This is a genomic window from Cereibacter sphaeroides 2.4.1 (assembly GCF_000012905.2).
Taxonomy (GTDB): Bacteria; Pseudomonadota; Alphaproteobacteria; order Rhodobacterales; family Rhodobacteraceae; genus Cereibacter_A; species Cereibacter_A sphaeroides.
Map to the genome: position 1 here is coordinate 335,300 of NC_007493.2, position 55,061 is coordinate 390,360.

The window sequence follows — 55,061 nt, forward strand, 5'->3', positions numbered from 1 at the left end:
CCACCACCGCCAACATGGCCGCGGGCGAGGACACGAGCCGCCCGACTTCGGCCGAGATCGTCTCGGTGTCCGAGGACGGACTGACGCTGATCTACACCGACAGCCCGCTGGGAGTGGTGGGCCTCATCGACATCACCGATCCCGAGGCGCCGAAGCCGCTCGGCACTATCGCCATGGGCGGAGAGCCCACCACGGCCGTGATCGCGGGTGCGCGCGCCTATGTCGCCGTCAATACCTCCGAGAGCTATACGGCGCCCTCGGGCAAGCTCGTGACCGTGGATCTCGAGAGCCGCAAGGAGGTGGCCTCCTGCGATCTCGGCGGCCAGCCCGACTCGGTCGCCAAGGCGCCGGACGGCTCGTTCCTCGCCATCGCCATCGAGAACGAGCGCGACGAGGAGGTGAACGACGGAGCCCTGCCGCAGATGCCCGCGGGATTCCTCGTGAAGCTGCCGCTGACCGAGGCGGGGGCCGACTGCGCGGCCCTCGAGCGGATCGATCTGACCGGCCTCGCCGCCATCGCGCCCGAGGATCCCGAGCCGGAGTTCGTCTCGGTCAACGAGGCCGGCGACATTGCCGTGACGCTGCAGGAGAACAACGAGGTGGTGATCGTCGCGGCCGACGGCACGATCAGCCATTTCCCGGCCGGCACGGTCGATCTCGACGGGATCGACACGAAGAAGGACGGCCGCCTCTCCTTCACCGACCGTCAGGAGGGCCGCCTGCGCGAGCCCGACGGGATCAAGTGGATCGGCACCGACCATCTCGCCACCGCCAACGAGGGCGACTGGAACGGCGGTGCGCGCGGCTGGACGATCTTCTCGCGCGACGGGCAGGTGGTCTGGGAGGCGGGCGCGAGCCTCGAGCGCGCCATCGCCGCCATCGGCCATTATCCCGAGCACCGGTCGAAGTCGAAGGGGGTCGAGGTGGAGTCGGTCGAGGTGGCGAGCTTCGGCGGCACGCCCCTCGCGTTCGTGGCCTCCGAGCGCGCCTCGGTGGTGGCGGTCTACGACCTGACCGATCCGTCGGCGCCGCGCCTCCTCCAGATCCTGCCTTCGGGCATCTCGCCGGAAGGCGTGGTGGCGATCCCCGGGCGCGACCTCCTCGTGACCGCGAACGAGGCCGACCTGCGCGAGGACGGCGGCGCGCCCGCCCATGTGATGATCTACCGGCGGGGCGAAGGCCCTGCGGCCTATCCCACCCTCACCTCCGAGGGCAGCGACCCGCTCATCGGCTGGGGCGCCCTGTCGGCGCTCGCCGCCGACGCCCGGACGCCGGGTCAGCTCTGGGCCGTCTCGGACAGCGTCTATTCGATGGCGCCCACGATCTACCGGATCGACGCGACCGCCACCCCCGCGCGCATCACGGAGGCGATCCCGGTCACGCGGATGGGCCAGCCCGCCCAGAAGCTCGACCTCGAAGGGATCGCGACCGATGGCGAGGGCGGCTTCTGGCTCGCCTCCGAGGGCAACAGTGCCAAGCTCGTGCCCCACGCGATCTACCATGTCGACGGCAAGGGCCGGATCGACGAGGAGATCCCGTTTCCGGCCGAGCTTCTGGCGGGCGAGACCCGCTTCGGCCTCGAGGGGATCGCGAAGGTGGGCGACGTGCTCTGGATGGCCGTGCAGCGCGAGTGGAAGGACGATCCGAAGGGGCAGGTGAAGCTTCTGGCCTACGACCTCGGAGATGAAAGCTGGGGCGCCGTGCGCTACCCGCTCGACGCGCCGGCGGAAGGTGCCTGGATGGGGCTGTCGGAGCTGACCGTCCACGGCGACTGGGCCTGGCTCATCGAGCGCGACAACCGGGTGGCCGACGCGGGGGCGGCGAAGCGTCTGACCCGCGTGGCCCTGTCGGACCTGAAGCCCGCGCCGCTCGGCTCGGAGCTGCCGCTGGTGAAGAAGGAGGTCGTCCGCGATCTGGTGCCCGATCTTCAGCGGCTGAACGGCTATGTCCCCGACAAGGTCGAAGGCTTCGCCATCGATGCGGCGGGCACGGGCTATTTCGTCACCGACAATGACGGCACCGACGATGCCTCGGGCGAGACCCTGTTCTGGAGCGTGGATCAGCTTCCGGAATGAACCTGACACGGCCCCCCGGTGCGCCGGGGGGCCACTTCCGGGACTGGCGGCGCGTGCGGGGATGCTCGCCCCTCCCGTCCCCTTCGGGGCAGACCTCGCCCGCCCGGCGCAGGTGGCGTGCCGGGGTCCGGCCCCGCGCTTCGCAGAAAGCGGGCCGCGTGGCCCCCGTTCTCCACCGAGCTGCTCCCCGCGCATCCGCCAGTTGAGTCGCACAAGCGTCACCTCCGACCATCGGGAGGGGCCGTCCCCGGGGAAGAAGGTCTCGCTTCGGGGCCGGAGCGCGCCTGTTTTCCCGCGCGAGGGCCGAAATTGGGTCGGAAGTGGACCCGACGGGCCACGGTTGCGGCCTTCCTGCGCCGGGGGACTTGACGGGATCGCGTGCGCCATGTCCGATCGATCGGATTTCCCGCCCCTCCAGATGGATTGATCGTGACCAGCCGCATTCTCTCATACGCGCTGATGGCGCTGCTACCGTTCCTCGCCGCCTGCGCGCAGGCGCCGGCCCCCGAGACGCCGAAGGAGCATCCGCTCTATCCCGGCATCCAGGATGGCGAGTTCTTCATCGAGCCGGTGCCCACGCGGTATCTGACGCCCGACACGGTGCGGCAGGAGGTGGCCTACAACGGCCCCGAGAAGCCGGGCACCATCGTCGTCGATACGTTCGCGCGGCGGCTCTATTATGTGACGGAAGAGGGCCGCGCCATGCGCTATGCCATCGCCGTCGGCCGGGCGGGCCTCGCCTTCCGCGGCAATGCCAAGGTGCAGCGCAAGCGCGAGTGGCCCTCATGGCAGCCCACGGCCAACATGATCCGCACCCAGCCCGAGATGTATGCGCCCTATGCGGCGGGCCTGCCCGGCGGGCTCCAGAACCCGCTCGGCGCGCGGGCGCTCTATCTCTACCGCGGCGGGCGGGACACGATGTTCCGCATTCATGGCACAGTGCAGAATGCCTCCATCGGGCACGCCACCTCGGCGGGCTGCATCCGGCTGTTCAACCAGGATGCGATCGACCTCTACGGTCGCGTGAACCTCGGCACCCCGGTCAAGGTCCGCACCGAGGCGGAGTCGCTCGCGCTCGAGGGGCAGTTCCACGACGACCGCTACGGCCGCATCGCGCCGGGCCCGGCCGAGCCGCTGACCGAGGAGGAGCGCATCCTTCTGTCGGGCGTGCCGGCCCAGACGCGCTGAGGCGCCGCTGCCGCGCGCGCCGGGCAGCCGGTGCGCGCAGACAGGTCAGAGACGGATGACGTAATCCTTGACCGTCGTCTCGATCACTTCCCAGGTGCCCTCGAAGCCGGGCCGGATGATCCAGCTGTCGCCCGCCCGCAGCGTCACCGCCTCGCCCGCGGCCGAGGTCAGGATCGAGTGTCCCTCGAGGATGCGGATATATTCCCATTCCTCGTAGCGCACGCGCCACTTGCCCGGCGTCGATTGCCAGATGCCGCAGAAGAGGCCGTCGCGCTCCTCGAGGTTCCAGGTCGTATGGACCGGATCGCCCGCGATCAGCCGGTCGGGGGCGGGGCGCTCGATCTCGGGGGCAACGGCCTCGCGGCTCAGGCGGATCAGGTGGCTCATGTCTCTCTCCTCGGGGGCAGGGGGCCAGCATCGGGGCCCCCGCAGAACAGTCAAGAGGAAGCGGCCGGGCAAGAAGCCACGTCCGCACGGACACTTGCCTTCTGGTCCTTCGCGCCGTTGGCCTTTATACCCGGTTCCGACGGTTCCTCTGGGGGAGAGCAGCTATGAGCGTGAACAGTCCCGTCCGCCCGGTCATGGCGGCCGACATCCTGGCGCGGAAGGGGGGCGAGCCCATCGTCTGCCTGACCGCCTACACCACGCCCATGGCGCGGCTGGTGGATGCGCACTGCGACCTCACGCTGGTGGGCGACAGCCTCGGCATGGTGGTTCACGGCCTGCCCACCACGCTCGGCGTGACCATGGAGATGATGATCCTGCACGGGCAGGCGGTGGCGCGCGGCACCTCGCGCTCGATGCTGGTGGTCGACATGCCCTTCGGCAGCTACGAGGAGAGCCCCGCGCAGGCCTTCGCCAATGCGCGCCGCCTGATGGCCGAGACGGGCTGCGCCGCGGTGAAGCTCGAGGGCGGCCAGCACATGGCCGAAACGATCCGCTTCCTCGTCGCGCGCGGCGTGCCGGTCATGGCCCATATCGGGCTCACGCCGCAGGCGGTGAATGCGCTCGGCGGCTACAAGGTGCAGGGCCGCGGCGCCGATGCCGAGCGGGTGATGGAGGATGCCATCGCCGTGGCCGAGGCCGGGGCCTTCTCGGTCGTGCTCGAGAAGGTGCCGGACGGACTGTCGCAGCGCATCACCCAGCGCATCGCGATCCCCACCATCGGCATCGGGGCCTCGGCCCACTGCGATGGGCAGGTGCTGGTGCTCGACGACATGCTGGGGCTCTTCGCCGACTTCCGGCCGAAGTTCGTCAAGCGGTACGGCGAGCTCGGCGCCTCCGCCGACGAGGCCATCGCCACTTATGCGGCCGAGGTCCGGGCCCGGCGCTTCCCCGCACCCGAACATGTCTTCGCCGACGAGCTGAAGGGAAAGGCGCAGTGATGCCTCCGGTCCTTCGGACGGTGGCCGAGCTGCGCGCCCGGGTCTCGGACTGGAAGGCCGCGGGCGAGACGGTGGGGGTCGTTCCCACCATGGGCGCGCTGCACGAGGGGCATTTGAGCCTCGCCCGCCGCGCCCGGGCCGCCTGCGACCGCGTGATCGTCACGATCTTCGTGAACCCCAGGCAATTCAACAATCCCGCGGATCTTGAGAAATATCCCCGGACAGAGGCGCAGGACGCGGCGCTTCTGGCCTCCGTGGGGGTCGATGCGGTCTTCGCGCCCGGACCGGAGGAGGTCTATCCGCGGGGCTTCGCCACCAATGTCTCGGTCTCGGGCGTGAGCGAGCCGCTCGAAGGCGCGCACCGGCCGGGTCATTTCGACGGGGTGGCGACGGTGGTCGCGAAGCTCTTCGGCATGACGCGGGCGGATCGCGCCTTCTTCGGCGAGAAGGACTGGCAGCAGCTGATGGTCGTGCAGCGGCTGGTGGCGGATCTGAACATTCCCGTCACGATCGAGGGCTGCGCCACCGTGCGCGAGGCCGACGGGCTGGCGCTCTCGTCCCGCAACCGGCGCCTGTCGGTCGAGGGGCGGGCCCGGGCACCGGCGCTGGTGCGTGCGATGCAGGCTGCCGCCGAAGCGATGCGCGGGGGCCGGGCCATCCCCGAGGCGCTTGCCGAGGCCCGCGCGGCGGTGCTGGCCGCGGGCTTCGAGACGGTGGATTATCTCGAGCTGCGCACGGCCGACCTTCTCCTGCCGATGGAGCGGCTTCAGGGCGAGGGCCGGCTCCTCGCTGCGGCGACCCTCGATGGCGTGCGGCTGATCGACAATATTCCCGTCTGAGACCCTGTCGGGCGGCCGACGCATCTAGGGATCTCGCCCCCGGCAGCCGCTTCCAACGCGCTTTCTCTGGCCGCCGGGCTCATTGCCGCCCCCGCCCGTCACTCGGGGGCGAGCAGATCCGCCAGCACCAGCGCCATGACCTTCGCGCTGTCGACCATGTCCGCGATGCCCACCCATTCGTCCGGCTGGTGCGCCAGATGCAGCAGCCCCGGCCCATAGGCGATGCAGTTCTTCAGCTTGCCGATCCGGTCGATGTGCTTCTGATCGTAGGTGCCGGGCGAGACCACATATTCCGCCTGCCGCGCCAGAACGCGCTCGATGGCGGCGGCGGTCGAGCGCACCACCGGCGCGTCGCGGTCGGTGAGGGTGGGGCGCACCTCGAACAGGTCGCGGATCTCGAAGGCGAAGCCCGGCCGCGCCTCGGCCAGCCGCTCGGCCAGGGCGCGCAGCTCGGCCTTCACCTCGTCCAGATCCTCCTCGATCAGGAAGCGGCGGTCGATCACGATGCGGCAGCGGTCGGCCACGCAGGGCGCGGGCAGGCCGGTGTAGCCCGGCTCGGGCTCGGGCTCGCCGCCGTGGATCGAATTGATGTTGAGCGTGGATTGCCGCGCCCCCTCGGGCGTCACCGGCATGGCGGTGGTGCGAGTGGCCAAAAGCGGATAGAGCCGCTCCTCGATCTCGGCCAGAAGCGCGCCCATGTGCCGGATCGCGCTGTCGCCGAGGAAGGGCATCGAGCCATGGGCGATGCGCCCCTGCGTCTCGACCTCGGCCCACCAGACGCCGCGATGGCCGAGGCAGATCCGGTCCTTGTGCAAGGGTTCGGGGATCAGCACATGCTGGACATGGGCGAAACGGCCCTGCCGGGCCAGATAGGCCACGCCGCCGAAGCCGCCCGACTCCTCGTCGGCGGTGGCCGAGATCTCGATGCTGCCGGCGAAATCCGGGCAGACGGCAAGGAAGGCCTCGGCCGCGATCACCGAGGCCGCGAGACCGCCCTTCATGTCGCAGGCGCCGCGTCCGTAGAGCCGGTCGCCCTCGACCTCGGCCCCGAACGGGTCGCGCGTCCAGCCGTGGCCCACCTCGACCACGTCGTGATGCGAGTTGAAATGCACGCAGTCGCCGTCCCGCGCGCCCTGCCGCCGGGCGATCAGGTTCCAGCGCGGATAGGTCTCGGAATCGCCGGGCGCGCCGTGGGCCCGCACCAGCTCGACCTCGAACTGCGGCGCGAGACGGGCCGCCAGCATGTCGCAGAGCGCGCGGTAGTTCCGCCCCGGCGGGTTCAGTGTGGGAATGCGCACGAGATCCTGCGTCAGCGCCACCAGATCGGCGCGGCGGGCCTCGACTTCGGCGATGAGGCGGCGGTCATCCATCCCGCCAGACTGCCCCGACCGGCCCCCCGAGGGCAACAGCGCGGCCATGTGCCCGATACCGCGACTTTGCGTCCTGCGCTACAACGGCGCAACGGTCCGCCGGGGCCGCCAACGGAAGGGAGACGGCAAGAATGATCCTCGGATTTCTGAAACTTGCGCTGGTGGGCTTCGTACTGCTCACGATCCTCTATGTGCTCATCCGGATCTACGCCCGGTCCCTCCGCCGCGAGGCGCTGGAGAACGAATATGACGAGGGCCATGGCGACGGCCCGCGCGAAGCCTATATCGAAGCTGGCATGAGGGACTACGAGCACAGCCTGCGCAAGAAGCTGATCCTGCTCGTCTACATCGTGCCGGCCATCATCTTTGCGGCCGTGTTCTGGACCTTGAATAACCCGTGAGGTAGTTATGCGTTATCTGAAGTGGACGGTTCCAGCGGTTGCGGCGCTTCTGGTGATTTCCTTCCTGCACTACACCCTGCCCCGTCATGACGTGGTGCGGATCGTGGGCACCAACACGCAGCGGATGGATCTGGGCGAGAACGCCTTCTTCTTCGCGTCGCCCGATGCGGGGACCAACACCGCCACGGCGGGCAACCGCGATATCAAGTTCATCAACGCCGTGCGTCCGAACGGCAAGACAATCGTCTATCGCAACGAGGATACCGGCTGGGGCTGGCCGCCTTACTTCAAGGTGAACAGCTTCGACATTCAGGCGAAGGCGACCGACCTCACCTCGACCGAGGCCGAGCCGAAATGGGTGGTGGTCACGCGCTACGGCTGGCGCAACCAGCTTTTCACCACTTTCCCGAACGCGGTGAAGCTGCGCGAGGTCGCAAGCCCCGAGGTCACCGTGATCCCGTGGTTCAACATCTTCTTCTTCGTGGCGCTGGGCGGGCTTGCCATCCTTGCCCGCGGCATGTGGATGCAGTTCCGCGAGCGCACTATCGACCCGGCGCTCGAGGACATGGGCGATGCCTGGGACCGCGAGTCGGGCCTGGCCCGCAAGCGCACCCGCACCAATGTGGGCCGCTTCAAGGCCTGGATGCGCTCGCTGCGGAGCTGAGAGCGGCAGCAGCACGGTCTCCTCGCCCCGGTTGTTCCCGCCGGGCGGACCCGAAAGGAAAGGCGCCGGAGTCCCCGCGGACTCCGGCGCCTTCGTCTGCGGAGGGGGCTTCAGCCGCGGAGTGTGGCTCCGGTCGCCTTCGCCACCTTCTCGACGATCTTCGCCGAGACGGCCTCGATGTCCTTGTCGGTCAGCGTCCTGTCGGTCGGCTGCAGCCGCACCGTCAGCGCGAGCGACTTCTTGCCCGCCCCCATCTGCGCCTCGGCCTTGTCGCCCGAGAACTGGTCGAAGACCCGCACGCTCTCGATCAGCGCCTTGTCCGCGCCCTGAGCTGCATTCACCAGCGTCAGCGCCTCGACCGAGGCATCCACCACGAAGGCGAAGTCGCGCTCGACCGCCTGCAGATCCGACAGTTTCAGCGCGGGCCGGGTGGGCGTCTTGACCTTCGGCAGCGGCACATTGGCCACGAGGATCGTGAAGGCCACCGCAGGCCCCTTCACATCCATCTCGCGCAGGATCTTCGGATGAACCTCGCCGAAGGTCGCGAGCAGGTTCGGCCCGAGGCCCACGGCGCCCGAGCGGCCGGGATGCCACCAGCCCGGCACCTTGCGGCTGATCTGCATCTTCGCCGGAGCGCCGACGGCCGCCAGCACCGCCTCGGCATCGGCCTTGGCGTCATAGACATCGACCGGGCGGCGCGAGCCGAACGGGTCCCGCGGCGCCGACGCGCCGACGAGAAGGCCCGTCGCCTGCAGCTGCTGCTCGCCCGGTTCGCCGCCCGCGAAGACCGGCCCGATCTCGCAGAGCGCCATGTCGGCGAAGCCGCGCGCCTGATTGCGGGCCGCCGCGCGCAGCAGGCCCGGCAGCAGGTCGGGGCGCAGGTGGGTCATCTCGGAGGAGATCGGGTTCTCGACCCGCACCGCCTCGGAGCCGCCGCCGAAGAGCTTCGCCGCCGCTTCGTCGATGAAGCTGTAGGTCACGCATTCATTGTAGCCGAGCGCCGCCAGCGTCCGCCGCGCCGCCTGCTCGCGCACCTGCAGGGGCGTCAGGATCGGCTTCGGCACGCCCGCCTGCGCGCGGGGCAGGGGCTTGCCCTGAAGCTTCGTCAGCGAGGCGACCCGGGCGATCTCTTCCACCAGATCCGCTTCGCCCTGCACGTCCGGCCGCCAGGAGGGCGGCGCGGCCAGCTCGCCCTCGAGCGTGAAGCCGAGCGCCTCGAGCGTGGTGCGCTGTTCGGCCTCGGGGATCTCCATGCCGACGAGGCTCACCACGCGCTTCGGATCGAAGCGGTAGGCGCGGGACGTGTCCGGCACCGCGCCGTCCATCACCACCTCCGAGGCTTCGCCGCCGCAGAGATCGAGGATCATCCGGGTGGCCAGCTCCAGCCCCGGCAGGGTGAAGGCCGGATCCACGCCGCGCTCGAAACGGTAACGCGCGTCCGAGACGATCTTCAGTGCGCGCCCCGTGGCGGCAATGGTGATCGGATCCCAGTAGGCGCTCTCGAGGAAGACGTCGGTCGTCTCCTCGGTGCAGCCCGAGAGTTCACCACCCATGATGCCCGCGAGCGACTCCGGCTGGGCATCGTCCGAGATCAGCATCTGGCCCGGCCGCAGCTTGTAGGTCTTGCCGTCGAGGGCCAGCAGCTCCTCGCCGCCCTCTGCGGCATGGATGCGCAGGCCGCCCGTGATCTTGGCCACATCGAAGACATGGAGCGGCCGGTTCAGCCCGATGGTGAAATAGTTGGTGATATCCACCAGCGCCGAGATCGGCCGCAGCCCCACGCTGCGCAGGCGCGCCTGCAGCCAGTCGGGCGAGGGGCCGTTCTTCACGCCGCGGATGGTGCGACCGGCGAAGAGCGGGCAGCCCTTCTCCTTCAGCGCCGCCTCGATCGTCACCGAGACCGGCGAGGGGAAGAGGCCCGGCACCGGCTCGACGGGCAGGGGTTTCAGCCGGCCGAGGCCGCGGGCGGCCAGATCGCGCGCAAGGCCGCGCACGCCCAGACCGTCGGGGCGGTTCGGGGTGATCTTCACTTCGATCGTGGGGTCGTTCACGCCCTTGTAGTCGATGAAGCGCATCCCCATCGGCGCATCCTCGGGCAGGTCGATGATCCCGTCGTGATCGTCCGACAGCATCAGCTCGCGCTCCGAGCAGAGCATCCCGTTCGATTCGACGCCGCGGATCACGCCGGGCTTGAGGTCGACGCCGGTGCCGGGGACATGGGTGCCCACCGGGGCGAAGACCCCCACGAGGCCGGTGCGGGCGTTGGGCGCGCCGCAGACCACCTGCACCTCCTCGGAGGGCGCGTCGGGGCCGTTGGGCCAGGTCGCCACGCGGCAGAGCCGCAGCCGGTCCGCATTCGGATGCGGCTGGGCCTCGATCACGCGGCAGATGCGGAAGGCGCCCAGCACCTTGACCGGATCCTCCACCCCCTCGACCTCATGGCCGAGGTCGGTCAGCGCGGTCACGATCTCGTCGAGCGGGGCCTCGGTCTCGAGGTGATCCTTCAGCCAGGACAGGGTGAATTTCATCGGGCGCCCCTCGGAATTGTTGCGGTTCGGGCCTTAGCGCAAACGGGCGGGAAGGGAAAGGCCGCGGCGCCTGCGCGGGCCGCGGCCGTCAACCCTTTCTCCAGCTTTTCGGGCGAGGCTGAGGCATGGACCTCGATCTCATCCCCCGCACGGGCCGCCGTCTCTTCCTGCTTCTGCGGCTCTGCCTTCTCGCGGCCCTCATTGCGCCGCTCGGACTGACCCTCGCCGCCTCGGGCGAAGCCGTCCAGATCACGCCGCCTCCGCCTCCGGCGGGTGCGGCTACCCCTCGTCCGGTGCGGCCGCGGCCCTGTCCCTGGCGGACGGGGCCCGCGCCCGCGGCGCCCTGAGGCAGGGGTGGTGCTCCGGGCGCGGACGCCCGGAGCCGCGGCTCAGAAGCCGAACTTCGGCAGCGACAGGGCGGGCAGGCTCAGCTCGGGCAGCGAGAGGCGCGGCAGCGTCAGCTCCGGCAGCTGCGCGCGCACCGCGGCCCAGTCGATGTAGGTGGACAGATAGCCCACCGTCAGCATGGCGAGCACCAGCAGCATCATGCGGAAGCCCTGCGCCGAGAAGCGGAAGGCCAGCTCCTTGCGGTAGAGATCCTCGATCAGCTGGTCCTGCAACCGCCGTGCGGCGGTGGCATCGTCGGTGGCGTTCGTCAGCACGCGATGCGCCGCGATCTGATCCACCTGCGACAGGCCGAAGCCCAGCCGCAGCACGAAGGGCAGGCAGCAGACGGCGAGCCCGATCAGCAGCAGCCGCCCCGGTTGCCAGGTGGGGATCGAAAAGGCGAGCATGAGGTCCGCCCCGAGCAGCACGGCCCAGAGGGCCACCAGCGTCGCGCTGCGCACCTCGACCTTGCGGAGGAAGGACTGCAGCACCTCCTGTGCTTCCGGGCTGCGCTCGGTGACATTGCCGGCCGCATTGGCCTGAAGCTGGCCGTAGAGCTGGAACCGCTTCCGCCACATCGGATAGAGCCTTGCGGCCGGATATTCGGGATAGCGGAACTGACGGCGCAGCTCGAGATAATAGACCGCGGCGAAATACCAGACGACGAGGGTCGCCGCGATGACGTTCTGGATGGTGACGATGTTGTGCACGCTAACCATGACCGGACCCTTTACCAAGATCCGGTCAAGGTATCAGCGCGAGAGGCCCCCGGCCAGATCGGGCATGTCCAGAGCGGCAAAGCCATAGTGACGCAGCCAGCGCAGGTCGCTTTCGAAGAAGGCGCGCAGGTCCGGGATGCCGTATTTCAGCATGGCGATCCGGTCGATCCCCATGCCGAAGGCGAAGCCCTGCCACTCGTCGGGGTTCACACCGGCCGCGGCCAGCACCTTCGGATGCACCATGCCCGAGCCGAGAATCTCGAGCCAGCCGTCGCCCTCGCCGATCCTGAGCTGGCCGCCCTCCCACGAGCAGCGGATATCGACCTCGGCCGAGGGCTCGGTGAAGGGGAAGTGCGAGGCGCGGAAGCGCAGCTCGACCGAAGGCACCTCGAAGAAGGCGCGGCAGAATTCCTCGAGCACCCATTTGAGATTGGCCATCGAGATATCGCGGTCGATGGCGAGGCCTTCGACCTGATGGAACATCGGCGTGTGGGTCTGGTCCATGTCCATGCGATAGACGCGGCCGGGCGCGATCACCCGGATCGGCGCGCCCTGCGCCTGCATGGCCCGGATCTGCACCGGCGACGTATGGGTGCGCAGGACGTGCGGCGGGCGGTCGTCGCCCTCGGCGCGCGCCATGAAGAAGGTGTCGTGCTCCTGCCGGGCCGGGTGCTCGGGCGGGATGTTCAGGGCATCGAAGTTGAACCAGTCGCTCTCGACCTGCGGGCCTTCCGCCACGGCGAAGCCCATGTCGGCGAAGATCGCGGTCAGTTCGGCCATGACCTGGCTCACCGGATGGATGGTGCCCGCCCGCCGCGGCCGGCCGGGCAGGGTCACGTCGAGCCATTCGGTCTTCAGCCGCGCATCGAGCGCCGCATCGGCCAGCCCCTGCTTGCGGGCGCGCAGGCTCGCGTCGATCTCGTCGCGCAGCCGGTTCAGCGCGGCGCCGGTGGTCTGGCGCTCCTCGGGCGACATCTGGCCCAGTTCGCGCATCTTCAGGCTGATCTCGCCCTTCTTGCCCAGGGCTGCCAGCCGGACTTCCTCGAGCGCGGCCTCGTCGGCGGCGCTGGAGATGGCCTCGATATATTTGCCTCTGAGCGTGTCGAGCGCGGTCATGTCAGCCTCCGATGCAGGTGAGCGGGTGCTACCGGCAGAGGGCCGCTTTGTCCAGAGCGCCGCCGCCCGGCGGCCGGCCCGGCAGAGGCTGCCCGAGGCAGATGCGTGGTGACCTCGGCCTGGACGGCCGGGACAGGGCCCCGGACATGAGAAGGCCCCGCCACCCGGACGGGTGCGGGGCCTGCCCTGAAGCGGTCGGAGGCCTCAGGCCAGCGCGGCCTTGGCCTGCGCGGCGATCGCGTTGAACGCTTCCGGCTCGTGCACGGCGAGATCGGCCAGCACCTTGCGGTCCACCTCGATGCCGGCTTTCGACAGGCCGTTGATGAAGCGCGAGTAGGTCATCTCGATGTCGAACAGCCGGACGGCCGCGTTGATCCGCTGGATCCAGAGCGCGCGGAAGTTGCGCTTGCGGGCCTTGCGGTCGCGGGTTGCATACTGGTTGGCCTTGTCGACGGCCTGGGTCGCGGTGCGGAAGTTCGTGGAGCGGGCGGCGTAGTAGCCCTTCGCCTGCTTGATGACCTTGCGGTGGCGGGCGTGCGTGACCTTGCCGGACTTGACGCGGGACATGTGAAGCTCTCCTTACCGGTCGTAGGGCATGTATTTCTTGACGATCTTCGCGTCCGCGTCGGACAGGATCATGGTCCCGGTCACGTCGCGGATGAACTTCGTCGAGCGTTTGATCATGCCGTGGCGCTTGCCGGCGGGGCCGGCCTTCACCTTGCCGGTGGCGGTGAAGCTGAAGCGCTTCTTCGCCGCGGACTTGGTCTTCATCTTGGGCATTTCCATCTCCTCTTTCGAGTGGGTCAAGCACGACTCGGCATGCCTCTCCGGCCGGCCGTGCGGGTTTGAAGGCCGCTCCCATAACGGGGAGCGGCCCCGGGTGCAAGCGGAAAGCCTATTCCGGATCGCCGCTGTAGATCAGCCGCTCGTCGCAGGGGGCGACGCGCAGGATGTTCGTGGTGCCGCGCACGTTGAAGGGCACGCCCGCGACCACGGCGATCTGCTCGTGCTCCTGCGCGAACCCGTCGGACAGTGCCGCCCGCGCGGCGCAGATGACTGCGCCCTTGAACCGCTCCTGCGGCGCGGTGACGACGCAGTGCGTCCCCCAGGTGAGCGACAGACGCCGCGCGGTCTCGACCAGCGGTGTCAGCGCGAGGATCGGCACGCGCGGCCGCTCGCGCGCCACCAGCGACACGGTCTTGCCGGTCTGGGTGAAGCAGCAGATGGCCTTGATCGGCGTCGTCTCGGCGATCTCGCGCGCGGCCGCCACGATGGCATCGGCGACCGAGGCGCGCTTGGCTGCGCGCGAGGCCTCGATGATGTCGCGGTAGACGGGATCGCTCTCGACCGAGATGGCCGTGTTGTTCATCGTCATCACGGCTTCGATCGGGTAGGAGCCCGCGGCAGATTCGGCCGAGAGCATGACCGCGTCGGCGCCCTCGTAGATGGCGGTCGCCACGTCCGAGACCTCGGCGCGGGTGGGCATGGGCGAGTCGATCATCGACTCGAGCATCTGGGTGGCCACGATCACGGGCTTCGCCGCCGCACGGGCGCCGCGCACGAGGCGCTTCTGGATCGGCGGCACCGCCTGAACGGGCAGTTCGACCCCGAGGTCGCCGCGCGCCACCATGATCCCGTCGGAGACGGCGAGGATCGCGTCATAGGCCTTCACGGCCGCGGGCTTCTCGATCTTCGACAGGATCGCCGCCCGGCCGCGGGCGAGGCTGCGCGCCTCTTCCACATCCTCGGGGCGCTGCACGAAGGAGAGGGCGAGCCAGTCCACGCCGAGTTCGCAGACGAATTCGAGGTCGCGGCGGTCCTTCTCGGAGAGGGCGGCGAGGGGCAGAACCACGTCGGGCACGTTCACGCCCTTGCGGTTCGAGATCGTGCCGCCCACCGTCACGATGCAGTCGGCGAAGTCCGGGCCGCAGTCGGCCACCTCGAGGCGGATCTTGCCGTCGTTGACGAGGAGCGACGATCCCGGCTCGAGCGCCGCGAAGATCTCGGGGTGGGGCAGGTTCACGCGCTCGGCGGTGCCCGGCGCGGGGTCGAGGTCGAGCCGGAAGCGGCCGCGCTCGACCAGCTCTTCGGAGCCGTTGGCGAAGGTGCCGACGCGGAGCTTCGGCCCCTGCAGGTCGGCGAGGATGCAGACCGGAGTCCCGGTGTCGGCCTCGATCTGGCGCAGCATCTGGTGGCGCGCCCGGATGTCGTCATGCGATCCGTGGCTCATGTTGAGCCGGAACACGTCCGCACCCGCTTCGAACAGCGCGCGGATGGTGGCATAGTCGTTGGAGGCCGGCCCCAGGGTGGCCACGATCTTTACATTGCGAAGGCGTCTCATCCTGCCTCGTTTCCTTGTCGTTCCATCGATGTCGTGGTGGGCCGGTCCCTCTATGGCCCAAAGCCCGCGGCACGGCAACTGGCGCTTTTCTACGATGCGTCCTAAACCGGACCCCTGACAGGGATGTGACGGAGACCCGGATGACCGCCTTCGAGATCGTGGGAGCGGACCGCCCCTCGCGCTGGCTCGTGACCTGCGACCATGCCTCCAACAGGGTGCCGCCCGAGGTGGCGGGCGGCGATCTGGGCCTGCCTGCGGCCGAGATGGGCCGCCACATCGCCTATGACGTGGGGGCTGCGGGGCTGGCGCGGGCGCTGGCGGATCGGCTCGACGGACCCTGCGTGCTCTCGACCTTCTCGCGGCTGGTGATCGATCCGAACCGGGGCGAGAAGGACCCCACGCTGGTGATGCGGCTCTATGACGGGACGATCATTCCCGCGAACCGGCATGTCGATGCGGCCGAGGTTGAGCGGCGGCTCGAGACGCTCCACCGACCCTATCATGCGGCGCTGGCGCGGCTGGCGGCGCGGCGGGCGGATACGGTGATCGTGGCGATCCACTCCTTCACCCCGCAGCTGCTGGGGCGCCCGCCGCGGCCCTGGCATGTGGGCATCCTCCATTCGCCGCTGAACGACCGCTTCAGCCGCGCGCTGATCGAGAGGCTTCAGGGAGAGCCCGATCTCTGCGTGGGCGACAACCAGCCCTACCTCGGTCATCTGCCGGGGGATTCCATCGACCGGCACGCGCTGCAACGCGACCGGCTGAACACGCTGATCGAGCTGCGCCACGACCTGATCCGCGAGGAGGGGCAGCAGACGGCCTGGGCCGAGCGTCTTGCGCCGATCCTCGAGGAAGTGCTGGCGGCGCTGCCGGACTGAGAACCGGCCGCGGCCTGTCGGGGGCGCCGCACCTATTGCGGTGCACGGCTCGTCCTGCCTCGGCGGCTTCGGCCTGTGCACGACGAACTCCGGCAATCGTGGACGGCACCGTCTCGAGATACCCCGGCTCCTGTGCCGCCCGGTCCGGGTCCAGAACCTGAGGGTGCTTCCGTGATCGCCGGGACTGCCGACGGCCAAAGCGGAACAGGCGGCCCGTCGGCCGCCCGTTTCCATCCGGAAAGGCCTGAGGGTCTTTCCTGCCCACGGTGGCCCCTGCTGGCCGGGGACGCAAAGCAGAACGGGCGGCCGAGGGGCCGCCCGTTTGCATCGGGGAAGGGATGTCTCAGACGGCGGCCTTGAGGCTCTCGTCGAGGTAGATCTCGCGCAGGCGGGCGGCGACGGGGCCGGGGGTGCCGGTGCCCACCGCCTTGCCGTCGATCTCGACCACCGGCATCACGAAGGCCGAGGCCGAGGTGAAGAAGGCCTCGTCGGCGCCCTGCGCTTCCTCGATGGTGAAGGGGCGCTCCTCGACCTCCATCTGCGCTTCGCGGGCGAAGCGGACGACGGCCGCGCGGGTGATGCCGTGCAGAATGTCGTTGGAGAGGTTGCGGGTGATGATCTTGCCGCCCTTCACGATATAGGCGTTGTTCGAGGTGCCCTCGGTCACGAGCCCGTCCTCGACGAACCAGGCATCGTCCACATGCGCCTTCTTGGCCGCCATCTTGGCCATGGACGGATAGAGGAGCTGCACCGTCTTGATGTCGCGCCGGCCCCAGCGGATGTCCGGGATCGAGATGACCTTGATGCCGACCTTGGCCGTGGGATTGGCGGCAAGGCCCGGCTTGGCCTGCGTGAAGAGGACGACCGTGGGTTTCGTATCCGCGGGCGGGAAGGCGAAGTCGCGGTCGCCCGGGTTGCCGCGGGTGATCTGGAGATAGATCAGCCCCTCATCGATCCCGTTCCGCCGGACCAGTTCGCGGTGCACCTCGAGCAGGTCCTCGGCATTCATCGGCGCGGTCATCTCGAGTTCGGTCAGCGACCGGTCGAGCCGCGCCGCATGGCCCGGAAAGTCGATCAGCTTGCCGCCGAGGACGGATGTCACCTCATAGACCCCGTCGGCCATGAGAAAGCCCCGGTCGAAGATCGAGACGGTGGCTTCTTCCTCGGGGAGATATTCCCCGTTCACATAGACGGTGCGGCTCATGTTCAACCCCAGAGTTCGGCGGATGGAGGATGGATGCCGGCCTCGTCGAAGACGAGCGGCTGCTCGCGGTCTTCGGCCAGAAGCAGGGGTCCGTCAAGGTCGACATAAGCCGCACCCTGCGCGACGAGCGTGGCGGGCGCCATGGCGAGCGAGCTGCCCACCATGCAGCCCACCATCAAGCCGTAGCCCTCCGCCAGCGCGGCCTCGCGCAGCGCCAGCGCCTCGGTCAGCCCGCCGGTCTTGTCGAGCTTGATGTTGACCACGTCATATTTGCCCTTCAGCGCGGGCAGCGAGTGCCGGTCGTGGCAGGCCTCGTCGGCGCAGACCGGCAGCGGGCGGGCGATCTCGGCCAGAAGCTCGTCCTGCCCCGCGGGCAGCGGCTGCTCGACCAGCGCCACGCCGAGACGCAGCAGATGCGGGGCCAGTTCGGTGTAGATGTCGGCCGTCCAGCCCTCGTTCGCATCGACGATGATGCGCGTGGCGGGCGCGCCTGCGCGGACGGCCTCGAGCCGGGCCATGTCGTCGGGCGTGCCGAGCTTGATCTTCAGCAGCGGCCGGTGCGCGTTTCGGGCCGCGGCCGCGCGCATCTTCTCGGGCGCGTCGAGAGAGAGGGTGAAGGCCGTGACCTGCGGCTGCGGCGCGGGCAGGCCCAGAAGCTGCCAGACGCGCTTGCCGCTGTCCTTGGCCTCGAGATCCCAGAGCGCGCAATCGACCGCGTTCCGCGCGGCCCCTGCCGGCAGCAGGGTCTGGAGATCGGCGCGGGTCAGGTTCTCGGGCAGGGTGGCGATCTGGTCGGCCACGCTCTCCAGCGTCTCGCCGTAGCGCGCATAGGGGACGCATTCGCCCCGCCCGCTGAGGCCCTCGCGCGTCACCGTCACGGTGAGCACCCGCGATTCGGTGCGCGAGCCGCGCGAGATGGTGAAGACTTCGGCGAGCCGGAAGCTCTCGGGGGTGACGGTGATCATGGCGGCTCCTCCGGCCTTGGGTGTCGGGGCTGCGGGCGCGCCCGCAGGAGGGGGGCGCTGCAACCGGTCCGGGCGGGCCCGGCCGGGTCGCAGCGCCTGAAGGGCGGAGGTTACACGGCCATCAGCGCATCGACCAGACGGCCGGCGCCATGGCGGAAGGGATCGACCGTCGGCAGGCCGGTGCGGGCCTCGATCTCGGCGCAATAGGCCAGCGCCTCCTCGTCCGAGAGCGCCTGGGTGTTGATCGAGCAGCCCACGGCCACGCAGGCGGGATTGGCCACCCGCGCCATGGCCAGCGCCGCATCGCGCACCTGCTCGATGGACGGCAGCTTGTAGTCGGGCAGGCCGCGCATGTGGCTGCGGGTGGGCTCGTGACAGATCACCAGCGCATCGGGCTGCCCGCCATGGATCAGCGCGAGCGTGACGCCCGAATAGCTGACATGGAACAGCGAGCCCTGACCCTCGATCAGGTCCCAGTGGTCGGCCTCGTTGTCGGGCGTGAGATATTCGATCGAGCCCGCCATGAAGTCCGCGATCACCGCATCGAGCGGCACGCCGTCGCCGGTGATGAGGATGCCGGTCTGGCCCGTGGCGCGGAAGCTGCTCTTCAGCCCGCGCTCCCGCATCTCGCGGTCGACGCAGAGCGCGGTATACATCTTGCCGATGGAGCAGTCGGTGCCCACGGCCAGCATCCGCTTGCCGGTCCGCTTGCGGCCGTTGGCGATGGGATAGTCGACCGTCGGCACCCGCACGTCATGCAGCGTCCGACCGGTGGCGCGAGCGACGGCGGCGAGGTCTTCCTCGTCACGCAGAAGGTTGTGCAGGCCCGAGGCGAGATCGAACCCTTCCTCGAGCGCCGAGATCAGCACCTTCTTCCAGGCCTGCGAGATCACGCCGCCGCGGTTGGCCACGCCGATCACCAGCGTCTTGCAGCCCGCGGCCTTCGCTTCGGCCAGCGTCATGTCGGGCAGGCCCATGTCGGCCTTGCACCCCTCCATCCGGAACTGGCCCACCGCAAATTCGGGGCGCCAGTCCTTGATGCCCTGCGCCACCTTGGCAGCCAGAGCGTCCGGCGCATCGCCGAGGAAGAGCAGGTAGGGAGTCTCGATCATGGGGAAGTTCCTTGCATTGACCGACGGATCATGCGCGGCAATCTACGGGATTGCATCGCAATCCCTGCGCGCTGCCGGGCGGCTTCCGCAATTATCTTCGCAGTCTTCGCCCCAGCGCCGAAGAATTTGTCGCGTCGCTCCCCTCTTGCGCAACCTATGACAAGCCGCGCGAGGCCATTCTGCGGCAGCGAAAGGCGCTTGCGCTTCGGTTCGCAATATTATACCGAATTCGGCCATAGAGATGAAACATCCTTGCCGAGAGACCGCATGAGCTTCCGCCTTCAGCCCGCGCCGCCTGCCCGTCCGAACCGCTGCCAGCTGTTCGGCCCCGGCTCCCGGCCCGCGCTGTTCGAGAAGATGGCGGCCTCCGCAGCAGACGTGATCAACCTCGACCTCGAGGATTCGGTGGCGCCCGACGACAAGGCGCAGGCCCGCGCGAACATCATCGAGGCGATCAACGGGCTCGACTGGGGCCGCAAGTATCTCTCGGTCCGCATCAACGGTCTGGACACGCCCTTCTGGTATCGCGACGTCGTGGACCTGCTCGAACAGGCCGGCGACCGGCTCGACCAGATCATGATCCCGAAGGTCGGCTGCGCGGCGGATGTCTATGCGGTCGATGCTCTGGTCACGGCCATCGAGCGCGCCAAGGGCCGCACCAAGCCCCTGAGCTTCGAGGTCATCATCGAATCGGCCGCGGGCATCGCCCATGTCGAGGAAATCGCGGCCTCCTCGCCGCGCCTGCAGGCCATGAGCCTCGGCGCCGCCGATTTCGCAGCCTCGATGGGGATGCAGACGACAGGTATCGGTGGCACGCAGGAAAACTACTACATGTTGCATGACGGGCAGAAGCACTGGTCGGACCCGTGGCACTGGGCGCAGGCGGCCATCGTGGCGGCCTGCCGGACCCACGGGATCCTGCCCGTGGACGGCCCGTTCGGCGATTTTTCCGACGATGAGGGCTTCCGCGCGCAGGCCCGCCGCTCGGCCACTCTGGGCATGGTGGGCAAATGGGCCATACATCCCAAACAGGTGGCCCTTGCGAACGAAGTTTTCACCCCTTCCGAGACGGCCGTGACCGAAGCGCGCGAGATCCTCGCGGCGATGGATGCGGCCAAGGCGAGGGGCGAGGGCGCCACGGTCTACAAGGGAAGACTTGTTGACATCGCGTCCATCAAACAGGCAGAAGTGATCGTAAGGCAGGCAGAAATGATCTCGGCCTGAGTCATACCGGAGCTGCGGTAAGTTGGGAGGCAAGCCGCAGCAAATCGGGAGGACGCGCGCCCCGGACCCAGGTCCGGGGCGTTGCTGTGTTCAGAGCAGCGGCACGCAGATTTCTGTCACGAGCTGGTCGGACGGCGTCTCCATCGCCGCATTGCGGTAGATCTCGATCAGCGGACCTTCGGCCTGGATCTCGCGCGCCTCGGGCAGCCACTGGGAAAAGAAGTAGCGGTAGGCGCGGGCCAGCCCGCTGTAGGGGCCGGTGTACTGCAGGACGGCGTGCCGGCCGCCGCTCAGTCGCAGCTCCTCGAGGGGGGGCGCGATCTCCATCGCCTCCGGCAGGTCGATGCCCGCATGGCTGTGCAGCGCGCCCGGAGGCGCGAGCAGGGGGTTGTCCCAATAGACGCCGATCATGCAGCCCGCCTGCGACAGCAGGCTGCGCTCCTCGAGGATCTGGCAGATCTGGCCGAAGGTGGCGCCGATCTCCTCGAAGGAGCCCGTATGGCGAAGGGCAGCAAGGCGGCGTGGGGATGTTTCGCGAATATGCACGGGGAACATGGCCATGGCTCCTCAACTCATCGGACAATGACCCGATAGTGCGCCATTCTTCCTCCGGCGCTCGTGTGGCATCTTGACCGGACCCGCCCGCCGCGCCGGACGCTGCGGCACTCTTCCACGGGGCGCTGGCCCTCCGGTGCGACGGCGCGACCCGGTCGTCATGTTGCATTTGCGCGCGCCCGGTTGCATATACCGGGCCGGTCCGCACGGAGTGTCCGCGATGAACTATCTCGAATTCGAAAAGCCGCTGTCCGAGATCGAGGGCAAGGCCGAGGAGTTGCGCGCGCTCGCGCGGGGCAACAGGGAGATGGACGTCGAGAAGGAAGCGTCGGCGCTCGACAAGAAGGCCGAGACGCTGCTGAAGGATCTCTACAAGGACCTGACCCCCTGGCGGAAGTGCCAGGTGGCGCGCCATCCCGACCGCCCGCACTGCAAGGACTATATCGAGGGCCTCTTCACCGAATATACGCCGCTCGCGGGCGACCGGAACTTCGCCGACGACCATGCGATCATGGGCGGGCTCGCGCGGTTCAACGACAATCCGGTGGTGGTGATCGGTCAGGAGAAGGGCCACGACACCAAGACCCGGATCGAGCGCAACTTCGGCATGGCCCGCCCCGAGGGCTATCGCAAAGCCATCCGGCTGATGGAGATGGCGCACCGCTTCCGGCTGCCGGTCATCACGCTCGTGGATACGCCCGGCGCCTATCCCGGCAAGGGTGCGGAAGAGCGCGGCCAGGCCGAGGCCATTGCGCGGGCCACGCAGAAATGCCTCGAGATCGGCGTGCCGCTGGTGGCGGTGGTGATCGGCGAGGGCGGCTCGGGCGGGGCGGTGGCGCTGGCCACGGCGAACCGGATCGCCATGCTCGAACATTCGGTCTATTCGGTGATCTCGCCCGAGGGCTGCGCCTCGATCCTGTGGAAGGATGCCGAGAAGATGCGCGAAGCCGCCGAAGCCCTGCGGCTGACCGCGCAGGATCTCCACAAGCTCGGCGTGATCGACCGGATCATCAAGGAGCCGCTCGGCGGGGCGCAGCGCGGACGCCGCGAGACGGTCGACGCCGTGGGCAAGGCCATCGAGATGATGCTGAAGGAGCTGGTGGGCCGCAAGCCCGAGTGGCTCGTGAAGGATCGGCGCAACAAGTTCCTCGACATGGGGTCGAAGGGCCTCGCGGCGTGACGCCCTGGCTCCTCGTGCTGGTGGCCGGTCTCATGGAGACCGGCTGGGCACTGGGCCTCAAATATTCCGATGGATTCACCCGCCCCGTGCCGAGCGTTCTCACGCTCGTCGGCGCGGTGGCGAGCTTCTGGCTGCTGAGCCTCGCCATGAAGAGCCTGCCCGTCGGCACCGCCTATGCGGTGTGGGTCGGCATCGGCGCGGTGGGGACGGCGCTCCTCGCCATGGCGCTTTTCGGCGAGCCTGCCTCTCCCCTGCGGATCGCGGGCATCGGCCTGATCCTCGCCGGCATCATCGCGCTGAAGCTCGCCTGAGGGCCGCTCCCGGGGCGGGACGCGCGCCCGCGGCGCAGTTCCTCCCGCTGAACGCTCACGCCCCCGTCACGAGGGGGTGAGGCCGAGGAACGGCTCCGGCCTCCTCCCGTTGGCGCGGCACAGTCAAGGGAGATACAGATGATCCGCCGCAGCCCGCTCGTCCTTCTGCTTCTGCCCGCCGGCGCCTTCGCCCAGCCCGTCGAGCAGGGTCCCGCCGCAACCGATTTCGAACCGGCCTTCGAGACCCAAACCCGCGCGCCGGCGCTGGAAGCAACCGGGGCCACGGCGGAGCCCTTCGTGGAGGGGCTCGAGCATCCCTGGGGCATCGCGGCCCTGCCGGAGGGCGGATGGCTCGTGACCGAGCGGCCCGGCCGTCTGCGGATGGTCTCCGAGGACGGAACGCTGTCCGACCCGATCAAGGGTCTGCCCGGGGTGGATGCCCGCAAGCAAGGCGGTCTCCTGGACGTGGCCACGGGCCCGACCTTCGCCGAAGACCGGATGATCTACTGGACCTATGCCAAGGCGGTCGAGGGCGGCACCATCACCGCCGCGGCGCGAGGCGTGCTGTCGGAGGACGGGGCGGAGGTGAGCGCGGTCGAGGACATCTTCCGGCAGGAGCCGCCCTCACAGGCGCCGATGCACTACGGCTCGCGCATCCTGTTCGACGGCGAGGGCCATGCGATCATCACCACCGGCGAACATTCGATCGAGGCCGAGCGCGACCGGGCGCAGGATCTCGGCACCAGCTACGGCAAGGTGATCCGGGTGGCGCTGGATGGCGGGACGCCCGAGGACAATCCCTTCGCCGAGAGCGAGGGCCTCGGCACCATCTGGAGCTACGGCCACCGCAACATCCAGAGCGCGGCCTTCGACGCGGAGGGCCAGCTCTGGATCGTCGAGCACGGGCCCAAGGGCGGAGACGAGCTGAACCTGATCCAGCCGGGCGCGAACTACGGCTGGCCCGAGGTGAGCTACGGGGTGAATTACGACGGCTCGCCCGTGGGCACCGGAGAGCCGCGCGGCGAGGGCTTCACCGAGCCCACCTATTACTGGGATCCGGTCATCGCACCGGGCGACATGACCTTCTATCGGGGCACCGCGTTCGAGAGCTGGCAGGGCGACCTGCTCGTGGGCTCGATGAAGCCCGGCGGTCTTGTCCGGCTGACGCTCGAGGAGGGCCGCGTCGCCGGCGAGGAGCGCCTGCTGGGCGACGTGGGCCGGGTCCGCGATGTCGAGGAGACGGGGGAGGGTCACATTCTCCTGCTGATCGACGCGCCGGATGGCGGCATCCTGCGGGTGACGCCCGAGGCCGGCTGACGCTCCGGCCGGGAGTCTCGGGCCTCAGTCGAAGGTGCCCGAGGCCCGGCCGATCAGCATGAAGGCTCGTGCGGTGCGGGTCTCCGACATATCGACGATCTCGGCGTCGCTCGCCTGTCCGGCGAAGTGCGAGACCGTCCGGTCGAAGGCCCGCAGGAAATGGTGCGAGGCATCGCGGAAGACCGCGTCCTCGCGCATCTTGACCGCGACCGAGGCGAGCGCCTCCTTGTCATGGATGCCGCCCAGATCCGAGATCGGCCGCCCGCGCTCGCCCTCGGCGAAGCGGCGCCAGATATCGGGGCGCGCGCGGTCTGGCGGAAAGTCCTCCATGAAGAGGCCGAGCTGGCTCAGGAGCGTCAGCACATCCTGCGCGGCCCGGATCAGCTTGGCCGAGGACGGATCCTCGAGCGCCCGGCGCAGCGCGCGAAAGCCCGCGCGATCCTCGGCGCTTTCGGGGAAGTTCATCGCCCGGACCAGATCGCCCACCGTCAGCGGCGCGCGCTGGCGCGGCCCGCCGAGCGCGAGCGCCGGCTGATCCTCGGGGGCGCGACCGGCAGGGGCGGGCTCGGCGGGCACCGCGAAGAGCTCGGCCAGCCGGGTCTCCGTCTGGTGCTGGGCCGCGGCCAGTTCCTCCACCCGCTTTTCCAGCGCCACACGCGCGGCGCCGCCCTGCTGGCTCACGAGATGGGCCTTGCGCATCGCATCGACGGCCGAAGCCATGCGCTCGTTCTCGGCCTTCAGATGCCGGATGGTGCGCAGGAAGAGCACCATCGAGACCGTCAGCGTCAGCGGCAGCACCACGGCGAGGATCGCCATGACATGCGCGAAGATCCCGCCGTCGCCGCGGAAGATCAGATGGAGCGCGACCGAAAGCGTCCAGAGGAGGCCGGCCCCGGCCACCCCGGCTTCGAGCGGAGACAGCGCGGCCAGACGCTCGCGGGCGTAGAAGCCCAGATCGACGGACTTGTCCTGCGGCTCGGTCATGGCGTCCCCGTCAGACGAACCGGACCGAGACCACCTCGTATCCGCGCTCGCCGCCCGGCGTCTTGACCTCGATCGAGTCGCCCTCATCCTTGCCGATCAGCGCGCGCGCCAGCGGCGACTTGATGTTCAGAAGCCCCGCCTCGATGTCGGCCTCGGCCTCGCCCACGATCTGATAGGTGCGCTCTTCCTCGGTCTCCTCGTCGAGGATCGTGACCGTGGCGCCGAACTTGATCGAGCCCGAGAGCTTCGCCGGGTCGATCACCTCGGCCAGCGACAGGATCGCCTCGAGCTCCTTGATGCGGCCCTCGATGAAGCTCTGCTTCTCGCGCGCGGCGTGATATTCGGCATTCTCCGACAGGTCGCCATGCTCGCGCGCCTCGGCGATGGAGCGGATGACGGCCGGACGCTCCACGGTCTTCAGCGTCTTGAGTTCGTCGTCGAGCGCGGTGAAGCCCGCGCGGGTCATCGGAATCTTGTCCATCTGCCTTCACCCAAAAAACAGAAAGCCACGGCCCGGGCAGGGCCATGACCTTGAGCTTGCGTTCCCCTCACCTGATCCGATGGGACCGACGAATGCAAGGGGGTCCGTGCCCCGCCGCCTGAGGGCCGCAGGGGCGCAGCATTTGTCGCGGCACGCGGGCGCGCGGAGCGCCGCGTCACGATTGACCTTGCGCCATGCATGTTGCAGGAACGACGAGATGTCTTAACAGCCCTTTCCAGCCGGGCCGACCGGGCCCGCCAGAGGACCGCCTGATGACCGAGCAGACTCCCCGCGAGCAGATGGAATATGATGTCGTCATCGTGGGGGCGGGGCCGTCGGGCCTGTCGGCGGCTATCCGGTTGAAACAGCTCGACCCGGATCTGTCGGTCGTCCTGCTCGAGAAGGGCTCGGAGGTGGGCGCGCATATCCTGTCGGGTGCGGTGCTCGATCCGGCGGGTCTGAACGCGCTGATCCCCGACTGGAAGGAGAAGGGCGCGCCGCTCAACACGCCGGTGACCGAGGATCATTTCTTCGTCCTCACCCCCGCCGGCCAGACCATGCTGCCCTCGTGGCCGGTGCCGAAGCTCATGGACAACCACGGCAACTATGTCGTGTCGATGGGCAATGTCTGCCGCTGGCTCGCCACGCAGGCCGAGGAGCTGGGCGTCGAGATCTTCCCGGGCATGTCCTGTTCCGAGCTCGTCTATGGCGAGAACGGCGAGGTGCGCGGCGTGGTGGCGGGCGAGTTCGGCAAGAATGCCGACGGCACGCCCGGCCCGAGCTACGAGCCCGGGATGGAGCTTCTGGGCAAGTATGTGATGCTGGCCGAAGGCGTGCGCGGCTCGCTCTCCAAGCAGGTGATGGAGAAGTTCGATCTCCGCAAGGGCTACGGGCCGCAGAAATACGGCCTCGGCATGAAGGAGATCTGGGAGATCGACCCGGCCAAGCACAAGCCGGGCCGGATCTGGCACACGATGGGCTGGCCTCTGGGCAAGAATGCGGGCGGCGGATCGTTCATCTATCATGCCGAGAACAATCAGGTCTTCATCGGCCTCGTCGTCCACCTGAACTACGAGAACCCGCATCTCTATCCCTATCAGGAGTTCCAGCGCTTCAAGCATCACCCGATGGTGGCCGAGCTGCTGAAGGGCGGCAAGCGCGTGGCCTATGGCGCGCGGGCGATCTCGGAAGGGGGCTACCAGTCGCTGCCGAAGATGGTCTTCCCGGGCGGCGCGCTCCTTGGCTGCTCGGCCGGCATGGTCAACGTGCCGCGCATCAAGGGCAACCACAATGCCATGCTCTCGGGCAAGGCCGCGGCCGAGGCCGCCCATGCCGCGATCAAGGCCGGCCGGCAGTCGGACGAGCTGTCCGACTACGAGCAGTCGGTCCGCAAGGGGCCCATCGGGCAGGACCTCTGGAAGGTCCGCAACGTCAAGCCGATCTGGTCGCATCTCGGGCTCTATGCCTCGATGGCGCTGGGCGGGCTCGACATGTGGACGAACAGCCTGTTCAACTTCTCGTTCTTCGGCACGATGAAGCACCATCAGACCGACGCGGCCGACACCAAGCCCGCCCGGGATTTCGCGCCCATCGACTATCCCAAGCCCGACGGCGTCCTGTCCTTCGACCGGCTGACGAACGTGGCCTTCTCCTTCACGAACCACGAGGAGAGCCAGCCCGCGCATCTCAAGCTCAAGGATCCCGCGATCCCGATCGCGGTGAACCTGCCGAAATATGCCGAGCCTGCGCAGCGCTACTGCCCGGCCGGCGTCTATGAGGTGGTGAGCGAGGCGGGCCGCGATCCGCGCTTCGTCATCAACTTCCAGAACTGCGTCCACTGCAAGACCTGCGACATCAAGGATCCGAGCCAGAACATCGACTGGACCACGCCGCAGGGCGGGGACGGGCCGAACTATCCCAACATGTGAGCCTCTGACAATCGCGCGAGCGGCCCCCGGCCGTTCCCGCGTCCATTGCCTTGCCTTCCCGGCAAGTCTAGCGTGGCCGCAAAGCGGAGGCATATTTCCATGGCGAACATCCTGATGCGGCCGGTTCTGGCTCTGGCGCTCGCGGCGCTCCTGCCGGCGGCGGCCGGGGCGCAGCAGGAGGATGCGGGCGCCTATCTGGCCGCGCGCGTGGCGGCCGCGGGCAGCGACTATCGTTCCGCGGCCGACTGGTTCACCCGGGCGCTCGCCGCGGATCCCTCCAACACCAGTCTCATCGAGGGCGCGCTGATCTCGGACTTCTCGCTGGGCGAGATCGAGAAGGCGGTGCCGCTCGCCACGCGCCTGACCGAGAGCGGCAACGGGGCGCAGGCCGCGGCGCTCGTCCTGCTCGCCGACCGGGCCAAGCGCGAGGAGTATCAGGCCATCCTGACGGCCGAGCCCAACCGGCCTCGGCCCGCTGGTCGACCGGCTGTCCTTCGCCTGGGCGGCCTTCGGCGCGGGCCGGATGTCCGAGGCGCTCGAAGCCTTCGATCAGCTCGCCACCACGCAGGGGCTCGAGCCCTTCGGTCTCTATCACAAGGCGCTGGCACTGGCCGCCGCGGGCGATTTCGAGGGCGCGGACGAGATCCTGTCGGGGCGCGACGGCAATGCGCTGCGCGTCATGCGCCGCGGCTCGATCGCGCATGCCCAGATCCTGAGCCAGCTCGACCGGAACGCCGATGCGGTGGCGATGCTGGAGAAGAGCTTCGGCACCGACGCCGATGCGGGCATCGACGCGCTGAAGGAACGGCTCGCGGCGGGCGAGACGCTGCCCTATGACGTGGCGCGCAACGCGACCGACGGCATGGCCGAGATCTTCTTTACGCTCGCGGGCGCGCTGAGTGGCGAGGTCGACGACGGCTCGACCCTGCTCTATGCCCGCACGGCCACCCATCTGCGCCCCGACCACACCGAGGCCCTGCTGCTCTCGGCGCAGATCCTCGACAATCAGGGCCAGCATCAGCTCGCCTCCGAAACCTATGCCCGGATCCCGACCGCGGATCCGATGTTCTTCGTGGCCGAGATCGGGCGCGCCGACGCTTTGCGGGCCGACGGCAAGATCGAGGCCTCGCTCGAGGTGCTGCAGGGGCTCGCGCGTTCGAAGCCCGAGCTGATGCAGGTCCATCTCGCGCTCGGCGACGCGCTGCGGCGCGAGGAACGCTATGCGGATGCGGTCAAGGCCTATGATGCGGCGATTGCGCGCGTGCCCGCGCCGGAGCGCCAGCACTGGCCGTTGTTCTACAGCCGCGGCATCTGTCACGAGCGGCTCTCGCACTGGAAGGAGGCCGAGGCGGATTTCCGCCGCGCGCTCGAGCTCAATCCCGACGAGCCGCAGGTGCTGAACTACCTCGGCTATTCCTTCGTGGACCGCGGCCAGAATCTCGAGGAGGCGCTCTCGATGATCGAGCGCGCCGTCGCCGCGCGGCCCGAGAGCGGCTATATCATCGACAGCCTCGCCTGGGCCTATTTCCGGCTCGGCCGCTATCAGGATGCGGTGGAACCGATGGAGAAGGCCTCGCTGCTCGAGCCGGTCGATCCGATCGTCACCGACCATCTGGGCGATGTCTATTGGGCCGTGGGCCGCAAGCTCGAAGCCCGTTTCCAGTGGCACCGCGCCCTGTCCTTCGATCCCGAGGAGAAGGAGGCGCAGCGTATCCGCCGCAAGCTCGAGGTCGGCCTCGATGCGCTTCTGGCGGAGGAAGGTGCGAAACCCCTGTCGGTAGCCGTAAGAGCGAATGACTGAAGCCTTTGCCCGCGCGAAGATCAACCTGACCCTGCATGTCACCGGCCAGCGGCCGGACGGCTATCACCTTCTCGACTCGCTCGTGGTCTTCGCCGATGTGGGCGACCGGGTGCGGGCCGAACCGGCCGAAGCGCTGAGCCTCGCCATCACCGGGCCGCAGGCGGCGAACCTGCCGGTGGCGGACGACAATCTGGTGCTGCGCGCCGCCCGGACGCTGGGCGGTCAGGGGGCGCGGCTCACGCTCGAGAAGCATCTGCCCGTGGCCTCGGGTATCGGCGGCGGCTCCGCCGATGCGGCGGCGGCCCTCGTGGCGCTGGCCCGGCTCTGGCAGGTGCCGCTGCCGGAACCCGCCGCTGTCCTGAAGCTCGGGGCCGACGTGCCGGTCTGCCTCGAAGGCCGCGCGGTGCGGATGGCCGGGGTGGGCGAGATCCTGACGCCGCTTGCAGCGCCCTTGCCCGAAGGCTGGCTGGTGCTGGCGAACCCCGGCGTGTCGGTGCCGACGCCCCCGGTTTTCAAGGCGCTCGCCCGGCGGGACAACCCGCCGATGCCCGACGATCTGCCCGGCTGGCCCACCGTCGAGGCCCTGGCCGCGTTCCTGGCCACGCAGCGCAACGATCTGGAGCCGCCGGCCATCGCGCTTGCGCCCGAGATCGCCCGGACCCGCGCCGCCCTTGCCGCGCAACGGGGGTGCCTGCTGGCCCGCATGTCGGGATCGGGCGCGACCTGCTTCGGCCTCTTTGCCGCCGAAGAGGCCGCGCGGGCTGCGGCCGAGGCCATCGGGGCAGAGCACCCCGGCTGGTGGGTGGCGCCTGCCCGTATGGTGGGCTGATCGAGCCGCTGCTTGACGGTATGGCCGGAGGGGAGCGAACAGGCAGCAGGAGGTGACGGGACGCTTGGCGGGCGCACGATTCGGCCTCAGGCTGGTGTGCCCTGCCGGGAGATGCCTGTGATCTGGATCCGTCTGCTTCTGTTGCCGCTCTGCCTCGCCCCGACGCTGGCGCTGGCGCAGGTCGATGCGACCCCCGCCACCGATCCCGCCCGCTTCCTCGCGCTCGAAAGCGTCGCGCGCACCGATGCCACCGCCCAGGACCTCGCCCGCAGGATCGAGGCCCGGGCCATCGCCGAGGCCGAGGCGGGGTCGGGCGAGCCTGTCGAGGTCGAGGGCCTGCTCGTGGACTTCGCCGACGGTCGGCGCCTGCTGCATATCGCTCTCTGCGGCGGCGCCTGGTTCGGAAACCTCGGCTGCCATTCCAGCCTCTTCACGATGCCGGCGGGCGGCGCGGGCTTCGTCCGCGTGCTCGACCTGATCGGCAGCGGGCCGATCTGGTTCGACAGCCGCGAAGGCGTGGGCGGCTGGCCCGATCTGATCCTCGGCGGCACGCGGCCGAGCCACCCGCCCTATATCCGCTGGCGCTGGACGGGCCAGACCTTCGACAAGGCCTGGCCTCCCGGCTGATCGAGTCTCAGGGGCGTAGAGGCTCCGTCGCGGGCGCGATCTGGGTCTGGGCAGGGGTGCCCGTGGCACGCGGAGCCTCTTCCTGCGGAGCGGCGGCCGCCCCGGACTGCCCGGTTCCAACCCGATCGGTCCCCACCGGCGCGTCGCTGATCGTGCCGTCGGCCGCCGCCACCCGCCAGACCGTGTTGCCCGCATCGTCGGCCACGAGGAGCGCCCCCGTCCCGTCGATCCCGACGCCCACCGGCCGCCCGTGGGCGCGGTCACCGTCGAGGAAGCCCGTCACCACGTCCTGCGCCGTTTCGGCGGGGCGGCCGTCGACGAAGGGCACATAGACCACCTTGTAGCCGTTGAAGGCATCGCGGTTCCAGCTGCCGTGCTCGCCCACGAAGGCGCCGCTCCGCCAGGCCTCGGGCAGCGCCGAGCCGTAGGAGAAGGTGAGCCCCAGCGCCGCCACATGGCTCGACAGCGCATAGTCGGGCGGGATGGCCGCCTGAACCATATCGGGACGCTCGGGATGGACGCGCGGATCGACATGCTGGCCGTAGTAGCTCCACGGCCAGCCGTAGAAGGCGCCCTCCTGCACCGAGGTCATGTAGTCGGGCACGAGGTTCGGCCCGAGCTCGTCGCGTTCGTTGACCACGGTCCAGAGGCTCCCCGTCTCGGGGTGGAAGGTGAGCCCGTTGGGGTTGCGCAGGCCCGAGGCATAGACGCGGGCCGCGCCGGTCTCGCGATCCACCTGCCAGATGGCCGCGCGGCCCTTCTCGGCCTCGATCCCGTTCTCGACGATGTTCGAGTTCGAGCCGACCGAGACGAAGAGGCTCGCCCCGTCCGGGCTGAGCGCGAGATCCTTGGTCCAGTGGTGGTTGATCGGGCCGCCCGGCAGCGGCGTCAGCACCTCGGGCTTGGCCACGATCTCGGTCTGTCCGAGCGTGTAGGGATAGACGAGGATCGCATCGGTCGCCGCCACATAGAGCCGGTCGTCGATCCAGGCCACGCCGAAGGGCGAGTTCAGGTCGGTGAGCAGATCATGACGCTCGTCCACCGTGCCGTCGCGGTCGGCGTCGCGCAGAAGCGTGATGCGGTTGCTCGGCGGCTGGTCGCCGCCGCCGCCATGGGCCATCGCCATGATCCAGCCGCGGATGAGATCCTTCGGCCGCGAGACGGGCTCTCCCGCCGGGCCGCGCGACTGCACCACCAGCACGTCGCCGTTGGGCAGGGTGTGGACGGTGCGGGGATTGGCGAGGCCGGTCGCATAGGCGGCGATGCTCAGGCCCTCGGGCACGGTCGGCGTCTCGCCCTCCTGCCAGCCCACCACTTCGGCCACCGTCAGGTCGGGCAACAGGGACATCTCGGGCGCGGGCAGAACCGGATCCGGCCCGATCTGGGTGCTGACGTCGAAACCGTCGGCCGCGAAGGCGGGAGCCGCCACAAGGAGCGCGAGCGGGAGGAGACGGATCCTAGTCATGACGGGCCACCCCCGCACCATGGCGGAAGACCATCGAGAGGCCGAGCCAGACGGTCACCGCCATGACGGCCACCGTCGCCGCCGAAAGCACGATCCCCCACGGCACGACACCGGTCCAGCCGTCGCGCGCATGAACGAAGCTGTTCACCACGGCAAGCCCCAGCGCCACGAGATTGCCGAGCCCGTGGATCCAGCCGATGCGCAGCCGCCGCAGCGGACGGCGCACGAGCAGATCGATCGCCCCGAGCAACGCCGCGACGGCCCCGGTGACCACGGCGATCAGGAGGAGCCATTCCGCGAAATGCTGCCACATCAGGTTTCCCGTGGCCCAGTAGGCGAGGTCCGCGCCCAGCGTGAGGGTCAGGCAGGCAATGGGGAAGGGCACGAGCATCGCATGGAGGGGCCGTCCGCCGATGGCAGCGACCGAAGGGGCAGGGGCTTGCGGCATCTCGCTCTCCTTTGGTTGATCCGAAGCAGATACTGCCCAGCCGGCCGAGGGTTCCCGGCCGCAGGGCGCCCGGCGGCCTCCGGGCGGGCTCGTCGCGCGATTGTGCGCGAACCGCGGACCCCGGGTTCGGGTTACCGCCGCCGGTCGTGCCGAAGGAGAGGATCGTGTTCCAGTTTGCCGCCTACCGGATCATGTCCAGCCGCCGCCATGCGCTGCGCGTGGCGGTGCAGACAGCGGTGGCAACGCTCGCCGTGCATCTCCTGATGCGGCCTCTCGCGCCGGATCTGGAATCCTGGGCGGTGATCGCGGCGCTCTTCACCATCGGGACCAGCGTCGATGCCACGCTCGGCGCCGGGATCTCCCGGATCGCGGGCACCGCGCTCGGGGCGGGGCTCGGGCTTGCGGTGACGGGCCTGCTCGGCGGCTCCAGCCTCCCGGCCCTGCTGCTGGCGGCGGTCCTGTCGAACAGTCTCGCCGCCATCTGGCCGGGCCTGACCTATGCCGCGGTGATGGCCGCCATCGTGGCGCTCGACCCGAGCCCCGACGGCCGCAGCGCCCTTGCCCTGTCCGGAGCCGTCGTGCTCGGCACGATCTTCGGCACCGCGGCGAGCTTCCTCGTCTGGCCCGAGTTCGGGCGCAATCGCGCCGTCCTGTCGCTGCGCGAGGCGATGGACGACTGCCGGGAGTTTCTCGGGTTGATCCACAAGGGCGTCACGACCGATGACAGGCGCAACCGCTACTTCCTCCACCAGAGGTTCCGGGGGCATCTCTTCGCACTCTACGACCGGATCGCGGAAACGCATTTCACGCCGCAGGTGCGCAGCGGCGCGGGGCTGCGCGAAGCGGCCGATGCGGTGGAAGCCCTCTGGTATGCGCTGGTGATCCTCGACCGCGGCGTGATCTCGGGCCGTGCGCGGCTGCCCGACAGAACGGTCGAGCGGGTGCGGCCGGTGCTGGCCGCCGTCCAGACGGAAGCATGCCGGGTGCTTGAGAGCGCCTCGATCGCCGCGGGACCCGGCCGCGCGACGCCGACCGACCCCACGGAACTGATGCGCGTGCTGGCCGAGGCGCGCGAGCTGACCCTCGCCGCCGCGGCGGAGGGGCGCGACATCGCGCCTGCGCAGGAGCAGGCGCTGCAGGCTCTGAGCTTCGCCCTCGATGAGATGGAGCGGTCCCTGATGGCGCTCATGCGGGTGATCGAGCCGGAGTGCGAGGCACCCGACAAGGTGCGCGCGGCCTGAACGGAAGCTGCGCCGACGCCGGCGCGGTCAGCCGCAGGCGGCCAGATGGGCCACCAGAGCCGCGGCCTCCACCGGTTTCATCATGAGCGGAAGCGCCCGCATATCGGGCGGCAGCGTCTCGGGGCTCGCGCCGGTCAGAAGCACGAGCGGCACGCCCCGCCGCTCGAGCACCTCGATCACCGGCTGCACGGTCAGGTGGCGGAGGTTCACGTCCAGAACGGCTGCATCGCAGGCGCTGCTGCTGGCGAGATCCAGCGCCTCGGTCAAGGTTCCGGCCGGACCCAGCACCTCGGCGCCCTCCGCCTCCAGAATGGCGGCAAGGTCGTGGGCCAGAAAGAAATCGTCCTCCACGACCAGCACCGAACGGCCAGAGAGAGCTCTGCCAGTCATGCCGGTATTCATTCCTGCCTCCCTTTTCAGGAAGAACCCGGCAGTGCGCCCGCTGTTCCAGCGCAGGACCGTGACCGTCTGTCTCAGGGGGCGTGCTCGACGGAGGCGGATCGGGAGCGGGTCAGTAGGGCCAGAGGTTGACGATGATGCCGGCCGAGGTTGCGCTCAGCGCGACGAGCAGGAGCACGAAGAGGCGGGCGTCCCTGGGTTCCATGGCGGCCTCGGGGGTGGCGGTCGCTCTCGCAACATCGGTCCCGCACTCCTGTTCCGCCCTGCCGTGGCGGAAAGGGGGCCGGTCTTCCGGACGTCGAGTTCAGGCCGGGCGGCCAGAGCTGTGCGCGGGCCGCGCAGCGGGGCCTCCGGCGGCTCGCTCCGGATGGCGGCTCAGGCGGCCGGTTCGTCGCGCGACAGAAGCCGAGGGGCCGTCGAATCGCGCGGGACGAGCTCGCTCTCGAGCACCAGCTTTCGCCGCGGCCGGTCCGGCATCTCGAGCCGCGCGAGGAGCAGCGTCAACGCCTCGCGGCCCATGGTTTCGGCGGGCTGGCGCAGCACCGTCAGCCCGGGATTGACGATGCCGGTCCAGGGATCGTCGTCGACCCCGGCCACCGCCAGATCGCGCGGGATGACGAGGCCGCGGTCGTGACAGAAGCGCACCGCCGCCTCGAGAAAGAGGCCGTTGCTGACGATCAGCGCCTCGGGGCGTTCGGCCTCGAGCCAGTCGGCCAGCGCCGCGTAGCCCGCCACCGCATTGGGCGGGGCGCGATGGACGAGGGCAGCCAGCCCGTGCCGCGCCAGAGCGGCGACGAAGCCCCGGGCACGGGCCTCGCCGGTGAAGGAGTTCGCCCCGAAGAGGCCCGCGATCCGCTGCCGCCCGCTGGCCACCACATGATCGACGAGCGTGCGCATCGCGCCCTCGTTGTCGAGCGTGACCGCGTCGCAGCCCGCGCCCTCGGGATCGCGGTCGACCAGCACCACGGGCATCTGCAGCCGTCGCAGCGCCTCGGGCCGAAGCTCGCGCGTGGGCGCGAGGATCAGCCCGCTGACACGTTCGCCGGCCATCATCTCCAGATGCATCGCCTCGCGGGCGGGATCCTCGTCCGTGTTGCACAGGAACACCCGCAGCCCTGCCCGGTAGGCCGCATCCTCGACGCCGAAGCTCAGGCGCGTGAAGAAGGGATTGCGGATGTCGGCCAGCACCAGACCCACGGTGGCGGGCACCTGCGAGCGCAGCCGGCGGGCCGAGAGATTGGGCTGGTAGCCGGTGGCGCGCACCGCCGCCTCGACCTGCGCGCGGACCTCGGCGCTGACGGGGCCCTTGCCCAGAGCCCGCGAGACCGTGGAGGGAGCGACCCCTGCCGCCCGGGCGACATCCTTGATGCTGACGGTCATCCGCAATCGTTTCCACTGCCAATCCCGCTCGACAATGCGCCGGACGGGGCCGTTTGACAAGGCTTCAGCCCGTTCCACCGCCAAGACACCAAAGACAGGAAAATTCTTGGTGGAAACGTTTCCACATTCCGCTATGATGAATCCATAGGCGATCTGGGGAGGAGTCGGTGACGTCATTGACCAGGCAGGGAGAGATCCCGCGCGAACTGATCCAACTGGACGCGCGCGCGTCGTCCAAGGAAGAGGCCATCGCTCAGGCGGCGGCGGCGCTCGTGGCGGCGGGCTGCGTGCGGCCCGGCTTCGAGGCCAGCATGCTGCGGCGCGAAGCGGTGTCGAACACCTATCTCGGCAAGGGGATCGCGATTCCGCACGGCACGGTCGAGGACCGCGACCTGATCCAGAAGGATGCCATCGCTGTGCTTCAGGTGCGCGACGGCGTGGAATGGAACGCGGGCGAGCGGGCGCGGCTCGTGGTGGCCATCGCCGCCCGGTCGGACGGCCATATCGAGATCCTCCGCCGGCTGACCCGGCTTCTGCAGGACGAGGACCGGCTGGCCGTCCTCGCCGCGACGGACGACCGGCAGGCGCTGTCCGACGCGCTGAACGGAGTGGCCGCGGGCGCTGCGGCCACTGCCGAGCCTGCGGGCGATTTCGCGCAGTCCTTCGACTGGGTGCTGGATTACCCGACCGGGCTCCATGCCCGGCCCGCCACCGAATGGGCCGAGGCGGCGCGCCGCTTCCCCTGCCGCATCCGCATCCGGCACGGCGCCGAGACGGCGGATGCGCGCAACATGATTTCGCTTCTGAGCCTTGGGCTGAAGTCGGGCGATGCGATCACCGTTTCGGCCGAAGGGCAGGGCGCGGCCGAGGCGCTCGCCACGCTGAAGGTCACGATGACCGGGCTCAGCGCCCGGGAGAAGGCCGACGCGGCCCGCGCCGAGGAGAAGCGCCGCGCGACCGCCGCGGCCGGCGGCTGGGTGCCGCCCTCGTCTCCGCGCGCCATCGAGGGCGTGCCGGCCGCGCCGGGTCTGGCCATCGGGCGCATCACCCGGATCGCCACCGACGGGATGGAGATCCCCGACGAGCCGGTGGAGCTGGCCCGGGCGGCCGATCTGCTTCATGCGGCCTTGGGCCAGACGGCGGAACAGCTCCACAGCCTCGCCGACGATACCGCGCGGCGGCTGGGAGAATCGGATGCGGCCATCTTCCGGGCGCAGGCGGGGCTGCTGGCCGATCCCGATCTCATCACGCTCGCCTCGCAATGGCTGGTGGACGGGCACGGCCTCGCCTGGTCCTGGCATCGCGCCTATGAGGACATGGCGGCGCGGCTCTCGGCCCTGCGCAACCCGGTGCTGGCTGCCCGCGCGGCCGACCTGCGCGACGTGGGCCAGCGGGTGCTTGCCCATATCGACCCGCGCTTTGCCCGGTCGCGGCTGGCCGACCTGCCCGAGGACACGATCCTCGTGGCCGAGGATATCTCGCCCTCGGATGCGGCGGGACTGGACCCCGCGAAAGTTGCGGGCCTCGTGACGGCGCTGGGCGGTCCCACCTCGCACACGGCGATCCTCGCCCGGACGCTGGGCCTGCCCGCGGTCGTGGGCACGGGAGCGGTGGTCGAGCGGCTGGAAGATGGCGCGTGCGCCATCGTCGATGGCCATGGCGGGCGGCTCTATCTCGATCCGTCGGAAGCCGACCTCGCCTCGGCCCGCGACTGGATCGCGGCGGAAGAGGCACGCCGCGCCCGGGCGGCCGAGACGCGGGCGCTGCCCGCCACCACGCGCGACGGGCACCGGATCGACATCGGCGCCAACATCAACCTCGCCGAGCAGGCAGCCTTCGCGCTGGGGCAGGGTGCCGAGGGCGTGGGTCTGATGCGGACCGAGTTCCTGTTCCTCGAACGCAGCGAGAGCCCGACCGAGGACGAGCAGGCCGAAGCCTATGCGGCGATGGCGCGCGCGCTCGAGGGGCGGCCGCTGGTGATCCGCGCGCTCGACATCGGCGGCGACAAGCAGGTGGCCCATCTCGACCTCCCGCGCGAGGAGAACCCGTTCCTCGGCGTGCGCGGCGCGCGGCTCCTGCTGCGCCGGCCCGACCTGCTGGTGCCGCAGCTGCGCGCGCTCTATCGCGCGGCGGCCGGCGGGGCGCAGATCTCGGTCATGTTCCCGATGGTCACCTCGCTCGGCGAGCTTCTGGAGCTGCGCGCCACCTGCGAGCGGATCCGGCAGGAGCTGGACGCGCCGGTCGTGCCGCTGGGCATCATGGTCGAGGTGCCCTCCGCGGCGCTTCTTGCGGCGGAATTCGCCGCCCACGCGGACTTCTTCTCGATCGGGACCAACGATCTTACCCAATATGCGCTGGCCATCGACCGGCAGAACCCGGAGCTCGCCCCCGAGGCGGACAGCCTGCATCCGGCCGTCCTGCGGCTCATCGATCTGACGGTGAAGGGCGCGGCGGTCCATGGCCGCTGGGTGGGGGTCTGCGGCGGCATCGCGGGCGATCCGTTCGGCGCGGCGCTGCTTGCGGGCCTCGGGGTGGACGAGCTTTCGATGACCCCGCGCGACATTCCCGCGGTGAAGGAGCGTCTGCGCCAGTCCGACCGGGCGGGGCTCAGGGCTCTGGCCGAACACGCGCTGGCCTGTTCCGACGCCGAAGCCGTGCGGGCCCTCGCCGCGGAGGCCCCATGAGCCGCGTCCATACCGTCACGCTCAACCCGGCCATCGACCAGACGGTGAGCCTGCCGCATCTGGCGGTGGGCGAGGTCAACCGCGCGACGGCCGTGCGCCACGATCCGGGCGGCAAGGGGATCAATGTGGCCTCGGTGCTGGCCGACTGGGGCGTCTCGGTCGCGGCCCACGGTCTTCTGGGGCGGGCGAATGCCGCGCCCTTCGAGGCGCTCTTTGCGCAGAAATCGATCGCCGACCGGATGCTGCGGGTGGCCGGCGAGACGCGCACCAACGTCAAGATCCTCGAAGAGGACGGGCGCACCACCGACCTGAACCTGCCCGGCTTTCCGGCGGACGAGGGCCATCTTGCGGCGCTGGCCGAGGGGCTGGGCTCGGTCGCGGCGGGCGAACTCGTGGTAATCTCGGGCAGCCAGCCCGCGGGCCTTCCGGCCTCGGCCACCGCGCGGCTTGCCGCCCGGGTGCAGGAGCGCGGCGCGCGGGTGCTCTGCGACGTCTCGGGCGCCCCGCTGGCCGAGGTGCTGGCGGCCCCCGTCCTACCGGATGCGATCAAGCCCAACCGGCACGAGCTCGAGGGCTGGGTCGGGCGCAGTCTCGCCGACCGGGCCGATCTGGCCGCGGCCGCCGCGGCGCTCGCGGCCCGCGGGATCGCGCTCGTCGTGGTCTCGCTCGGCACCGAAGGCGCGCTCTTCGTCTCGTCGGACGGGGCGGTCGTGGCGCGCCCGGTGCAGCTGTCGCGCGGCAGCACGGTCGGAGCGGGGGATGCGATGGTGGCGGGCCTCGCCTCGGCGCTGGTCGAGGGGCTGCCGCTTCGCGCCACCGCCGCGCGGGCCACGGCCTTCGCCGCGGCCAAGCTGCAGAACCCCGGCCCGCATCTGCCGGGCGTGGATCAGGTGCGCGCCCTCGAGGCGCGCGTGGAGAGGATGGCGGCGGCGGACTGGATCCGCGCCGCGGGCCGGACGGCCGATCAGGGAGAGAGGACATGACAGGCATCGTCGCCGTCATTTCGACGGGGAGCTTCGGGCCCCATGCGGCCCTCGCGCGCGAGGCCTTGCGCAAGGCCGCGCAGGGGCTGGGCCGCGCCATCGCGGTCGAGCTGCGCACGCAGGAGACCGTGACCGACGCGCTGCCGCCCGAGGCGGTGAGCGGCGCAAGTCAGGTGCTGCTCGTGACCGAGCCCGGCGGAGCCGCGGCCGACGAGGCCCGCTTCGCCGGCCGCCCCACGATCCATGCGACGTTGGCCGAGGTGCTGGAAGATGCGCCGGGCGTGCTGGCCCGCACCGGATCCGGCGCCGCCGCGGCTCCGGCCGCGGATCCTGCCGCGGCCGAGGGCGCGCTGAAGATCGTGGCCATCACCTCCTGCCCCACCGGCATCGCCCATACCTTCATGGCGGCCGAGGGGCTCGTCGAGGGCGCCAGCGCGCAGGGTCACCAGATCCGGGTCGAGACCCAGGGCTCTGTCGGCGCGCAGGACGAACTGACCGCGGCCGAGATTGCGGCGGCCGATCTCGTCATCATCGCGGCCGACAAGCAGGTGGATCTCGGGCGTTTCGGCGGCAAGCGCCTGTTCCTCTCGCCCACCAAGCCCGCGATCACCGACGGCGCGGGCCTGATCCGCAAGGCGCAGGCCGAGGCGCGGATGCAGGCCGGATCGGCCTCCTCCGAGGCCGCGCAGCCCGAGGCCAAGAAGGTCGGCGTCTACAAGCACCTGATGACGGGCGTCTCCTTCATGCTGCCCTTCGTGGTGGCGGGCGGGCTTCTCATCGCCATCGCCTTCGCTCTGGGCGGGATCTACGTCTATGAGGACCAGTATGCCGGCACGCTCGGCCATACGCTGTTCCAGATCGGCGCGAAGGGGGCCTTCACGCTGATGGTGCCGGCGCTGGCGGGCTACATCGCCTGGTCCATCGCCGACCGGCCCGGCCTCGCCCCCGGCATGACCGGCGGCGTCATCGCGGGCACCATCGGCGCGGGCTTCCTCGGCGGGATCGTCGCGGGCTTCATCGCGGGCTACGGCGTCCTCTGGCTCAACCGCGCGATCAAGCTGCCGAAGACCCTGCAGGGGCTGAAGCCCGTGCTGATCCTGCCGCTTCTCGGCACGGCGCTGACCGGGCTTCTGATGTATTATGTCGTGGGCGAGCCCACGGCGCGGCTGCTGGCCACCATCACCGCCTTCCTGCAGGGGATGCAGGGCACGTCGGCCGCCCTTCTGGGGCTGCTCCTCGGCGGCATGATGGCGGTGGACATGGGCGGGCCCGTCAACAAGGCGGCCTATGCCTTCGCCACCACGCTCATCGCGGCCAATGTGCTGGAGCCGATGGCGGCCGTCATGTGCGCGGGCATGGTGCCGCCCATCGCGCTCGCGGTGGCGTGCCGGCTTCTGCCCGCCCGCTTCACCCCGGAAGAGCGCGAGGCCGGCAATGCGGCCTTCGTGCTGGGCCTCGCCTTCGTCACCGAGGGCGCGATCCCCTTCGCGGCGCGCGATCCGCTGCGGGTGATCCCGAGCCTTATCGCGGGCTCGGCGGTGGCGGGGGCGATCTGCATGGCGCTCGGCGTGGCGCAGCGCGTGCCGCACGGCGGGATCTTCGTCCTGCCGATCCCCAATGCCGTGACGAACCTCACGGGCTTCGGGATCGCCCTCGTGGCGGGCACGGCGGTCTCGGTTCTCGCGCTGGCGCTGGTCAAGCGGCGGATCGTGGTGCCCGCCGCGGTGCCCTCGGCCGTCTGACGGCGCGCCCGGCCCCGCGGCCTCCCACGCGGGACCGGACCTCGGGGCCGGCACCTCCGGGTGCCGGCTCCGTCATGTCGCATTCCCAGCACGCGGACGGTCCTCAGCCCCGCGGCGCCCAGAGGATCACCGCCGCCCCGGCGAGGACGAGGGCCGCGCCGCCCATGTCCCAGCGGTCGGGACGCACGCCCTCGACGGCCCAGAGCCAGAGGAGGGAGGCCGCCACATAGACCCCGCCGTACACAGCATAGGACCGGCCCGCCGCCTCGACCGGGGTCAGCGCCAGAAGCCAGGCGAAGGTGCCGAGCGACAGGGCCCCCGGCACCAGCCAGAGCGCCGAGGCGCCCAGCCGCCACCAAGCCCAGACCGCGAAACATCCCGCGATCTCGGCCAGCGCCGCCCCCGCATAGGCCGCGAGCGACAGTCCCATCAGGGCTCCTTCCGGTGCTCGTGCGCGCAGTGGGCATGATCGCCCAGCACTTCGATCACCCGGCAATCGGCGATCGTGCCATGGGCGCACTGGCCGATCATGCGCTCGAGCTCCGCCTCGAGCGCGCGCAGCCGCCCGATCCGCGCCCGCACCGCGGAGAGTTGCGCCCGCGCGATGGCGTCGGCCGCCTCGCAGGACTGGTCGGGCCGGTCCGACAGGCTCAGGAGATCCCGGATCGCCTCGAGCGGGAAGCCCAGATCGCGCGCGTGGCGGATGAAGGCCAGACGCTCCTCCGCCCGGTGTCCGTAGAGCCGCTGGTTGCCCGCGCTGCGCTCGGGCGGCGGCAGCAGCCCGATCTGCTCGTAATAGCGGATCGTCGGCACCTTCACGCCGGCCGCCTCTGCCAGTTTCCCGATCGTGAGCATGAGAAACCCCTTGAACCTATAGTTGCTAGAGACATTAGGTTCCTGAGTCGTTGAGGACAAGCGCCCCCGGGCGGGAGAGTGAGATGACGAACGACACGAGTGGAGCGGTGCACGAATGGCGCGTGACGGGGATGGATTGCGCCTCCTGCGCGGGCAGGATCCGCGATGCGGTGGGGCGCCTGCCGGGCGTGAGCGGCGTCGAGGTGGCGATCATGTCCGAGCGGCTGAAGCTCTCGCTCGACGAAGGGCAGGGCGGCCCCGAGGCGGTCGAGGCCACGGTGCGCAAGCTCGGCTTCGGCATCGCGCCGCGGGCCGAGGCGCAGCCCTTCGTCCTGCCCGAGGCGGCCGAAGCGGCCTGCGGCTGCGGCGCCTGCGGGACAGACGCGCCGCACGCGCACAGCCATTCCCACGACCATGAGGCAGCCGAGCCGGGCGCCTGGTACCGAACCGCGAAGGGTCGTCTCGTCCTGCTGACCGGGGTGCTTCTGGCCTGCGCCTGGACCGTCGAGGCGCTGGTGCCCGGGCCGGTCGGGCCGGTGGCCTTCGCGCTGGCCTGCCTCATCGGGCTCGTGCCCATCGCCCGGCGCGCCTTTGCCGCCCTGCGGCTCGGCCAGCCCTTCACCATCGAGGGGCTGATGACGGTCGCCGCCGCAGGCGCGCTCTTCATTGGCGCGGCGGAGGAGGCAGCGCTGGTCATCTTCCTCTTCGCCGTGGGCGAGGTGCTGGAAGGGGTGGCGGCGAGCCGCGCCCGCGACGGGATCCGCGCCCTCTCGCGCCTCGTGCCCGAGACCGCGCGGCTCGAGCAGGACGGACGCACGCTGGAGGTGCCCGCGGCCGGCCTGCAACCCGGCCAGATCGTCCGCGTCCGGCCGGGCGAGCGCATCCCGGCCGACGGCGAGATCCTCGAGGGGCAGGGCGGGCTCGACGAGAGCCCCGTGACGGGCGAGAGCATCCCCGTGACCCGGGGCCCCGGCGAGGCGGTCTTCGCGGGTGCGGTCGCGACCGATGCGGCCCTGCGCATCCGCGTCACGCGCGCGGCGAAGGACAACACGATCGCGCGCATCGTCCGCCTGGTCGAGGAGGCCGAGGAAGCGCGTGCCCCGACCGAGCGGTTCATCGACCGGTTCAGCCGCTGGTACATGCCGCTGATCGTGGGGCTGGCCGTGGCCGTGGCCGTGCTGCCGCCGCTCGCCGCCGGGGCCGACTGGTCCACCTGGATCTATCGCGGTCTCGCGCTCCTCCTGATCGGCTGCCCCTGCGCTCTGGTGATCTCGGTGCCGGCGGCCATCGCCTCGGCTTTGGCCTCGGGCGCGCGGCGCGGTCTCCTGATGAAGGGCGGCGCGGTGATCGAGGCCGCGGCCGCCGTGCGGCAGGTGGCGTTCGACAAGACCGGCACGCTCACCCGCGGGCGGCCTGAGGTGACGGATGTCGTGACCTTGAGCGTCGAGTCCGAGGTCCGGGTGCTGGCGCTGGCCGCCGCGGTCGAGCGTGGCTCGGCCCATCCGCTGGCGCAGGCGATCCTTGCACGGGCCGAGGCCGCGGGCGCGCCGGACCTGCCGGCCGAGGCCGCGCGCAGCCTCGCCGGGCGCGGGGCCGAGGCCCGTGTCGAGGGGGAAGACCTCTGGGTCGCGAGTCCCTCCTTCGCGGCCGAAAGGGGCGTGCTCGATGCCGGAACCCGCGCCCGCGCCGAGGCGCTGGAGGCGGAGGGCAAGACCGTCACGGTCCTCTTCCGCGAGGGTCGGACGCTGGGGCTTCTGGCGCTGCGCGACGAGCCGCGTGGGGATGCGGCCGAAGCGGTGCGGCAGCTGGGCCGGATGGGCGTGAGCGCCACGATCCTCACCGGCGACAATGCCCGCACCGCCGAGGCCATCGCGGCCCGGCTCGGCACAGGCTTCCGCGCGCAGATGCGCCCCGACGACAAGCTCGCCGCCATCCGCGAGATGGCGGGGCAGGGGGGCGTCATGATGATCGGCGACGGCATCAACGATGCGCCCGCGCTGAAGGCCGCGAGCGTGGGCGTGGCCATGGGCTCGGGCACCGACGTGGCGCTCGAGACGGCGGATGCGGCGATCCTGCGCGACCGGGTGACGGATGTGCCGGCCACGATCCGCCTCGCCCGCGCCGCCATGCGCAACATCCGCCAGAACATCGCGGTGGCGCTGGGGTTGAAGGGAGTGTTCCTCGTGACCTCGGTCCTCGGGATCACCGGGCTCTGGATCGCGATCCTCGCCGACACGGGCGCCACCGTGCTGGTGACGCTGAACGCGCTGCGTCTTCTGCGCTTCGATCCCGAGGCGCGGGGCTGAGGCGCGGCGTGCTCGGAGCGGCGGCTGGCCGCTCCGGGCTTCGGGCTCGGACAGCGAAGGCCAGGCGGCCCCAGCGTGGCGCGGCCGGCGCCGGATCCGTCCGGGCCTGTCGGGTCGGGGGGCTTAGAACGGGATCTCGTCGTCGAGGTCGTTCCGGCGGCCGCCGCCACTCGGGGCGCCGCCCGAGGAGGCGCCGCCGCGGGGGCCGCTGCCGTAATTGTCGTAGTTGTCCGGCCCGCCGCGATCCTCGTAGCCGCCACCGCCCATGCCGCCGCCGGCGCCCGCGCCTTCGCCGCGCCCTCCGAGCATCGTCAGCGAGCTGCGGAACGGGCGCAGCACGACCTCGGTCGAGTAGCGGTCCTGACCCGACTGGTCCTGCCACTTCCGCGTCTCGAGCTGGCCCTCGATATAGACGGTCGAGCCCTTGCGCAGATACTGCTCGGCCACCCGCGCCAGGTTTTCATCGAAGATGGCGACCGAGTGCCATTCGGTGCGCTCCTTCCGCTCGCCCGAGGCGCGGTCGCGCCACTGCTCGGACGTGGCGATGCGGAGGTTCACCACCTTGCCGCCGTTCTGGAAGCTGCGCACCTCGGGATCGCGGCCGAGATTGCCGATGATGATGACCTTGTTGACCGAGCCCGCCATGCTTCCTCCGAATCCTGTGGCCGGGGAAGGATGCCCCGGATGTGGTTAACGGAATGGCTACACTGACCGGGCCGCACCCGCAACGCCGGACGGGCGCACCGGGCCGGGACCCGCGCGGCGCCCGGCCTCACCCGCCCCGGTTGTGTTCAAAAGGGTGGCGAACTTGCCGGCAATCCGTGTAATGTGCGGGCGGGACAGATGAAGGTTGTTTTCATGCGGCGATTGATCGGTGCATTGGGCGCGGCGGTCGTGGGCTTGGGTCTTGCCTCGGGGCCGACCGCGGGTCTGGCCGATGGGCTGAAGATCCAGCGATCCACGATGAACCGGGCGGGAATCTTCAAGTCGCAGACGCGACTTCTCGACGGGCGCCTGTCGCAGCAGTACGAAAGCTCCACCCGGCTGAAGCCGAAGGTCGAGAAGCTGGCGGCGGCTCTGCCGACGGCGCGCTACAACGGCCGCTACAAGGGCGAGTTCCTCGAATCGGCCAAGTCCGCGGCGCGCAAGCATGGCGTGCCGGAGGATCTCTATCTCCGGCTCGTGCAGCAGGAATCGGGCTGGAACCCCGGCGCGGTCTCGGTGAAGGGCGCCACGGGGCTGGCCCAGCTGATGCCGGGCACGGCGCAGCTTTTGCGGGTGAACATCAACGACCCGCATCAGAATCTCGAGGGCGGGGCGCGGTACCTCAAGATGATGTACAACAAGTTCGGCACCTGGCAGCTCGCGCTTGCCGCCTACAATGCCGGGCCGCAGGCGGTCGAGAAACATTCGGGCATCCCGCCCTACCGCGAGACGCAGAACTATGTGAAGGTCATCTGGGGCAACGGCTGACGCCGCCGACGGCCGTCTCGAGAGCTTTCTGCGTTCACGCGTCGGAAGCGGCCGAGGGCTCTCTGCCCTCATGCCTCGGAAGCGGCCGCAGCGGGCCGCCCCCGATCCTCATTCATTCCAGCGTGCCGTCTGCCGAGATGCGGGTCTTGCCGCCGAGATAGGGATGCAGCGCCTCGGGCAGCTCCACGGAGCCATCCTCCTGCTGTCCGTTCTCGAGCACCGCGATCAGGCAGCGGCCCACGGCGAGGCCCGAGCCGTTCAGCGTATGGACGAACTCGGGCTTGCCGCCGCCTGCCGGGCGGAAGCGGGCGTTCATGCGCCGCGCCTGGAAATCGCCGCAGACCGAGACCGAGCTGATCTCGCGGTAGGTGTTCTGCCCGGGCAGCCAGACCTCGAGATCGTGGGTCTTGGTCGCCCCGAAGCCCATGTCGCCGGTGCAGAGGACGATGGTGCGGTAGGGCAGGCCCAGCTTCTGCAGGATCGCTTCGGCACAGCCGGTCATGCGCTCATGTTCGGCCAGCGAGGTCTCGGGCGTGGTGATCGAGACCATCTCGACCTTCTCGAACTGGTGCTGGCGCAGCATCCCGGACGTGTCCTTGCCCGCGCTGCCCGCCTCCGAGCGGAAGCACTGGGTATGGGCGGTCATGCGGATCGGCAGCTGCGCTTCGTCGAGGATCTCGCCCGCGACCGAGTTGGTCAGCGTCACCTCGGAGGTGGGGATCAGCCACCAGCCGTTCGTGGTCTGGTAGCTGTCTTCGGAGAATTTCGGCAGCTGGCCGGTGCCGAACATCGCCTCGTCCTTGACCAGAACCGGCGTCCAGGTCTCGGTCAGCCCGTGCTCGGTCACATGGGTGTCGAGCATGAACTGCGCGAGCGCGCGGTGGACGCGGATCACCGCGCCCTTCAGCATCACGAAGCGGCTGCCCGAGAGCTTGGCGGCGGTGGCGAAATCCATCCCCGGCTTCACGCCCGCGATCTCGAAATGCTCCTTCGGCGCGAAGTTGAAGCCGCGCGGCGTGCCCCAGCGGCGGATCTCGACGTTGGCGCTCTCGTCGGGGCCCTCCGGCACCTCGTCGAGCGGCAGGTTCGGGATCGCCGCCAGCATGTCGCGCAGGCGCGCATCCTCGGCCGCGGCCTCCTCGTTCAGCCGCGCCACCTCGGCCTTCTTCTCGGCCACGAGGGCGCGCAGCCGCTCGAACTCGGCCTCGTCGCCGCGGGCCTTGGCCGCACCGACCTCCTTGGAGGCCCGGTTCTGCTCGGCCTGCGCGGTCTCGGCGGCGAGGATCTTCGACCGCCGCGCCTCGTCGATGGCGAGGATCTCGCCCGAGAGCGCCGAAAGCCCGCGCCGCGAGAGCGCGGTGTCGAAGCGGTCGGGAAACTCGCGGATGATGCGGATGTCGTGCATGGGGTCACCTTGGCTGAAGGGCGAGCCCCCGGCCCTTCGGTGCCGGAGGATCGGGCCTCTAATGCCCGATACCTCCGGTCAGGTGAACCGAAATCTTGCCTGCGGCCTATTCGATGACAGCGCAGGCGAGCCGGTCGCCGGCATCGCCTGCGGGCTGGCTCACATAGTCGTCGGGCCCGGAATGGAGCATGAGCGCGCGCCCCGTCAGATCCGAGGCATTCTCGCCGCCGAGCTGGACGAAGGTGTTGAAGACCTGCGCGCGTAGGATGCCGTCGGCGCCGACATACTGGTTCGGCATGTCGCCCGAATGGGGGCCGGCCTCGACCATCAGCCCGTGCTCCGTTTCCGCGATCGAGAAGTGACCGCCGGCGGATTTGAAGCCCGTGCCCGTATCGCATTCGCCGGTCTCGTGAATGTGAAACCCGAGCCAGCTCTCCGGCGGCAACCCCTGCAGGTCGAGCGTGAACAGAACACCGTGGGGCAGGGGGGCGATGGTGGCCTTCCCGAGAGGCGTGCCCTCGACCGACATGAAGGTGGCCGTCCGTTCCGGGAAGCCCGGCTGTCCGGGCGCGGCGGTGGCATTCTCGGCTCGCGCCGGAACGTCCTGGGCAAGGGCGGGGGCGGCCAGAAGGGCCGCGGCGGCGATGGCGATGGTCCTCGACATGTGTCTCCTCCGTCGGATGGGGCGGCTCGGGTCTTCCGGCCACCGGGTTCAGCCGAGGAAACGGGAGGGGCGCGCGACTGTTCCCTGCGTTGGCCCCGTCTCCGGCCGGCGGCCGGCATGTCGGGAGATCGGACCCTGCGCCCGCCCGGGCCGGTTCATCCCGGGCTTGGAACCGCGCGTCGCGTGCATATATGGGCGCCCATGGCTTGCTTGCCATCGCGGCACCCCGCGGCTAGGGTGCGCCCCGCCAAAGTCCGGGCCTGATCCCCGGGTGAATCCAAGAGGACGACAATGTTCGTGACCCCCGCCTTCGCCCAGGCCGCTTCTGGCGGTGCTGCCGGCGCCTTCACCAGTTTCGTGCCGCTGATCCTGATCTTCGTGATCATGTATTTCCTTCTGATCCGTCCTCAGCAGAAAAAACTGAAGGAACACAAGGCTATGGTGGAAGCGCTCCGCCGTGGCGATCAGGTTCTCACCGGCGGCGGCATCGTCGGCAAGGTGGTGAAGGTCCACGAGGACGGCATCGTCGATGTCGAGATCGCCGATGGCGTGAAGGTCCGCGTGATGAAATCCACCATCGTTCAGGTCATGTCCAAGACCGAACCTGCTGCCGCCTGATCGGATCGGGTCCAGATGCTCCATTTCCCCGTTTGGAAGCGCGTTCTGATCTGGGGCATCTGTGCCCTCGCGATCCTCTATGCCGCGCCCAACTTCTTCTACAGCCGCGTCGAAAGTCACAATGATGCGGTCGCCGCCATCGAGAAGGCCGGGGGAACCGCCACTCCCGAGCAGACGGCGGCGGTGGGGCTCTGGCCCGAATGGCTGCCTTCGAACATCGTGAACCTCGGCCTCGACCTGCGCGGCGGCGCGCATCTTCTGGCCGAGGTCCGGGTCGAGGACGTCTATGCCGCGCGCATGGACGGGCTCTGGCCGGAGGTGCGCGACGCGCTCCGCGGCCTGCGCGATCAGGTGGGCTCGATCCGGCGGCAGACCGCGCCGGCGGGCGAGCTTCGGGTGGCGATCTCGCGCCCCGAGGGGATGCAGGCGGCGCTCGAGGCCGCGCGCAGGCTGGCCCAGCCCGTGGTGTCCTTCACGGGCATGGGGCAGAACGACATCGAGATCTCGAGCCAGGGCGACGTGCTGGTGATCCGCCTGACCGACGCCGAGAAGACGGCGATGGACAGCCGGACGGTGCAGCAGAGCCTCGAGATCATCCGCCGCCGTGTCGACGAGGTCGGCACGCGCGAGCCCACCATCCAGCGCCAGGGCGAGGACCGGATCCTGATCCAGGTGCCGGGCATCGGCTCGGCTGCCGAGCTGAAGTCGCTCATCGGAACGACGGCGAAGCTGACCTTCCATCCGGTGCTCGGCCGCACCGCCGACGCGCAGAGCAGCGCGAGCGGCGATCTCGTGCTGCCGGCGGCCAACGAGCAGGGGATCTTCTACGTCCTCGACCGCTCGCCCGTCGTGACCGGCGAGGAGCTCGTCGACGCCCAGCCCTCGTTCGACCAGAACAACCGCCCGGCGGTCAGCTTCCGCTTCAATCCCTCGGGGGCGCGGGCCTTCGGCGACTATACGGCGCAGAACATCGGCAAGCCCTTCGCGATCGTCCTCGACAATGAGGTGATCTCGGCCCCGGTGATCCAGGCGCATATCGCGGGCGGCTCCGGCATCATCACCGGCAACTTCTCGGTCGAGGAATCCACCGAGCTCGCCGTCCTCCTGCGCGCAGGCGCGCTGCCGGCCGAGATGACCTTCCTCGAGGAACGGACCATCGGCCCGGAACTCGGGCAGGATTCGATCGACGCCGGCCGGACGGCCGCCATCGTGGGCATGATCGCCGTCGTGGCCTTCATGATCGCGAGCTACGGCTGGTTCGGCGTGCTGGCCAACATCGCGCTCGCCATCAACATGCTGGCGATCATCGCGCTCCTGTCGGTGGTGGGGGCGACCCTGACGCTGCCGGGCATCGCGGGCATCGTGCTGACCATCGGCGTGGCGGTGGATGCGAACGTGCTGATCTACGAACGGATCCGCGAGGAGCTGAGGCAGGGCAAGCAGCCGGGCCGCGCCATCGAACTCGGCTTCGAGAAGGCCCTGTCCGCCATCGTCGATGCCAACGTCACCACCTTCCTCGTGGCACTCATCATGTTTCTCGTGGGGGCCGGGCCCGTGCGCGGCTTTGCCGTGACGCTGACCATCGGCATCTTCACGTCGGTCTTCACGGCCGTCTACGTCACCCGGATCCTGATCGCCACCTGGTTCGCCTGGCGGCGGCCGCGCACCATCGTCGTCTGAGGAGCTCCCATGGCTTTCCGCCTCAAACTCTGCCCCGAAAAGACGAACATCGACTTCTTCTGGGCCGCGCCGGTCACCTTCGGCTTCTCGGTCTTCCTGATGGCGGCCTCGCTCGTGGCCTGGCTGACGCTGGGGCTGAATTTCGGGATCGACTTCCGCGGCGGCACGACGATCCGGACGGAATCGACACAGGCCGTGGATGTGGCCGCCTATCGCGCCGCCCTCGAGGGGCAGGATCTTGGCGACATCTCGATCACCGAGGTCTTCGATCCCGGCTTCCGCGCGGATCAGCACGTCGCCATGGTCCGCATCGGCGCACAGGACGCGACCCAGTCGATCACGCCCGAGCAGATCGGACAGGTCGAGGAGGCGCTGAAGACCGTCGATCCGTCCATCACCTTCCCGTCCGTCGAGTCGGTGGGGCCGAAGGTCTCGGGCGAGCTGATCCGGTCGGCGATCCTGGCGGTCGCCGCCGCCTGCGCGGGCATCGCCGTCTATATCTGGCTCAGGTTCGAATGGCAGTTCGCCCTGGGCTCGGTGGCCGCATTGATCCACGACGTGCTGGTGACGATCGGCGTCTTCGCGCTGTTCCAGATCAAGTTCGACCTGACGACGGTCGCGGCCCTCCTCACCGTTCTCGGCTATTCGATCAACGACACGGTGGTGGTGTTCGACCGGCTGCGCGAGAACCTCGTCAAGTACAAGACCATGCCGCTCCGCGACGTGATGAACCTCTCGGTCAACGAGACGCTGAGCCGGACGATCATGACGCTGATGACCACACTCATCGCGCTCGTGTCGCTTCTCGTCTTCGGCGGCGACGTGATCCGCGGCTTCGTCTTCGCCATCACCTTCGGCGTGGTGATCGGGACCTATTCCTCGGTCTACATGGCCAAGAACATCGTGCTCTATCTCGGCGTGGACCGGGGTGGGCCGAAGAAGGACAGCAAGGCGGGCACTCAGTTCGCCAATATCGACGCCTGACCGGACGGGCGGCCCGCAAGGCCGCCCAATCCCGTTCAGGGCTCTGGTACCCGTTCCGTTCCGGTCGCGTCCGTGCCTGACCGACTGCCGTGCGACTGCGGCCCCGCCGGGCCGCGAGGGTCGCCGCCCATGCCCGACCGGCGCCAAAGGCGCGGTCCGAAGCGGAGGATGCGCCATGCGCCTGACCGAGATCACCTACGACAGCGCCCAGCCCGTCGAGGGCTACGGGCCCGGCTATTTCCGCATCGGCGGCGAGGTGCTGGAGGGTGCCTGCCTGATCTCGCCCTGGGGGGCGGGGCCCTGGGGCGGGCTCGAGGACATGGCCGGACCCCTCGCGCTGATCGACCGGATCGACGTGCTCTTCGTGGGCATGGGCGCGGACGTGGCCCATGTGCCGCAGGCCTTCCGGGCGGCGCTGGAAGAGGCCGGGATCGGCGTCGAAGCCATGTCCTCCCCCGCCGCCTGCCGCACCTACAATGTGCTGCTTTCGGAAGGCCGCCGCGTGGCCATCGCGCTTCTGCCGGTCTGACGCGCGCCGCAAAGGCCGCCGCCCCGAAGCCCTTCCGCCGGCGCGGCTTATGCGCTAGGGCAGGCCCATGGATCTGACCGTCACCAACCTCGCCTGCGCCCGCGGCGGCGTGACCGTGCTCGAGCGCGTGAGCTTCCGGCTCTCGCGCGGCGCGGCGCTGATCCTGCGGGGGCCGAACGGCATCGGCAAGACGACGCTCCTGCGGACGGTGGCGGGGTTGCAGCCGGCCGTGGCGGGCGAGATCTCGATGCCGCCCGAGGCCGTGGCCTATGCCGCCCATGCCGACGGGCTGAAGGCCACGCTGACGGTGGCCGAGAACCTCGCCTTCTGGGCGGCGATCTACGGCACCGACCGCGCCGCCCGCGCCATCGAGCGGATGAACCTCGCGGCACTGGCCGACCGGCAGGCGCAGAACCTGTCCGCCGGACAGAAGCGGCGGCTGGGGCTCGCGCGGCTTCTGGTGACGGGTCGCCCGCTCTGGGTGCTGGACGAGCCCACCGTCTCGCTCGATGCGGCCTCGGTGGCGCTCTTCGGCGACGTGGTGCGCACGCATCTGGCCGAGGGAGGTGCTGCGCTGATGGCCACCCACATCGATCTCGGACTGGCCGAGGCGGAGGTGCTGGATCTGGCGCCCTACCGCGCCGAGACGCCGGCCGGCACCGAGCCCGCCGACGATCCCTTCGCCGGGGTGACGGCATGATCGCGCTTCTCCTCCGGGACCTGCGGCTCGCGCTGCGGGCGGGCGGCGGCTTCGGCCTGGGCCTCGCCTTCTTCCTGCTGGTGGCCGTCCTCGTGCCGCTCGGCGTCGGGCCCGAGCCTGCGACGCTGGCGAAGATCGCGCCCGGCATCCTCTGGGTCGGCGCGCTCCTGGCCTGTCTTCTCTCGCTCGACCGGATCTTCGCGCTCGATCACGAGGACGGATCGCTCGATCTCCTCGCCACCGCCCCCATCCCGCTCGAGGGGGTGGTGGCGGTGAAGGCCTGCGCGCACTGGATCGTCACCGGCCTGCCGCTGACGCTGGTCTCGCCGCTGCTCGGGCTCCTGATGAACCTGCCGGCCGAGGGCTATCCGCTGCTTCTGGCCTCGCTCGCCATCGGCACGCCGGCGCTCTCGGTGATCGGCACCTTCGGCGCGGCCCTCACCGTCGGGCTGAAGCGGGGCGGGCTCCTGCTCAGCCTCCTCGTGCTGCCGCTCTATGTGCCGACCCTCGTCTTCGGGGCCGAGGCGGTGCGGCGCGGTGCGCTCGGCATGGATGTCGCGACCCCATTCCTCCTTCTCGGAGGCATCACGGCGGGTGTCGCGGCCCTGCTACCTTTCGCCTCAGCAGCCGCCGTTCGGATAAATCTCCGGTAACGAACTCGCGGCTTGAATCCACGACGGGAACCGCCTAGCTCCATGGCCATGTCGATCTGGGAATACGCCAACCCGAAGAAGTTCATGGAGACCTCCTCCATCGCGCTGCCCTGGGCCACGGGCGGGGCGCTGCTCTGCCTGATCGTGGGGCTGGTCTGGGGATTCTTCTTCACGCCCGACGACTTCAAGCAGGGCTCGACCGTCAAGATCATCTATCTGCATGTGCCCTCGGCGCTGATGGCCATCAACGCCTGGCTCATGATGCTGGCCGCCTCGCTGATCTGGCTGGTCCGCAGGCACCATGTCTCGGCCCTGGCCGCAAAGGCCGCGGGGCCCGTCGGGCTGACCTTCACCCTGGTCGCGCTGGTCACCGGCGCGGTCTGGGGGCAGCCGATGTGGGGCACCTGGTGGGCCTGGGATCCGCGGCTGACCTCGTTCCTGATCCTCGCGCTCTTCTACCTCGGCTATATCGCGCTCTGGCAGGCGGTCGAGAACCCGGATACGGCGGCCGACCTCACCTCGGTCCTCTGCATCGTGGGCTCGGTCTTCGCAGTGCTCAGCCGCTATGCGGTGAACTTCTGGAACCAGGGCCTGCATCAGGGCGCCTCGCTCTCGCTCGACAAGGAGGAGAACGTGGCCGACGTGTTCTATTTCCCGCTGCTCGTCTGCATCGCGGGGTTCGTCCTCCTGTTCCTGACGCTCGTGCTCCTGCGCACCCGGACCGAGATCCGCGTGCGCCGCGTGCAGGCGCTTCTCGCGCGGGAGCGCATGGCATGATCCCCGATCTCGGCAAATATGCGGTCTCGGTGCTGACCGCCTACGGCGCCTCGATCGCGCTTCTTGCGGGGCTGGTGGCGCTGTCGCTCTGGCGCGGCGCGCGGGTGCGGCGGATGCTCCGCGAGGTGGAGCAGCGGCAGGGGCGCATCGATGGCTAAGGTTCTGATGTTCGTGCCGCCCGTCCTCTTCGCCGGGCTCGCCGCCATGTTCTTCGTGGGCATGCAGCGCGAGAATCCCGACGAACTGCCCTCGGCGCTGGCGGGAAAGCCCGCGCCCGCGGTCCGGACCGAGCCCTTGGGCGACCATCCGCCGTTCGAGGATGCGATCCTGCGCGCGCCGGGCGTGAAGCTCGTGAACTACTGGGCCAGCTGGTGCGCCCCCTGCCGGGTCGAGGCGCCGACGCTCGAGGCGCTGGCCGCCGACGGGGTCGAGATCCACGGCGTGAACTACAAGGATAAGCCCGAGAATGCCGAGGCCTTCCTGGCCGAGCTGGGCAACCCCTACGCCACGCTGGGCGCCGACGCCTCCGGCCGGATGGCCCTCGACTGGGGCGTCTATGGCGTGCCGGAAACCTATGTGATCGACGGCAAGGGCCGCATCGTGCTCCGCTTCCCGGGTCCCGTCACCGAGCGGGTGCTCGAAGAGACGATCCGCCCCGCCATGGAGAAGGCGGCCGCAGCCGCCCGGTAACTCCCGACAGACTGGCACCTCCCGGCCCCATCGGCTCCCGGGCGCATGGGCCGCCCGTCCGCGCGCCCTTTCATTCTGGCCCAAATATCCCCGCCGGAGGCTCCGACGCCGGACCGCAGCGGCGTCTCCCACCGCTGGAGCGCCAAAGAAACGCCCCGGCCAGCCGACCGGGGCGTCTCTCGGATCCCTGCGAGGGTCTCAGACCGAGGCGAGGTCGCGCAGCACGTAATGCAGCACGCCGCCGTGCTCGACATATTCGATCTCGATCTCGGTATCGATCCGGCACTTGAGCTGGATCGTCTTCACCGTGCCGTCGCCGTAGGTGATGGTGCAGGGCACCAGCGACAGCGGCTTCAGATCGCCGGAGAGGCCCTGGATCGAGACCGTCTCGTCACCCTTCAGGCCCAGCGACTTGCGGTTCTGGCCTTCGGTGAACTCGAACGGGATCACGCCCATGCCGACGAGGTTCGAGCGGTGGATGCGCTCGAAGCTCTCGGCGATGACCGCCTTGACGCCCAGAAGCGCCGTGCCCTTGGCCGCCCAGTCACGGCTGGAGCCCGCACCATATTCGATGCCGCCGAAGAGGACGAGCGGGGTGCCCGCCGCCTGATAGGCCATCGAGGCGTCGAAGATCGAGGTCTGCTGCCCGTCCGGCCCGAGCGTGTAGCCGCCCTCGACCCCGTCCAGCATCTCGTTCTTGATGCGGATGTTGGCGAAGGTGCCGCGCATCATCACTTCGTGGTTGCCGCGCCGCGAGCCGTAGGAGTTGAACTCGCGCGGCGAGACCTGCCGCTCGACCAGATATTTCCCGGCCGGCGTGCTCTCCTTGAACGAGCCCGCGGGCGAGATATGGTCGGTGGTGATCATGTCGCCGAGGAGCGCAAGGACGCGCGCGCCGGTGATGTCGGTGATGACGCCCGGCTCCTTCGACATGTTCTGGAAGTAGGGCGGGTTCTGGATGTAGGTCGAGCTCGCC

54 protein-coding genes and 1 pseudogene (2 of these 55 running past the window's edge) are annotated in these 55,061 nt (G+C 69.8%); 31 read left to right on the top strand and 24 right to left on the bottom strand.

Going from position 1 to position 55,061, the window contains the following annotated elements; translation table 11 throughout:
* Positions 1-2,075, top strand: partial view of an esterase-like activity of phytase family protein gene (locus tag RSP_RS01710; protein ID WP_011336961.1) — the 3' portion only. The gene continues 97 nt to the left of window position 1, outside the view; 2,075 of the gene's 2,172 nt are visible here — the last part of the coding sequence; its start codon lies beyond the left edge, outside the window; it ends in the stop codon at positions 2,073-2,075.
* A 378-nt stretch (positions 2,076-2,453) separates the two neighbouring features.
* On the top strand, positions 2,454-3,263 hold the full coding sequence (locus RSP_RS01715; RefSeq protein ID WP_011336962.1) for a L,D-transpeptidase: 810 nt from the start codon (positions 2,454-2,456) through the stop codon (positions 3,261-3,263).
* A 45-nt stretch (positions 3,264-3,308) separates the two neighbouring features.
* On the opposite strand, the gene RSP_RS01720 is transcribed toward RSP_RS01715, so the two are convergent.
* The gene (locus RSP_RS01720; RefSeq protein ID WP_011336963.1) at positions 3,309-3,650 is read right to left on the bottom strand and encodes a cupin domain-containing protein; all 342 of its coding nucleotides are present in this window, start codon (positions 3,648-3,650) and stop codon (positions 3,309-3,311) included.
* Between the two features lie 164 nt (positions 3,651-3,814).
* Here RSP_RS01720 and panB point away from each other — a divergent pair, with 164 nt between their 5' ends.
* Positions 3,815-4,648: a 3-methyl-2-oxobutanoate hydroxymethyltransferase gene (panB, locus tag RSP_RS01725; RefSeq protein ID WP_009563678.1), complete on the top strand. Its 834-nt coding sequence runs from the start codon at positions 3,815-3,817 to the stop codon at positions 4,646-4,648.
* Positions 4,648-5,487, top strand: coding sequence for a pantoate--beta-alanine ligase (panC, locus tag RSP_RS01730; RefSeq protein ID WP_011336964.1), 840 nt, complete (start codon positions 4,648-4,650; stop codon positions 5,485-5,487). The genes panB and panC overlap by 1 nt, the downstream gene beginning before the upstream one ends.
* Positions 5,488-5,585: 98 nt before the next feature.
* Here the strand turns inward: panC and RSP_RS01735 are convergent, their stop codons facing one another.
* A complete protein-coding gene (locus RSP_RS01735) occupies positions 5,586-6,857 on the bottom strand; it encodes an acetylornithine deacetylase/succinyl-diaminopimelate desuccinylase family protein (protein WP_029534495.1) in 1,272 nt (423 codons plus the stop codon).
* A gap of 131 nt (positions 6,858-6,988) precedes the next feature.
* Between RSP_RS01735 and RSP_RS01740 the strand changes: the two genes are divergently transcribed.
* Entirely contained in the window at positions 6,989-7,258 is a 270-nt protein-coding gene (locus RSP_RS01740; RefSeq protein ID WP_002722578.1) for a hypothetical protein, read from the top strand.
* A 7-nt stretch (positions 7,259-7,265) separates the two neighbouring features.
* Positions 7,266-7,922: a DUF1523 family protein gene (locus RSP_RS01745; RefSeq protein ID WP_009563682.1), complete on the top strand. Its 657-nt coding sequence runs from the start codon at positions 7,266-7,268 to the stop codon at positions 7,920-7,922.
* Positions 7,923-8,032: 110 nt separating this feature from the next.
* Here RSP_RS01745 and pheT read toward each other — a convergent pair whose 3' ends face one another.
* Positions 8,033-10,450 carry a phenylalanine--tRNA ligase subunit beta gene (gene pheT, locus RSP_RS01750; RefSeq protein ID WP_011336966.1) on the bottom strand — a complete coding sequence of 806 codons (2,418 nt, stop codon included), beginning with the start codon at positions 10,448-10,450 and terminating at the stop codon, positions 8,033-8,035.
* Positions 10,451-10,575: 125 nt separating this feature from the next.
* Between pheT and RSP_RS01755 the strand changes: the two genes are divergently transcribed.
* Complete coding sequence (locus tag RSP_RS01755) at positions 10,576-10,797, top strand: hypothetical protein (protein ID WP_017140057.1); 222 nt, start codon at positions 10,576-10,578, stop codon at positions 10,795-10,797.
* A gap of 42 nt (positions 10,798-10,839) precedes the next feature.
* Here RSP_RS01755 and RSP_RS01760 read toward each other — a convergent pair whose 3' ends face one another.
* The 5 genes from RSP_RS01760 to pyk form a co-directional block, all read right to left on the bottom strand.
* The gene (locus RSP_RS01760; RefSeq protein ID WP_011336967.1) at positions 10,840-11,556 is read right to left on the bottom strand and encodes a hypothetical protein; all 717 of its coding nucleotides are present in this window, start codon (positions 11,554-11,556) and stop codon (positions 10,840-10,842) included.
* A 33-nt stretch (positions 11,557-11,589) separates the two neighbouring features.
* The gene (gene pheS, locus RSP_RS01765) at positions 11,590-12,672 is read right to left on the bottom strand and encodes a phenylalanine--tRNA ligase subunit alpha (RefSeq protein WP_002722590.1); all 1,083 of its coding nucleotides are present in this window, start codon (positions 12,670-12,672) and stop codon (positions 11,590-11,592) included.
* A gap of 204 nt (positions 12,673-12,876) precedes the next feature.
* Positions 12,877-13,239: a 50S ribosomal protein L20 gene (gene rplT, locus RSP_RS01770; protein WP_002722591.1), complete on the bottom strand. Its 363-nt coding sequence runs from the start codon at positions 13,237-13,239 to the stop codon at positions 12,877-12,879.
* A gap of 12 nt (positions 13,240-13,251) precedes the next feature.
* Positions 13,252-13,452 carry a 50S ribosomal protein L35 gene (gene rpmI, locus RSP_RS01775; RefSeq protein ID WP_002722593.1) on the bottom strand — a complete coding sequence of 67 codons (201 nt, stop codon included), beginning with the start codon at positions 13,450-13,452 and terminating at the stop codon, positions 13,252-13,254.
* A gap of 115 nt (positions 13,453-13,567) precedes the next feature.
* Entirely contained in the window at positions 13,568-15,013 is a 1,446-nt protein-coding gene (gene pyk, locus RSP_RS01780) for a pyruvate kinase (RefSeq protein ID WP_002722594.1), read from the bottom strand.
* Between the two features lie 140 nt (positions 15,014-15,153).
* Here pyk and RSP_RS01785 point away from each other — a divergent pair, with 140 nt between their 5' ends.
* Positions 15,154-15,891 (top strand): N-formylglutamate amidohydrolase, encoded by a 738-nt coding sequence (locus RSP_RS01785; RefSeq protein ID WP_011336968.1) that lies wholly within the window; start codon positions 15,154-15,156, stop codon positions 15,889-15,891.
* Between the two features lie 343 nt (positions 15,892-16,234).
* Here RSP_RS01785 and RSP_RS01790 read toward each other — a convergent pair whose 3' ends face one another.
* From RSP_RS01790 to dgcN, 3 genes are all read right to left on the bottom strand, one after another.
* Positions 16,235-17,095 carry a D-amino-acid transaminase gene (locus tag RSP_RS01790; protein WP_011336969.1) on the bottom strand — a complete coding sequence of 287 codons (861 nt, stop codon included), beginning with the start codon at positions 17,093-17,095 and terminating at the stop codon, positions 16,235-16,237.
* 2 nt (positions 17,096-17,097) lie between these two features.
* The gene (dgcA, locus tag RSP_RS01795; RefSeq protein WP_002722599.1) at positions 17,098-18,060 is read right to left on the bottom strand and encodes an N-acetyl-D-Glu racemase DgcA; all 963 of its coding nucleotides are present in this window, start codon (positions 18,058-18,060) and stop codon (positions 17,098-17,100) included.
* Positions 18,061-18,170: 110 nt separating this feature from the next.
* Entirely contained in the window at positions 18,171-19,172 is a 1,002-nt protein-coding gene (gene dgcN / locus RSP_RS01800; protein ID WP_011336970.1) for an N-acetyltransferase DgcN, read from the bottom strand.
* Positions 19,173-19,439: 267 nt separating this feature from the next.
* On the opposite strand from dgcN, the gene RSP_RS01805 reads away from it, so the two are divergent.
* A complete protein-coding gene (locus RSP_RS01805) occupies positions 19,440-20,396 on the top strand; it encodes an L-malyl-CoA/beta-methylmalyl-CoA lyase (protein ID WP_011336971.1) in 957 nt (318 codons plus the stop codon).
* Between the two features lie 90 nt (positions 20,397-20,486).
* On the opposite strand, the gene RSP_RS01810 is transcribed toward RSP_RS01805, so the two are convergent.
* Positions 20,487-20,951: an AraC family transcriptional regulator gene (locus RSP_RS01810; RefSeq protein WP_017208399.1), complete on the bottom strand. Its 465-nt coding sequence runs from the start codon at positions 20,949-20,951 to the stop codon at positions 20,487-20,489.
* Between the two features lie 220 nt (positions 20,952-21,171).
* On the opposite strand from RSP_RS01810, the gene RSP_RS01815 reads away from it, so the two are divergent.
* The 3 genes from RSP_RS01815 to RSP_RS01825 all read left to right on the top strand — a co-directional run bounded on the left by RSP_RS01815 (position 21,172) and on the right by RSP_RS01825 (position 23,759).
* On the top strand, positions 21,172-22,131 hold the full coding sequence (locus RSP_RS01815; RefSeq protein ID WP_002722606.1) for an acetyl-CoA carboxylase carboxyltransferase subunit alpha: 960 nt from the start codon (positions 21,172-21,174) through the stop codon (positions 22,129-22,131).
* Positions 22,128-22,442 (top strand): quaternary ammonium compound efflux SMR transporter SugE, encoded by a 315-nt coding sequence (sugE, locus tag RSP_RS01820; protein ID WP_002722607.1) that lies wholly within the window; start codon positions 22,128-22,130, stop codon positions 22,440-22,442. Before RSP_RS01815 ends, sugE begins: the two co-directional genes overlap by 4 nt.
* A 138-nt stretch (positions 22,443-22,580) precedes the next feature.
* Positions 22,581-23,759, top strand: coding sequence for a PQQ-dependent sugar dehydrogenase (locus tag RSP_RS01825; RefSeq protein WP_011336973.1), 1,179 nt, complete (start codon positions 22,581-22,583; stop codon positions 23,757-23,759).
* Positions 23,760-23,783: 24 nt separating this feature from the next.
* On the opposite strand, the gene RSP_RS01830 is transcribed toward RSP_RS01825, so the two are convergent.
* Positions 23,784-24,743: a hypothetical protein gene (locus RSP_RS01830; RefSeq protein WP_011336974.1), complete on the bottom strand. Its 960-nt coding sequence runs from the start codon at positions 24,741-24,743 to the stop codon at positions 23,784-23,786.
* Positions 24,744-24,753: 10 nt separating this feature from the next.
* Positions 24,754-25,224 (bottom strand): transcription elongation factor GreA, encoded by a 471-nt coding sequence (gene greA / locus RSP_RS01835; RefSeq protein WP_002722610.1) that lies wholly within the window; start codon positions 25,222-25,224, stop codon positions 24,754-24,756.
* A 272-nt stretch (positions 25,225-25,496) separates the two neighbouring features.
* Between greA and RSP_RS01840 the strand changes: the two genes are divergently transcribed.
* The 4 genes and pseudogenes from RSP_RS01840 to RSP_RS01855 all read left to right on the top strand — a co-directional run bounded on the left by RSP_RS01840 (position 25,497) and on the right by RSP_RS01855 (position 30,409).
* Positions 25,497-27,152 (top strand): electron transfer flavoprotein-ubiquinone oxidoreductase, encoded by a 1,656-nt coding sequence (locus RSP_RS01840; RefSeq protein ID WP_011336975.1) that lies wholly within the window; start codon positions 25,497-25,499, stop codon positions 27,150-27,152.
* Positions 27,153-27,251: 99 nt separating this feature from the next.
* Positions 27,252-28,953: pseudogene (locus RSP_RS01845) on the top strand (tetratricopeptide repeat protein).
* Entirely contained in the window at positions 28,946-29,782 is an 837-nt protein-coding gene (locus tag RSP_RS01850; protein WP_011336977.1) for a 4-(cytidine 5'-diphospho)-2-C-methyl-D-erythritol kinase, read from the top strand. Before RSP_RS01845 ends, RSP_RS01850 begins: the two are co-directional and overlap by 8 nt.
* A 111-nt stretch (positions 29,783-29,893) precedes the next feature.
* Positions 29,894-30,409, top strand: a complete 516-nt coding sequence (locus RSP_RS01855) for a hypothetical protein (RefSeq protein WP_017140059.1) — start codon at positions 29,894-29,896, stop codon at positions 30,407-30,409.
* A gap of 7 nt (positions 30,410-30,416) precedes the next feature.
* Here the strand turns inward: RSP_RS01855 and RSP_RS01860 are convergent, their stop codons facing one another.
* Both RSP_RS01860 and RSP_RS01865 read right to left on the bottom strand, forming a co-directional pair.
* On the bottom strand, positions 30,417-31,874 hold the full coding sequence (locus tag RSP_RS01860; RefSeq protein ID WP_011336979.1) for a PQQ-dependent sugar dehydrogenase: 1,458 nt from the start codon (positions 31,872-31,874) through the stop codon (positions 30,417-30,419).
* Positions 31,867-32,322 (bottom strand): DUF2231 domain-containing protein, encoded by a 456-nt coding sequence (locus RSP_RS01865; protein WP_011336980.1) that lies wholly within the window; start codon positions 32,320-32,322, stop codon positions 31,867-31,869. The genes RSP_RS01860 and RSP_RS01865 overlap by 8 nt, the downstream gene beginning before the upstream one ends.
* Before the next feature lie 146 nt (positions 32,323-32,468).
* Here RSP_RS01865 and RSP_RS01870 point away from each other — a divergent pair, with 146 nt between their 5' ends.
* On the top strand, positions 32,469-33,563 hold the full coding sequence (locus RSP_RS01870; protein ID WP_011336981.1) for an FUSC family protein: 1,095 nt from the start codon (positions 32,469-32,471) through the stop codon (positions 33,561-33,563).
* A 27-nt stretch (positions 33,564-33,590) separates the two neighbouring features.
* On the opposite strand, the gene RSP_RS01875 is transcribed toward RSP_RS01870, so the two are convergent.
* Together RSP_RS01875 and RSP_RS01880 are read right to left on the bottom strand one after the other, a co-directional pair.
* Positions 33,591-33,953 carry a response regulator gene (locus RSP_RS01875; protein ID WP_227590619.1) on the bottom strand — a complete coding sequence of 121 codons (363 nt, stop codon included), beginning with the start codon at positions 33,951-33,953 and terminating at the stop codon, positions 33,591-33,593.
* 384 nt (positions 33,954-34,337) lie between these two features.
* Positions 34,338-35,342 carry a LacI family DNA-binding transcriptional regulator gene (locus RSP_RS01880; protein WP_011336983.1) on the bottom strand — a complete coding sequence of 335 codons (1,005 nt, stop codon included), beginning with the start codon at positions 35,340-35,342 and terminating at the stop codon, positions 34,338-34,340.
* A 167-nt stretch (positions 35,343-35,509) separates the two neighbouring features.
* Between RSP_RS01880 and ptsP the strand changes: the two genes are divergently transcribed.
* From ptsP to RSP_RS01895, 3 genes are read left to right on the top strand one after another with little or no spacing between them, the layout of a single operon-like run.
* Positions 35,510-38,026 (top strand): phosphoenolpyruvate--protein phosphotransferase, encoded by a 2,517-nt coding sequence (gene ptsP, locus RSP_RS01885; protein ID WP_011336984.1) that lies wholly within the window; start codon positions 35,510-35,512, stop codon positions 38,024-38,026.
* Complete coding sequence (gene pfkB / locus RSP_RS01890; RefSeq protein WP_011336985.1) at positions 38,023-39,009, top strand: 1-phosphofructokinase; 987 nt, start codon at positions 38,023-38,025, stop codon at positions 39,007-39,009. Before ptsP ends, pfkB begins: the two co-directional genes overlap by 4 nt.
* A complete protein-coding gene (locus tag RSP_RS01895; RefSeq protein ID WP_011336986.1) occupies positions 39,006-40,751 on the top strand; it encodes a fructose-specific PTS transporter subunit EIIC in 1,746 nt (581 codons plus the stop codon). Before pfkB ends, RSP_RS01895 begins: the two co-directional genes overlap by 4 nt.
* Positions 40,752-40,854: 103 nt before the next feature.
* On the opposite strand, the gene RSP_RS01900 is transcribed toward RSP_RS01895, so the two are convergent.
* Both RSP_RS01900 and RSP_RS01905 read right to left on the bottom strand, forming a co-directional pair.
* Complete coding sequence (locus RSP_RS01900; RefSeq protein ID WP_011336987.1) at positions 40,855-41,181, bottom strand: YnfA family protein; 327 nt, start codon at positions 41,179-41,181, stop codon at positions 40,855-40,857.
* Positions 41,181-41,606 (bottom strand): MerR family transcriptional regulator, encoded by a 426-nt coding sequence (locus RSP_RS01905; protein ID WP_011336988.1) that lies wholly within the window; start codon positions 41,604-41,606, stop codon positions 41,181-41,183. Before RSP_RS01905 ends, RSP_RS01900 begins: the two co-directional genes overlap by 1 nt.
* A gap of 83 nt (positions 41,607-41,689) precedes the next feature.
* Here RSP_RS01905 and RSP_RS01910 point away from each other — a divergent pair, with 83 nt between their 5' ends.
* Positions 41,690-43,912 carry a heavy metal translocating P-type ATPase gene (locus RSP_RS01910; protein ID WP_011336989.1) on the top strand — a complete coding sequence of 741 codons (2,223 nt, stop codon included), beginning with the start codon at positions 41,690-41,692 and terminating at the stop codon, positions 43,910-43,912.
* Between the two features lie 123 nt (positions 43,913-44,035).
* On the opposite strand, the gene ssb is transcribed toward RSP_RS01910, so the two are convergent.
* Positions 44,036-44,557 carry a single-stranded DNA-binding protein gene (ssb, locus tag RSP_RS01915; protein ID WP_011336990.1) on the bottom strand — a complete coding sequence of 174 codons (522 nt, stop codon included), beginning with the start codon at positions 44,555-44,557 and terminating at the stop codon, positions 44,036-44,038.
* 213 nt (positions 44,558-44,770) lie between these two features.
* On the opposite strand from ssb, the gene RSP_RS01920 reads away from it, so the two are divergent.
* Positions 44,771-45,385 (top strand): lytic transglycosylase domain-containing protein, encoded by a 615-nt coding sequence (locus RSP_RS01920; protein ID WP_011336991.1) that lies wholly within the window; start codon positions 44,771-44,773, stop codon positions 45,383-45,385.
* A 112-nt stretch (positions 45,386-45,497) separates the two neighbouring features.
* On the opposite strand, the gene serS is transcribed toward RSP_RS01920, so the two are convergent.
* Both serS and RSP_RS01930 read right to left on the bottom strand, forming a co-directional pair.
* A complete protein-coding gene (gene serS, locus RSP_RS01925) occupies positions 45,498-46,790 on the bottom strand; it encodes a serine--tRNA ligase (RefSeq protein WP_009563716.1) in 1,293 nt (430 codons plus the stop codon).
* Positions 46,791-46,896: 106 nt separating this feature from the next.
* The gene (locus RSP_RS01930; RefSeq protein WP_011336992.1) at positions 46,897-47,454 is read right to left on the bottom strand and encodes a superoxide dismutase family protein; all 558 of its coding nucleotides are present in this window, start codon (positions 47,452-47,454) and stop codon (positions 46,897-46,899) included.
* 291 nt (positions 47,455-47,745) lie between these two features.
* Here RSP_RS01930 and yajC point away from each other — a divergent pair, with 291 nt between their 5' ends.
* The 9 genes from yajC to RSP_RS01975 all read left to right on the top strand — a co-directional run bounded on the left by yajC (position 47,746) and on the right by RSP_RS01975 (position 54,085).
* A complete protein-coding gene (yajC, locus tag RSP_RS01935) occupies positions 47,746-48,072 on the top strand; it encodes a preprotein translocase subunit YajC (RefSeq protein WP_002722646.1) in 327 nt (108 codons plus the stop codon).
* A 15-nt stretch (positions 48,073-48,087) separates the two neighbouring features.
* A complete protein-coding gene (secD, locus tag RSP_RS01940; protein WP_002722648.1) occupies positions 48,088-49,752 on the top strand; it encodes a protein translocase subunit SecD in 1,665 nt (554 codons plus the stop codon).
* A gap of 9 nt (positions 49,753-49,761) precedes the next feature.
* Positions 49,762-50,736, top strand: a complete 975-nt coding sequence (gene secF / locus RSP_RS01945; protein WP_002722650.1) for a protein translocase subunit SecF — start codon at positions 49,762-49,764, stop codon at positions 50,734-50,736.
* 175 nt (positions 50,737-50,911) lie between these two features.
* Complete coding sequence (locus RSP_RS01950; RefSeq protein ID WP_002722651.1) at positions 50,912-51,265, top strand: Mth938-like domain-containing protein; 354 nt, start codon at positions 50,912-50,914, stop codon at positions 51,263-51,265.
* A 67-nt stretch (positions 51,266-51,332) separates the two neighbouring features.
* Complete coding sequence (gene ccmA, locus RSP_RS01955) at positions 51,333-51,965, top strand: heme ABC exporter ATP-binding protein CcmA (RefSeq protein WP_011336993.1); 633 nt, start codon at positions 51,333-51,335, stop codon at positions 51,963-51,965.
* Complete coding sequence (gene ccmB, locus RSP_RS01960) at positions 51,962-52,618, top strand: heme exporter protein CcmB (RefSeq protein WP_002722655.1); 657 nt, start codon at positions 51,962-51,964, stop codon at positions 52,616-52,618. The genes ccmA and ccmB overlap by 4 nt, the downstream gene beginning before the upstream one ends.
* A 48-nt stretch (positions 52,619-52,666) precedes the next feature.
* A complete protein-coding gene (locus RSP_RS01965) occupies positions 52,667-53,395 on the top strand; it encodes a heme ABC transporter permease (protein WP_002722656.1) in 729 nt (242 codons plus the stop codon).
* Positions 53,392-53,553 carry a heme exporter protein CcmD gene (gene ccmD, locus RSP_RS01970; protein WP_002722657.1) on the top strand — a complete coding sequence of 54 codons (162 nt, stop codon included), beginning with the start codon at positions 53,392-53,394 and terminating at the stop codon, positions 53,551-53,553. Before RSP_RS01965 ends, ccmD begins: the two co-directional genes overlap by 4 nt.
* Positions 53,546-54,085: a DsbE family thiol:disulfide interchange protein gene (locus tag RSP_RS01975; RefSeq protein WP_011336994.1), complete on the top strand. Its 540-nt coding sequence runs from the start codon at positions 53,546-53,548 to the stop codon at positions 54,083-54,085. Before ccmD ends, RSP_RS01975 begins: the two co-directional genes overlap by 8 nt.
* A 198-nt stretch (positions 54,086-54,283) precedes the next feature.
* Here the strand turns inward: RSP_RS01975 and acnA are convergent, their stop codons facing one another.
* Positions 54,284-55,061 carry the end of an aconitate hydratase AcnA gene (gene acnA / locus RSP_RS01980; RefSeq protein WP_017140063.1) on the bottom strand. The gene runs 1,907 nt beyond the window's last position, so only the last 778 of its 2,685 coding nucleotides appear in the window; the start codon falls outside the window, past its right edge; the stop codon is at positions 54,284-54,286.

Coding starts and splice junctions, on each gene's coding strand:
- RSP_RS01720 (WP_011336963.1), bottom strand. CDS start 3,650: ATGAGCCACCTGATCCGCCTGAGCCGCGAGGCCGTTGCCCCCGAGATC.
- panB (WP_009563678.1), top strand. CDS start 3,815: ATGAGCGTGAACAGTCCCGTCCGCCCGGTCATGGCGGCCGACATCCTG.
- panC (WP_011336964.1), top strand. CDS start 4,648: ATGCCTCCGGTCCTTCGGACGGTGGCCGAGCTGCGCGCCCGGGTCTCG.
- RSP_RS01735 (WP_029534495.1), bottom strand. CDS start 6,857: ATGGATGACCGCCGCCTCATCGCCGAAGTCGAGGCCCGCCGCGCCGAT.
- RSP_RS01740 (WP_002722578.1), top strand. CDS start 6,989: ATGATCCTCGGATTTCTGAAACTTGCGCTGGTGGGCTTCGTACTGCTC.
- RSP_RS01745 (WP_009563682.1), top strand. CDS start 7,266: ATGCGTTATCTGAAGTGGACGGTTCCAGCGGTTGCGGCGCTTCTGGTG.
- pheT (WP_011336966.1), bottom strand. CDS start 10,450: ATGAAATTCACCCTGTCCTGGCTGAAGGATCACCTCGAGACCGAGGCC.
- RSP_RS01755 (WP_017140057.1), top strand. CDS start 10,576: ATGGACCTCGATCTCATCCCCCGCACGGGCCGCCGTCTCTTCCTGCTT.
- RSP_RS01760 (WP_011336967.1), bottom strand. CDS start 11,556: ATGGTTAGCGTGCACAACATCGTCACCATCCAGAACGTCATCGCGGCG.
- pheS (WP_002722590.1), bottom strand. CDS start 12,672: ATGACCGCGCTCGACACGCTCAGAGGCAAATATATCGAGGCCATCTCC.
- rplT (WP_002722591.1), bottom strand. CDS start 13,239: ATGTCCCGCGTCAAGTCCGGCAAGGTCACGCACGCCCGCCACCGCAAG.
- rpmI (WP_002722593.1), bottom strand. CDS start 13,452: ATGCCCAAGATGAAGACCAAGTCCGCGGCGAAGAAGCGCTTCAGCTTC.
- pyk (WP_002722594.1), bottom strand. CDS start 15,013: ATGAGACGCCTTCGCAATGTAAAGATCGTGGCCACCCTGGGGCCGGCC.
- RSP_RS01785 (WP_011336968.1), top strand. CDS start 15,154: ATGACCGCCTTCGAGATCGTGGGAGCGGACCGCCCCTCGCGCTGGCTC.
- RSP_RS01790 (WP_011336969.1), bottom strand. CDS start 17,095: ATGAGCCGCACCGTCTATGTGAACGGGGAATATCTCCCCGAGGAAGAA.
- dgcA (WP_002722599.1), bottom strand. CDS start 18,060: ATGATCACCGTCACCCCCGAGAGCTTCCGGCTCGCCGAAGTCTTCACC.
- dgcN (WP_011336970.1), bottom strand. CDS start 19,172: ATGATCGAGACTCCCTACCTGCTCTTCCTCGGCGATGCGCCGGACGCT.
- RSP_RS01805 (WP_011336971.1), top strand. CDS start 19,440: ATGAGCTTCCGCCTTCAGCCCGCGCCGCCTGCCCGTCCGAACCGCTGC.
- RSP_RS01810 (WP_017208399.1), bottom strand. CDS start 20,951: ATGTTCCCCGTGCATATTCGCGAAACATCCCCACGCCGCCTTGCTGCC.
- RSP_RS01815 (WP_002722606.1), top strand. CDS start 21,172: ATGAACTATCTCGAATTCGAAAAGCCGCTGTCCGAGATCGAGGGCAAG.
- RSP_RS01825 (WP_011336973.1), top strand. CDS start 22,581: ATGATCCGCCGCAGCCCGCTCGTCCTTCTGCTTCTGCCCGCCGGCGCC.
- RSP_RS01830 (WP_011336974.1), bottom strand. CDS start 24,743: ATGACCGAGCCGCAGGACAAGTCCGTCGATCTGGGCTTCTACGCCCGC.
- greA (WP_002722610.1), bottom strand. CDS start 25,224: ATGGACAAGATTCCGATGACCCGCGCGGGCTTCACCGCGCTCGACGAC.
- RSP_RS01840 (WP_011336975.1), top strand. CDS start 25,497: ATGACCGAGCAGACTCCCCGCGAGCAGATGGAATATGATGTCGTCATC.
- RSP_RS01850 (WP_011336977.1), top strand. CDS start 28,946: ATGACTGAAGCCTTTGCCCGCGCGAAGATCAACCTGACCCTGCATGTC.
- RSP_RS01855 (WP_017140059.1), top strand. CDS start 29,894: ATGCCTGTGATCTGGATCCGTCTGCTTCTGTTGCCGCTCTGCCTCGCC.
- RSP_RS01860 (WP_011336979.1), bottom strand. CDS start 31,874: ATGACTAGGATCCGTCTCCTCCCGCTCGCGCTCCTTGTGGCGGCTCCC.
- RSP_RS01865 (WP_011336980.1), bottom strand. CDS start 32,322: ATGCCGCAAGCCCCTGCCCCTTCGGTCGCTGCCATCGGCGGACGGCCC.
- RSP_RS01875 (WP_227590619.1), bottom strand. CDS start 33,953: ATGACTGGCAGAGCTCTCTCTGGCCGTTCGGTGCTGGTCGTGGAGGAC.
- RSP_RS01880 (WP_011336983.1), bottom strand. CDS start 35,342: ATGACCGTCAGCATCAAGGATGTCGCCCGGGCGGCAGGGGTCGCTCCC.
- pfkB (WP_011336985.1), top strand. CDS start 38,023: ATGAGCCGCGTCCATACCGTCACGCTCAACCCGGCCATCGACCAGACG.
- RSP_RS01895 (WP_011336986.1), top strand. CDS start 39,006: ATGACAGGCATCGTCGCCGTCATTTCGACGGGGAGCTTCGGGCCCCAT.
- RSP_RS01900 (WP_011336987.1), bottom strand. CDS start 41,181: ATGGGACTGTCGCTCGCGGCCTATGCGGGGGCGGCGCTGGCCGAGATC.
- RSP_RS01905 (WP_011336988.1), bottom strand. CDS start 41,606: ATGCTCACGATCGGGAAACTGGCAGAGGCGGCCGGCGTGAAGGTGCCG.
- RSP_RS01910 (WP_011336989.1), top strand. CDS start 41,690: ATGACGAACGACACGAGTGGAGCGGTGCACGAATGGCGCGTGACGGGG.
- ssb (WP_011336990.1), bottom strand. CDS start 44,557: ATGGCGGGCTCGGTCAACAAGGTCATCATCATCGGCAATCTCGGCCGC.
- RSP_RS01920 (WP_011336991.1), top strand. CDS start 44,771: ATGCGGCGATTGATCGGTGCATTGGGCGCGGCGGTCGTGGGCTTGGGT.
- serS (WP_009563716.1), bottom strand. CDS start 46,790: ATGCACGACATCCGCATCATCCGCGAGTTTCCCGACCGCTTCGACACC.
- RSP_RS01930 (WP_011336992.1), bottom strand. CDS start 47,454: ATGTCGAGGACCATCGCCATCGCCGCCGCGGCCCTTCTGGCCGCCCCC.
- yajC (WP_002722646.1), top strand. CDS start 47,746: ATGTTCGTGACCCCCGCCTTCGCCCAGGCCGCTTCTGGCGGTGCTGCC.
- secD (WP_002722648.1), top strand. CDS start 48,088: ATGCTCCATTTCCCCGTTTGGAAGCGCGTTCTGATCTGGGGCATCTGT.
- secF (WP_002722650.1), top strand. CDS start 49,762: ATGGCTTTCCGCCTCAAACTCTGCCCCGAAAAGACGAACATCGACTTC.
- RSP_RS01950 (WP_002722651.1), top strand. CDS start 50,912: ATGCGCCTGACCGAGATCACCTACGACAGCGCCCAGCCCGTCGAGGGC.
- ccmA (WP_011336993.1), top strand. CDS start 51,333: ATGGATCTGACCGTCACCAACCTCGCCTGCGCCCGCGGCGGCGTGACC.
- ccmB (WP_002722655.1), top strand. CDS start 51,962: ATGATCGCGCTTCTCCTCCGGGACCTGCGGCTCGCGCTGCGGGCGGGC.
- RSP_RS01965 (WP_002722656.1), top strand. CDS start 52,667: ATGTCGATCTGGGAATACGCCAACCCGAAGAAGTTCATGGAGACCTCC.
- ccmD (WP_002722657.1), top strand. CDS start 53,392: ATGATCCCCGATCTCGGCAAATATGCGGTCTCGGTGCTGACCGCCTAC.
- RSP_RS01975 (WP_011336994.1), top strand. CDS start 53,546: ATGGCTAAGGTTCTGATGTTCGTGCCGCCCGTCCTCTTCGCCGGGCTC.